This is a genomic window from Mesorhizobium sp. M7A.F.Ca.US.005.03.1.1 (assembly GCF_003997975.1).
Classification (GTDB): Bacteria; Pseudomonadota; Alphaproteobacteria; order Rhizobiales; family Rhizobiaceae; genus Mesorhizobium; species Mesorhizobium ciceri.
Window position 1 is genome coordinate 1 of sequence record NZ_RZRO01000059.1, and the last position, 44282, is coordinate 44282.

Consider the following 44282-nt stretch of genomic DNA (forward strand, 5'->3'; position numbering starts at 1 on the left):
GCATCGAGCCCTATGAAGGCAAGAGCGTCTTCTATTCGGTGCGCCGGATGGAGGATTTTCGCGGCCACGACCTCGTCATTGTCGGCGGCGGCGACTCGGCGCTCGACTGGACGCTGAACCTGCAGCCGGTGGCAAAGAGCGTGACGCTGGTGCACCGGCGGCCTGAGTTCCGCGCCGCTCCCGACAGCGTCAACAAGATGTATGCCATGCAGGAGATGAAGCAGCTCGAATTCCAGGTCGGCCAGGTGACCGGATTGACCGGTGCCGACGGCCAGTTGTCATCGGCCACCATCAAGGGACCGGATGGCGACGTCGAGGTGCCTTGCACGCGCATGCTGCCGTTCTTCGGCCTGACCATGAAGCTCGGACCGATCGCGGAGTGGGGTCTCAACCTTCACGAGAACCTCATTCCGGTCGATACCGAAAAATTCCAGACATCGGTGCCCGGCATCTTCGCGGTCGGTGACATCAACTGGTATCCGGGCAAGCTGAAGCTGATCCTGTCGGGTTTCCACGAAGTGGCGCTGATGGCGCAGGCCGCCAAGCGCATCATCAGCCCCGGCGAGCGCATCGTTTTCCAGTACACGACCTCATCGACCAGCCTGCAGAAGAAGCTCGGCGTCTCCGGCTGAACTTTACTCGGCCAGCATCGGCGCCGCATTGTCGGCGTAGCCGCGAAGCTCCTTTTCGGGCATCAGCGTCAGCGTGATCAGCCCCAGCAGCAATGTAGCGGCGGCGACGGCAAAGATCATCACGAACGGCTCGACCGTCGCGCTATGGCCAGCGATCCGCACGCCTTCACCGGCAAGCGGCAAGCCGTAGCCCAGAGCGACCGCGCCGAGCATGGCGACCCCAAGCGCACTGCCAAGCGAACGCAGGAATGTCAGCACGCCCGTCGCGACGCCGAGATGCACGCGATCGACGGCGTTCTGGACCGACACGGTGGTGACCGGAAACGTCGTTCCGGTTCCAAACCCGATGCAAATCGTCAAGACCTCGACCTCCAGCAGCGTTGCATATCCTGCGACGACGGCCAGCAGGCAGAGGCACAGCATGCTGAAGACGACGCCCACCATCGCAATGCGCTTGTAGTGGGTGAAATGCGGGATCATACGCCCGCTGAATGCCGCGCCGCCGACGGTCCCCAGCAGAAGCCCAAGCATCGCGATGCCCGACTCCGCTGCCGACAAGCCGAGCACCGCCTGAAGATAGACGGGCAGGTACACAGCCATGCCGACGCTTGCGGCCTGAAGCAGGAACATCGAAAGCGTGCCCGCCAGAACGATTGGATTGCCAAGCACTTCGAGTGAGATGAGCGGCTCGGCGGCGCGCATGAGCCGCAAGGCAAAAGCGCTCCAGAAAATCGCCGAACCGCAGAGAACGCCGATGACTTCAAGCGAAGTCCAGGGATAGGCGCTGCCGCCCCAGTTCAAGGCGAGCAGCAGCAGCGCCGTGGCAATTATCAGAAGCAGCGCGCCCAGGCCGTCGATGCGATGGCGCTTTGCGGCAATGGGCAGTTTCTTGAGCGGCTTGTTGATGATCGCCATCGCAAGAAAACCAAGCGGAATGTTGATCCAGAAGATCAGTGACCAGTGCAGGTGCTCTGCGAAAGTGCCGCCGAGCAACGGACCGGCAACGCTGGCGACAGCCCATGTGCCGGAGAACCAGGCGGCATAGCGTGCCCGCTCGCGCGGCGGCACGAGATCGCCGACGACGGTCTGCGTCAAAGCGAACAAGCCGCCGCCACCGGCGCCCTGGATCGCCCGCCCGACAACCAGCACAAACATGTTGGGAGCCATCGCACTGACCACCGATCCCGCCAAAAAGATCAGGATCGCGGCGTAGACGGTCGGCCGGCGGCCGTAGACGTCGGAAATCTTGCCATAGAGCGGAGCCACCGCGGTAGCGGTCAGGAGATAACCGGTGACGATCCATGGCAGATAGTGTGCGTTTCCGAGCGCATGCCCGATGGTCGGCATGGCCGGCGCGACAATGGTCTGATCGAGTGCCGCCAACAGCATCGACAACAGCACGCCGCCGATGATGGCGTTCTTTTCGCGCTCTGTTATCGGCGTGCCGGTTTCCGCCATCGTTTTCTCATCGACAGCCTGGTCCATGATCGTTCATCCATAAGCTTGCGATTTGACCGGCGCTGTTCAGCCGCTCCGGCTTCATGACCGTTTGGATCGCATTGGTGTTTTAAGCTCGTTTGGCGAGCCTGATATATGTCGTCCCATATAGGCCGGTTTCGACGGCGGCTCGAAAGTTTTTCGAATCTGGCACTACGCTTCGGCGAATTTGGCTTTCAGTTCGGGTGCGTTCAGGCCGGCGGCAGTCGGCCGTTGCCGATGCGCTCCATGCGGTAGCGCAGCAGCCGCAAGATGCGGCTTTCGAAATTGACGCTTTCGACGCGGTCGAACTGAAGCTGGGCGCGGTCGTGCCTGGCCAGAACAGCCGCGGTGATCTCAGCCGCCTTGGCCTTGGCGGCGTCGCAGTTCTTTTGCGGGTAGGTGGCTTTCAAAGCCTCTTCGAGTTCGCCGCCATGGTTCTTGGCGATTTCGACATGGCGCTCCTCATGGCGCTTGATGTCGGCCGACAGCGTATCCCAGAACAGCCTGACATCGGCATCGGCCTTGCGCGGCCGGCGCCACTCGGGAAGGATCACCTTCACCTTGACGGTCACCACCGCGTCGGCAATCCGGCAGGAACTCGGTGTCTGCGCATAGCTGATACGGGTGGTGAAGGCCATTTGCGTAGCGCCCGGGTGCCGCGTGCCGGTGCTTTTCACCTCCGGCCCGCGTTTGGAGAGTTGTGCCTCGATGTCGTCGAGGGTGCTGCCGCCAATGGCGAAATAGCTGTACGTCTTGACGAGATTGGCCGCCGCCGCCGGGTGCGACGTTATGGCGAGCAGCAGCGCGCAAGCCAAGGATTGTTTCACGCCCAAGGACTGTTTTTTCATGCCAAGCATGGATCGTTTCATCATGTTGCCTCTTCGACCACCTTGCTTTACGGCCGTTGCCGGCGCAATGAAATTGATCCGCCAGGGATCACACATGATTGATGAACTCCATGGTCGATGAGCAATGACGGCCAGGCGATGGCAGTTGGCGCATGGACGCCATCTCGACCTCGGCGGCAAGGCCGTGGTCGTCGGCATCCTCAATGTCACGCCCGACAGCTTTTCCGACGGCGGCCAGTTCGACGCCCCTGAAAAGGCGTTGGCCCAGGCGCGCCGCATGATCGGGGAAGGGGCACTGGTTGTCGATGTCGGGGGAGAATCGACGCGCCCAGGTGCTGCCGCGGTATCGGCCAGCCAGGAACAGGCCCGCATCCTGCCGGTGATCGAAGCGCTGGCGGGCGTGAACGAGGTGCTGATTTCGGTCGATACCTATCGCGCCGACACGGCGCGGCTGGCGGTCGCCGCCGGCGCGCATATCGTCAACGATGTCTGGGGTTTGCAGCGCGAGCCCGATATTGCTCGTGTCGCCGCCGATACCGGTGCCGGGCTTGTCATCATGCATACCGGGCGGGATCGCCAGAAGCTGCCGGACGCGATTGCCGATCAGTTGGCATTCCTGCGAAGGTCGCTGGAAATCGCCCGCCAGAACGGCATCGCCGATGATCACATCGTGCTCGATCCCGGTTTCGGATTCGCCAAGGAGACGGCGGAGGAAAATCTCGACCTGATGGCACGCTTTTCGGAATTGCATGCACTCGGCCTGCCGCTGATGGCCGGCACGTCGCGAAAACGCTTCATCGGCACGGTCACCGGCCGTGATGCCGCCGACAGAGGGGTCGGAACAGCGGCGACCAGCGTCATTTTGAGGCTCCAGGGCGCCGATCTGTTTCGCGTCCACGATGTCGCATTCAACGTGGACGCATTGGCGCTCGCCGATGCTATGCTGGCGCGTCAAACCGACCGGGCGAGAAACTGATCGATGTATGTCATCCGCATGAAGAACTGCGCTTTCTTTGCCCGGCACGGCGTGCTGGACGAGGAGGAACGGCTCGGCCAGCGCTTCTATGTCGATGCCGTTCTGACCGTTGACCCAGGCCGGGCGCTTGCCGAAGATTCGATCGAGGATACAGTCCACTACGGCGTTGCATTCAGCGTCATTGAAAAGATCATCACCGGGCAGCGCCGATTTCTGATCGAGTCGCTGGCGCTCGAAGTGGCCCGTGCGCTGACGGCGCGTTTTCCGCAGATAAAGAAAGCCGAGATCACGGTGCGCAAGCCGAACGCACCAGTGCCCGGCGTGCTCGATTATGTCGAGGTGACCGTTGTCTGGCCCGAATAGTACCGTTTACCTCAGCCTTGGCGGCAATCTTGGCGATCCGGCGAAATCCATGAGCGCGGCGCTGCGCATGCTGGATGCCGACGCGGATACGCGTGTCACCGGCGTCTCCTCGCTTTATCGCACACCGCCCTGGGGCAAGCTCGATCAGCCGGATTTTCTCAATGCGGCCGCCGAAATTTCCACCGTGCTTGCACCGCGTGCCCTGCTCGACCTCTGCCTCGATGCGGAGCGCAAGCTGAAGCGGGTGCGCGAGGAGCGGTGGGGGCCGCGGCTGATCGACATCGACATTCTGGTGTTCGGCGACCGCGTCATCCACGAGACCGGGCTGGAGGTGCCGCATCCGCGCATGCTGGAGCGCGCCTTCGTGCTGGCGCCGCTGGCCGAGATCGCGCCCGGCCTGGTTGTCAGCGGTCGCAGCATCACCGATCGCCTGGTCGCCGTCGATACCTCAGGCATCGAGCGATTGTCGTCCGGCCGGGATTGGTGGCTGGCCTAGGTGCGTTGATATTCAGGTGATACCGGCCTGCAAACGGCGCAGCGAGGCCTCTAACCCGAGAAGCCGCCACCATCCAGGAACGTCTGCTCCTGCGAGGTGGTTTCGCGGCCAAGCATCTTGTTTCGATGCGGAAAACGGCCGAATTGCTCAATGATATCACGATGTTCGACAGCATACTTCAGATAGGGCTCGGCTCTGGCCTGCGTCAGCTCGACCGAAATATCCTGGTCGGCCAGTAGCTCCGAATGCTCATAAGGCAGGTAGAGGAAAACGCGGAGTTCTTCCTCGAGTGCCAGGTCATGACCAGCCGCGATCGCCTTCTCTGCGAAATATCTGGCGAGCGGATCGGTCGCGTACATATGGCCGGTGCCGCGAAAGCAGTTCCGCGGAAACTGGTCGAGCAGGATCATCAGCGCCAGCGCGCCTTCGGCATGTTCCAGCCAGTCGTCGCATTCACGCCGCGCGGCGGCGTAGTGCAGGTCGAGAAAGCGGTCGCGGAACTCGGCATCGAATGCTTCGTTCTTCTCGAACCAGGCATCCTCGCCGGCATCGCGCCAGAATTTGGTGACCGACAGGGCTCTGCTGTCCAATTCCATACCTAATTCCTTGCTCAATCGGCGGGTTCGGACTTGTGCAGCACACCCGCGGTCTCTTCGTTGAGTGCCTGACCAGGCCGGCGCGGCGTCGAGAGCGGTGTCGGAATCGGCGTGCCGATATTGCCTCTCAGGAAGCGCTGTCCGGCGCGAATGCCTTCGGCGAGCTGGGTTTCGAAGCGGTCGGTGTCGCGGCGCCTGACATCTTCGATCGTTTCAGCCACGTCTTCGGGATCGACGCCCAGAGATTCCAGGGCCGAGCCGCCGAAAACAAGTGCGGATTCGAAGGTTTCGCGCAGTTGGTAGTCGACGCCGGCACGTATGAGCTGCAGCGCCGTTCCACGGTCGAATGCGCGGGCCAGCACGGTGAGCAGTGGGAATTCGGCCTTGATCAGCTGGGCGATGCGAACAGCCACATCGGCCTTGTCGACGCAGATCAGCACGGCGCGCGCCCGGCCGGCACCGGCGGCATGCAGGATGTCCAGCCGCGTGCCGTCGCCATAGTAGACCTTGAAGCCGAAATCGGCCGCCGCCTGGATCATTTCGACGTCATTGTCGATGATCGAGACGTCGATGCCGCGCAGCAGCAGCGGCTGGCTGGCGATCTGGCCGAAGCGGCCGAAGCCGATGATCAGCACGCTGCCGGTCAGGCCATCGGCGACGTCGACGCCGTCGAGCGACTGCTCGTCGCGCGGCGTCAGATAGCGCAAGGCGATGATGGCCAGCGGCGTCAGCACCATGGAGATGATGACGATCGCCGTCAGCGTCGCATTGGCGTTGCCGTCGATGATACCGACCGCCGCGGCCGCCGAATAAAGGACAAAGGCGAACTCACCGCCTTGCGCCATGAAGACCGCGCGCTCAAGCGCCTCGCGGTGGCTGGTTTTCAGGATACGGGCGACGATGTAGATGCCGAATGCCTTCATCACCATGTAGGCGACGACATAGATGGCAATCAGCCGCCAGTTCGCCGCGACCACATGCAGGTCGAGCGACATGCCCACCGCGAGAAAGAACAGACCGAGCAGGATGCCGCGGAACGGTTCGATATCGGCTTCAAGCTGATGGCGGAAGGTCGATTCGGACAAAAGCACACCGGCCAGGAAGGCGCCCATCGCCATCGACAGGCCGCTGAGCTGCATGGCAAGCGCGGATCCGAGAACGACCAGAAGTGCCGCCGCCGTCATCACCTCGCGGGCACGGGCATCCGCCAGGATGCGGAAGAACGGATTGAGCAGATAACGGCCGGCCACAACCAGGCCGACGATCGCGGCGAGGCCGATGCCGACCTCGGTCAGCCGCTCCGATAGGCTGGTGTCGGCACCGCCGGGCGCCAGAAACGCGATCAGGGCCAGCAGCGGCACGATGGCAAGATCCTCGAGCAGCAGGACCGATACGATGCGCTGACCTTTCGGCGCGGCGATTTCGCCGCGTTCCTCGAGAAGCTGCATGACGATCGCTGTCGAGGTCAGCACGAAGCCGGCGCCGGCGACGAAGGATTGCGCGATTGGAAACCCTCCAGCCATGCCGACCCCGGTCAGCAGGAGCGCGCAGACGCCGACCTGCAACGCACCGAGGCCAAAGATCTCGCGGCGCAGGCCCCAGAGCCGCGATGGCTGCATTTCCAGCCCGATGATGAACAGGAACATCACCACGCCGAGTTCGGCGACATGAAGAATGGCTTCCGATTCGGAAAAGACGCCGAGGCCGAACGGGCCGATCACCACGCCGGCAGCCAGATAGCCGAGGATCGAGCCGAGGCCCATGCGCTTGAAGATGGGAACGGCGACGACACCGGCAGCAAGCAGCGCCACCACCTGAACCAGATCACTGCCCGATGCTTCCGCCGCCATGCCTCTTGTCCCTGTGTCTTGCAGCACTCCTTGCATGCAGTTGGAGCGGGAGGCAAGGCGAGAAATCTGCCGGAAAGGGTAGGGTGCCGTTGCAGTGATTGACTTGGTGGAACAACGGTCCCCGCTTGCCTGCCGGACGTTCGGCATCTATATTGCGTATATGTTTGACCATTCGTCCCGGCCGTCCTCGCCGCCACATATCCCGATGGATGCGCTCAGCGAAGTTCTGCAAGACTTTCGCTTGAGTGGTGTCAACTATGGCCGCTGCGAACTCCGGCACCCATGGAGCATAGACTTTCCGCAACAACAGCTGCTTCGGTTTCACTTTGTCGGCCAGGGCCCATGCTGGATTCATACTGAATCGCAAGGCTGGCAGGAGCTGCGCGATGGCGATCTGGTGCTGCTGCCGCAAGGCATCGCCCATCGGCTGGCGAGCGCGCCGGACGTTGCAGGGGGCTCGCTCGAAGGTTGCCAGGTGATCAAGTTGGGGGGCAACGTCTGCGAAGTGGTACGGCAAGGAACGGGCGCGACGAGCACCCTTTTCTGCGGCTCCATGGCCTTGGACTCCTATGCGCTCAACCCATTGATCACGTTGATGCCGCCTGTCATCAAGGGTTGCGACGTGGCCGGCAATGACCCGGTCGTCGGTCCTTTGCTGGCGGCCATGACGGTGGAGGCCTCGCAGCCGCAGATGGGCAGCGCCACGATTCTGTCGCGTATGGCCGACTTGCTGACGGCCCGGCTCATACGCTGCTGGGTCAATTGCAACGGAGCCTCGACCACCGGTTGGCTCGCAGCCATCCGCGACCCCCATATAGGCCGCGCTTTGGCGGCCATGCACCGCGACCCCGGCCACAACTGGACGCTGGGAAGCCTGGCCGGCGTGGCAGGCCAATCGCGCTCGATTTTCGCCGAGCGTTTCAGTGCGGTATTGGGGGAGGGTGCCGCACACTATCTCGCCCGCCTGCGCATGCAGCTTGCCCGCGAATTGCTGGGCCAAAACGGCTTGTCGGTTGCCGAAGTCGCTACCCGTTTGGGCTATGATTCGGAGGCATCCTTCGCGCGCGCGTTCAAGCGCATCACCAATGTCTCGCCGGGCGTTGTGCGTCGCACAATTCCCGGACGAATGGATATGAATTTCGGATTCTAAGATACATATCATCCGAGCGGACTCGCCTATTTAAGACCTCCAAACTTTGGAGATCTTTCCGTGACTGACACAACATTACAGCTTGAAGACGCCGCGACTGGCCTTGATGCCGATGCACCAGCCGCGTGGAGCGCAGCCACCTGGTTCGCGGTGATTTCATTGGCGGCCACCAGCTTTGCCTTGGTGTCGGCCGAATTCCTGCCCGCAGGTCTGCTGACGCCAATGGCACGTGATCTCGGCATCAGCGAGGGGACGGCCGGACAGGTCGTCACCGCCACCGCTTCCGTCGGCGCCGTGACGGCCATGTTGAGCAATGTTCTCATCGGCCGCTTGAACCGCAAGGCGGTGCTGGTTGGTCTCAGTGCTCTTGCGGTCGGTTCCAATGTCCTGGCGGCGCTGGCGACCGATTTCTGGCTGTTGTTGTTGGGCCGGGCCGGGCTGGGCATCGCTCTCAGTGCTTTCTGGGCACTTTCGGTCGCCGTCGTGGCGAGGCTTGTTGGCGCCAGCGCGACGGGGCGGGGCATGGCGATCGTCACCCTGGGCGTCTCGCTCGCAACCATTGCCGCACCGTCGATGGGCGCGTTGATCAGTGACTGGATAGGGTGGCGCAGTGCCATGGCCATGACGGCGGGGCTGGCCGCGCTTGCCATGCTGCTGCAGTTTCTCAGCCTGCCGACCTTGCCCGCAACGGCAAGCAACAGCCTTGCAGATGTATTTCGGCTGACCCGGCGGCGCGGCATCCAACTCGGCATGCTGGCTATCCTTTTGCTGATGACGGGGCATTTTGCCGGCTCGGTCTATGTGCGTCCCTTCCTCGAACAGGTGACACTCCTTACAACCGGACCGATTGCCTTGGCTCTGCTCGGGTTTGGCATCGCTGCCGTGATCGGTAATATTGCCGGCGGCCGCATGGCCGACACCAACATCCACATGGCCCTCGCAGTCACCGCGGCGTTGATGGCGGTTGCGGCACTTACTTTGGTGCTTTGGGGCTCGCATATCGGCGTTGCCTTCGGCTTCGTTACGCTGTGGGGTTTCGCCTTTGGCATGGCGCCGGTGGTGCTGCCGACCAATATGTCGCGCGCGGCGCCTGATGCGCTGGAGGCAGCGGGCAGCCTGATGGTCACCTCTTTCCAAATTGCCATCACCATCGGCGCGGTTGTCGGCGGCTATGTCGTGGACACCTATGGCGCGACTGGGCCTTTGACTCTGACTGCTATCCTTGCCGCATCGACCGCTGTCTTGGCGCTGCTGCAGCCTCGCAGCTGAACTTTGCAGCCGCCGATACAGTAGCCTCAAATCCTGCCGCCAGCGATGTTGCAGGCGCGATACACAAGTTGAGGCCGGGAACACGTTGCATCTTGCCGCAATCGAAGGCTAAGGACGCTCGGCTTCGGCCATTGGAGGGTGATCGACGATCAAGTCGCGCCCTTTTTGAGGAGATGACTGACATGAAGAAGTTTTTGTTTGTTGCCGTCGGCCTGGCGGTGCTTGCCGGTTCGGCTTGCTCGAAGGCGCCTGAGTGCACGGCGGAGATCGCGACCAAGAAGGCGCAGGACATGGCTGCAGCACTTCAGGAGGCGATCACCAAGGACCCGGCCAAGGCGGCTGATCTGACCGCCAAGGTCCAGGCGGTGACAACCAAGTATCAGGGCGCCACGACATTGGCCGACGCCTGCAAGGCCTATGACGAAGTGACGGCCGCGATCAAGGGCTGACACCCTGATTTGAGATCAAGGCCTAAGCGCCTGATTCGATGGGCTCAAGTGAGAGGGCGGTGACCGTTGGGTCGCCGCCTTTTTCCTTGGTTTTTTCAGTTCGGCGCGATGGAGCCGACTTCGACCGCGTCGACCCGCTTCAGGCTCATGCCGATCACCGGCACCAATTGGTCGTTGACGCGCACGGCGATAGTCACCGTCATCGAATTGTCGTCAGGGATGCGAGCCTGCATGACGCCGCGCAGCTGGTTGCGGTTGATGGTGAAGACCACCTTGCGGGGATCGACGACGTTGCCGCCGATGATGTCGAGGCCGGAACCGGTCGCGCCACCCATGAAGCTGCCCTTGTAGCCCTCGCGGCCCTTGCGCTCGATTTTGGCCGACATTGGCTGGGTGAACACACCGACCCGGCAGCCGCCGTCGAGCGACATGCCGACCTTGCCGTCGGGCGTCGAGCCGGTGAAGCTGCAGTTGAACTTGGTGCCCTTGTACTTGCCGGCGACGATTTCGCCGGGACCGATCCACTTGCCTTCGGCAGACTGGAAGAACTGCTTGTCCGGCTCCGCCGCAGAGGCCACTCCGGCAATGCCGACGACTGTCGTAATCACCGTTGCCAGGGACAGGACGCTGGATAGAATTACGCTTTTCATCGACGACACCCGGCAACAAAGATGCTGTTTGGAACCGGTCTGACCATGAACAAGATTGGTTAATGCTTCGTCACCGCGGGGCCGCCGCAGAGCAGTCCGGTAACGATTCCGAATGCCCGGACACTCCAGCCCGGCTCACTTGCCGGAGGGGGTCGTTGCACCGTCTTTCCTGGTTGCGAACGATGTCAGCGCCGAGAGGAAGTCGCCCAATCCGGGACGTTTGGCGGCGCTGAAGGGCAGGGGTCGAGCCGTCTCCATCGCGGCGATGCCGATGCGCGCCGTCATCATGCCGTTGACGACGCCCTCGCCAAGCTTGGCCGAAAGACGCGCGGCCAGGCCGTGGCCAACGATCTGCTGGACGACACTGTCGCCGACCGCGATCGAACCGGTGACCGCCAGATGCGCCAGAACGCTGCGCGCCAGGCGGAAGAAACCCAGCGTTCCCGGCCGTCCGCCATAGAGTTCCGACAGGCGCCGAATGAGCCGCCCGGCCTCGAACACGACATAGGCAACATCGACCAGTGCGCGTGGACTGACCGCCGTCACCAGCGAGACGCGTTTGGCAGCTTCGAGAATCATCACTTTCGCTCTGGCATCGAGTGGTCCGAGAATTTCAGCCTCCGCCAGGCGCACGAGATTGCCGCCGTCGATGATTTCGCCGCGCAATTCGGCCAGCGCGCGCCGGCCGGCCGCGGTCTCGGGTTTGGCCGAGACAAAGGCCGACAATTCGTCGACGACCGATCGTGCCGCCTTGGGATCGTCGCGGGCGATCGCATCGAGCGCCCGCTTCTGCAGCTTTTCGACCTCGGCGAGGCGGGCGATCGCCAGGAATTCGCGAATCAGGATCACCACAAGCGCCAGCACGGCGATGGCGGCCATGCCGGCGGCCAGCCAGCCCAGCCACTCAGCGCGCGCAAAGAGGTCGCGTATGAGCTGGTCGGTCCACAGGCCGACCGCCAGCGAAACCAGCACGCCGAAGGCGCCGAAGAAGATGCTGCCGAGCAGCGAGCGTTTCCTGGGGGCGACGGCTGGTGGCGGCTCCGCGGCAATGATGTCGGGCTCGTCGAAGACATCGACTTTCGCCGGAATGACCATCGCGACATGGGTTTTCATCGCGCGGGGTTTGCGCTGGGTGTCGGCCTGGATGTTGCGCGGCTCAGGGGCCGCTTGTCTCGGTGGGGCTTCCGGTTCGATGCGGAATGCCGCCGGCTTGCGGGGCGCGGTCATGCCAGATGATCTCCGATCAGGAACTGCAAGGCACGGTCGAGCCTGATATGCGGCAGCGACAGCGTGACGCCTTCGGCCGTGCGTTCGAGCTTTGGGGGACGGAAACGGACGAAGCGGATTGCAGGGTCCGCGGAGTCCTGCCTGTGATCGGCTCCCGAAACATCGAAAACCGCATCAATATTCTCCGGTAAGTCACCGGGAAATATGGCTGTTTCAGTTTTTCCATCGAAGGTTTCGCCGTTGATCTTCTCACCGGCTATCGGCGTGCCGATGATGACGGGAAGCGTCTCCCGGCCTTGCCTGACGGTGCCTTCGCGCGTCGCGCGCACCGCCGCCATGGCGACCACATCGACATCGGCGCCGGTGAAATTCGCCCGTGCCACGGCGCGGTCGGCAAGCCGCCGCACGATCGCCTGCAGCCGGTCATGGCTTTCGTGATGCAGATGGTCGGCCTTGGTCGCGGCAACCAGGATGCGGTCGATGCGCCGCGAGAACAGATCGGTGAGGAAGCTGCCCCGGCCGGGGCGAAAACAGCTGAGGATCTCGGTCACCGCGCGTTCCAGGTCGGCCATGGCGCCCGGGCCGGCGTTCAGCGCCTGCATAGCGTCGATCAGCACGATCTGGCGGTCGAGGCGGGTGATGTGTTCCCGGAAAAAGGGTTTGACGACATGCGTCTTGTAGGCCTCATAGCGCCTGTCCATCATGGCGTGCAGCGAGCCTGCGCGCGGGCGCTTGTCGTCGATCCCGGCCAGTGGCGCGAAGGTCAGGGCCGGCGAGCCTTCGAGATCGCCCGGCATCAGGAAGCGGCCGGGCGGCAAGGTCGAAAGCGCCCGCTCGTCGAGCTTGCAGGCCTTCAGATAGGCGGCGAAACTCTCGGCCAGGCGGCGCGCCGTCATCTCGTCGGCATCGGCGTTCGGGTCGATCCCGGCCGATAGTGCCCGCCAGGCTTGCGACAGGTCCTCGCGCACCGGCAGAACAGCCATTTCAAAGGCTTCGTGGGAAAAATCGGCGAAGGATTTGCCGAGCAGCGGCAGATCGAGCAGCCATTCGCCGGGATAGTCGACGATATCGACCGACAATCTGCCCGAGGAAAACATGCGGCTCCAGCCGGAAGCCGATTCATATTCGATGGTCAGCCGCAGCTCCGAAATGGCGCGCGTCGAATCGGGCCAGACGCGGTCGTTGACCAAGGCTGCGATGTGGTCCTCGTACTGGAAACGCGGCACCGCGTCGTCGGGCTGCTGCTCGAGGAAGGCGCGCGCGATGCGCCCCGATTTCTGCGCCTCAAACAGCGGCAGGCGCCCGCCATGGATCAAATTGTGGACAAGGGCCGATATGAACACCGTTTTGCCGGCGCGGGACAATCCGGTCACGCCGAGGCGCAGCGATGGGGAAAAAAGCCCGGTGGCGCGGCCCGATAGCGTGTCGAGGGCAATCCTCGCCTCGTCGGTGAAGGTGGTCAGCGATGATGCCAAAATATGCTCTCTCGAACTTCGGTCCGTCCGATATAGGCGCTGCAACAAGGCTTTGAAATGGCTTCAGAGATCGGCCGGCGTCAGGAACACTTCGAGATAGCCGGTGCCTTGGGCGGCGCTGGCAAGATCGCCGTCGAAGCGGACGACCGCCAGGCCCGCGGTCGGGAACCCATGGTTCAGTGTGGCCCGCGCAGCCTCGTCGCCGCCGCCCGAAACTGCCAAGGCAAGGTCTTCCATCATCGGGTTGTGGCCGATGACCAGCAACGAGCCCGATCCGCCATTGTTCTTGATAAGGTTGAGATAACCGGCCGCGTCCGCGCTGTAGAGCCCGTCGAAGAACAGGACCCGGCCGGTGTCGGTCTGGCCGGCCAGGCCTTCCAGCGTCTCTTTGGCGCGTTTGGCGTTGGAGCACAGCGTCCGGTCCGGAACATAGAGGCGGGAGCGCATGGCGGCGCCCATCATTTCGGCATCGGCGCGGCCGGACGCATCGAGCGGACGGTCGAAATCGCGCATGCCGGGCAATGCCCAGCCTGCCTTGGCATGTCGCAACAGATAAAGCCTGCTCACCCAACCTCCGAATGCCGAAGCCTTCCGGGATTAGCCACGAGAACGGCGTCGCGCACAATGGCCCGTGCTCTTCAAACACGGCGAATCAGCCAACGCTGGCTGCTGCAAAAGGCGCTTGCATATCGGCCCCGGGGTCACCGCGATCAGGGAAAATATGCGTCACCGGATCCAAAGTGTCGCGGCGGAGTTTGTACCAAAGCGACCGTACGCGGCTGCAAAGACGCGTGCCCAGGTACTTTAACAATTGCGTGAAACAGCGGCCGATTGCGCTTGTGCAGGCGTCGGACGACGAATATATAGGCGCCAAATTTGGGGCAGTTTGGGTGAGTCGAATGAACGACATCGTTACCGCCGATTACGTACCCTCCGAAGACGAGCCGTTCATGAACGAGCGGCAGAAATCCTACTTCCGCTCAAAGCTCGTCACCTGGAAGAATGACATATTGCGCGAAGCGCGCGAAACACTGGAAATCCTGCAGCAAGAAAACGCCAACCACCCCGATCTGGCCGATCGCGCCTCTTCGGAAACCGACCGTGCCATCGAACTCAGGGCCCGCGACCGTCAGCGCAAGCTCATTGCAAAGATCGATTCCGCCCTGCAACGCATCGACGAAGGCACCTACGGCTATTGCGAAGAAACCGGCGAGCCGATCGCGCTGAAGCGGCTCGATGCACGTCCGATCGCGACATTGTCGATCGAAGCGCAGGAGCGGCATGAGCGCCGCGAAAAAGTCTATCGCGACGACTGAAGCTCACGGCCGGCTGTCTCGAACGAACTCGATTCTGAAAATGGCCGGTTTTCCGGCCATTTTCATTGGTGCGGCATCCACCGCTCAGGGCGCGCGAAGATCGAAAACCCTCGGGGCTTCGGACGAGGTGGTTCGGCAGCCGGACCGGCGACGGTGTTTCGCGGGGATAGCGACCCGGCGGTCGCTCATTTCTTCTGGCTGGAGAGTTCACCGAGAAGCTTGGTCATCTCGTCGTCGAGCGACTGCGGCGCCGCCGGCTTGCCCACCTGGCCGCCCGAACGGGGCTGGTCCAGTGATACTTCAAGTTCTCTCATCAGCGTGTCGTCGATGCTGTCCTGCACCGGCTGCGGTGGTGGCGGGGCGTGCCGGGCGGTGTTGGCGTTGGCGGAGCCGTAGGCGGGCAACGGCGTGACATTGGTCGGCTGGTAGCTTTGCGTTGCCGGCTTCGGTGCAGGTGCCGGCGGCGCTGTCGGACGGGGGCGGGCGGGCGGCGTCGTATTCACCGGCTGTGGAGCGGGTGCCTGTCTCAGCGGCGGCGGAGCGGGTTGCGGCGGACGCGGCCTTGTCGGAGCGGCGGCCGGAACCGGCTGCAAGCCGCCATCTCCAGTCAATGCCGGCCGGCGCGGCGCCGAAAGCCGGATATCGCGCTCGACGACGACGTCGGTCGGACCGCCGATCAGAAGCAGATGTTCGATGTCGTCGCGGCGTATCAGCACCAATCTGCGATGGCTGTCGACGGCGGTGGCATCCATGACGGCCAGTCGCGTCTTGCGGTTCCGGCCGCCGGCGACGAAGGTTCCGAATGTCAGGTTGCGCACCAGCTTGACGATGACGAGAACGATGACCAGCAGGACGAGCGCTGCAAACGTCCACAACAATGCTGCGGCATAACCGGGACCTGCCACGCTATCGAGCCATTGCATTGGTTTCCCCTGATCGCCCCTTGGAAGTGATAAGACACTAGACCGTTGAAGCGGGCCACCGCAAGTTGCGTTTCACGCTGTTGAACAGCTTGAAAAACTCCGAAGGCCGGAAGACATCATTTTTATCCGACATTTGCCGCCCAGGCCTTTTCCGGACTAGGAGAATGTGATTCAACCCGGTACGGGGCGGGTGTCGGAACACCGGAATTCACGAGCAGGGGGCACATGGCCAAGGAAGCGCGCGGCGATTTCTATCCGGTACCGATCGTCGACCAGAATACGCGACCGGGCGCGGTTACCCGGCTTATCATTTTCATCGTCGTTCTGACGGGGGCCGCGATCGTCTTCGGTCTTTTCCGCGAGCGCCTCGGCGATCCTTTCCTGCTCGGCATGCTCGGCGTGCTGGCGATGATCGGCGTCGGCTTCCTGTTCGCGACGGCGATCGGCTTCGTGCAGGTCACGCCACGCTCGACAGGCGACGAACTGTCGAAATCCTTCGTCGATTCGATGTCGCAGGGGCTTCTCGTCACCGACACCAAGGGCCGCGTCGTCTACGCCAACCGCGCCTATGCGGATATGACCGGAGCATCGTCCGCTGCCGATCTGAAGACCGTCGAGGGATTGCTCTCGGATGTCCCCGAAGCCTCGGTGACGATCTATCGCCTGGCGTCCGGCCTTCGCGACGGCCAGCCGGGCGACGGCGAGTTTAGGCTCGCACAGTCCATTCGGCCCGGTGCCGAGCCGGGCGCCCGCTGGTACCGCGCGCGCGCCCGCGCCTTCAGCGTTCCGGGCCAGCGGCTGCCGATGCTGGCCTGGCAGCTTGCCGATATCTCGCAGGAGCGGGCCGAGCAGGAGCGCTTCTTCCTCGATCTGCAGAAGGCGATCGATCACCTCGACCACGCGCCGGCCGGCTTCTTTTCGGCCGACCAGGAGGGCCGCGTCACCTACATAAACGCCACGCTCGCCGAATGGCTGGGCATCGACCTCACCAGCTTCACGCCCGGCGCCGTGTCTCTGTCGGAGATCGTGGCCGGCGACGGCATGGCGCTGGTCCGCTCGGTCAAGGCCGACCCTGGCACCACACGCAACGCGGTGATCGATCTCGATTTGACGACCATGACGGGCGAAGCGCTGCCGGTGCGCTTCATGCACCGCGTTTCGGCCAGCCGCGAAGGATTGAATGGGCCGACACGCACGATCGTGCTCAACCGCACGCAAGGCGAGGATGCCTCTGCCGATTTGCGGGCTTCGGAAGTGCGCTTCACCCGCTTCTTCAACTCGACACCGATGGCAATCGCCGGCGTCGACCACAACGGACGCATCCTGCGCACCAATGCGCCGTTTTTGTCGTTGTTTTCGTCTGTCGTCGATCGCGACGCCGTCGACCGTCGCGTGCGGCTCGACACGGTAATCCACGAACGCGACCGGCCGGCCTTCGCGGCTGCCTTCGAGAAAGCGCAGCAGCGGCAGGCCGACATCGAGCCGATCGACACGCTTCTGCCCGGCAACGACGAACGGCACATCCGCTTCTACGTCAACGCCGTCGCCGACGGCACCGGCGGCGAGGGCGGCGAGGGCGCCGAGGAGTCGGCCATCGTCTACGCCGTCGAGACAACGGAGCAGAAAGCGCTCGAAGGGCAGATGGCGCAAAGCCAGAAGATGCAGGCAGTCGGCCAGCTTGCCGGCGGCATCGCGCATGATTTCAACAATGTGCTGACCGCCATCATCATGGCGTCCGACCTTTTGTTGACCAATCACCGCCCGTCGGACCCGTCCTTCCCAGACATCATGAACATCAAGCAGAATGCCAACCGGGCGGCTTCGCTGGTGCGGCAGTTGCTGGCCTTCTCGCGCAAGCAGACATTGCGGCCGGAAGTGCTCAACCTGACCGACGTGCTCGCCGATCTCAGGATGCTGCTGGCCCGCCTTGTCGGCAACGACATCAAGCTGAAGGTCGACCATGGCCGCGACCTGTGGCCGGTCAAGGTCGATATCGGGCAGTTCGAACAGGTGGTGGTCAACCTTGCGGTCAACGCGCGCGATGCTATGCCGGCGGGCGGCGATCTGACCGTGCGCCCCCGCAATGTAACCGCCGAGGAGTGCAAGGCCTTTTCCTACCGCGAACTCGCCCCGGCGGACTATGTCGTGGTCGAAGTCGAGGACACCGGCAGCGGCATCGCGCCCGACGTGCTGAAGAAGATATTCGAGCCCTTCTTCACCACCAAGGAAGTCGGCAAAGGCACCGGCCTTGGCCTGTCGATGGTCTACGGCATCATCAAGCAGACCGGCGGCTTCATCTTCTGCGATTCCGAAGTCGGCAAAGGCTCGACTTTCCGCATTTTCCTGCCGCGTCACATCGCCGAAGCGAAAAAAGCAGGCGAGCCCGGCGATGCGCCGGCGGCGCCGGCAAAGGTCGCCGATCCGGCCAAGGATCTGTCGGGCTCGGCCACGGTGCTGCTCGTCGAGGACGAGGATGCCGTGCGCATGGGCGGCATGCGGGCGCTGACCTCGCGCGGCTACACCGTGCACGAGGCATCGTCGGGCGTCGAGGCGCTGGAAGTGTTCGAGGCGCTGGGCGGCAAGGTCGATATCGTCGTTTCCGACGTGGTGATGCCGGAAATGGACGGGCCGACGCTGCTCGGCGAATTGCGCAAGCGCCAGCCCGACATCAAGTTCGTCTTCGTGTCCGGCTATGCCGAGGACGCATTCGCCAGAAACCTGCCGGCAGATGCGCATTTCGGCTTCCTGCCCAAGCCGTTTTCGCTCAAGCAACTGGCCACGATCGTCAAGGACGTGCTGGAGTCCTAGAGCCTTCCCCATGTTCCTCCTTGCGCAACGCTGTGACAACGCCATGATTGAGGGGTGAACGGCAGGAAGGCTTAGGGGAGCAACCGGTGACGCCGCACAACGAAGCGGACAAGGACGACTATGCCGACACGGTGTTGTTGCCGGGCGACCCGCAGCGCGCTGAATGGATGGCGCAAACGTTCCTGGAAGCGCCGCGCTGCATCAATCGCCGACGCGGCACGCTTGGCTTCACCGGCTTGTTTCGTGGCAAGTCCATCAGCATTCAGGCGACGGGCATCGGCGTTTCATCGTTTCTGATCTATGCGCATGAACTGCTGGACCATTATGGCGCCCGGACGCTGATCCGTACCGGCACCTGCGGCAGCCTGACCGCAAAGGCAAAGCTGCGCAGCCTTGTCATCTCGCAATCGGCACAGGCGGAAAGCGCCCAGAGCGGCCAGGTTTTCGGCCTTTATGGACCGGCTGGCCCGGACCCGGCGCTCCTCGCATCGTCACGGGCCAAGGCGGTAGAATTTGGCATCGACCATCATGTCGGCCTGACGGTCTGCAGCGACATTTTCTATCACCCGGATGGGCGTGCCCGTTTTGCCGATGCACGGGCGCAAGGAGCCCTGGCCGTGGATATGGAAACCAGCGCGCTCTATGGCATATCGGAGCATTTCGGAGCACGTGCCTTGTCGATGTGTGTTGTGGTGGACAACATCGAGACCGGCGAACAGACCGACTATTCCGAGCGCCAGGCGCTTTTCACCGACATGAGCCGTCTGGCACTCGCTGTCGCAGCCGAGAGCTAGAGTACGGGTCTACTGGGTCAATCCCTTGCGTACGGCAGCGACATCGCCGGACGAGACTGCAGGAGCCGCGTTGCCCCAACTGGCGCGCACATAGGTCAAGACGTCGGCGACCTCCTGGTCTTTCAGGCGCCAGGCCAGGGAAGGCATGGCGGGCGTCGTCGGTGCATCGGCCGTGTGCACGGCCTGGCTGCCGGCAAGGACGAGCCGTGCCAGTGTTTCGGAACTGCCCTGCGCGACGATCGAATTGCCGGCAAGGGAAGGGAAAAGCGCGCCTGACCCGGCACCATCTCCACCATGGCAGGCCGAGCAATTGTCGCGATAGATTGCCTCGCCCGCGGTCATCCGTGTTGCGTCAGGCTTTGCCGGTTGGGCGCTGTCGACATCCGAGCCCAGGCTCTTGAGGTAGACTGCAACCGCCTTGAGATCGGGATCGGTCATTTTCGACGTGGAGTTCTCGATGGCCTCCGCCATCGGACCGGAGGCAATCGAATGCGCATTGACGCCGGTCTTGAGGTATTTCACCAAATCCTCTTCCGACCACTTGCCCAGGCCCGATTGCGCATTGTTGGTGATGTCGGGGGCAAACCAGCCCTGCAGGGAGGCACCTTGCAGGAACTCGCTGTCCTTATCGGCGCCAAGGAAAGATTTGGGCGAGTGGCAGGTGCCGCAATGGCCCGCGCCCTGGACGATATAAGCGCCGCGATTCCACTCCGCCGACTTGGAGGGATCCGGCTGAAAGCTTGCTTCGGTGAAGTTGAGGGCATTCCAGCCCAGCATCGCCAGCCGGATGTTCAACGGGAACGGCAGCTGATTGGCTTCGACCTTGTTCGATACCGGTTGAACCGTCGTCAGATAGGCCCACAAGTCGGAAATGTCCCGATCGTTCATCCTGGTATAGGCGGGGTAGGGCATTGCGGGGTAGAGCCGCACACCATTGTGGCCGATGCCTGACTTCATCATGCTGCGGAAGTCGGCTTCCGACCAACTGCCGATGCCCGTCTCGCGGTCAGGCGTTATGTTGGGCGGCACAAGCGCGCCGAACGGCGTTTCGAGCGGCAGGCCGCCGGCCAGCGGTTTGCCCTCGGCTCGCGTATGACAGCCTGCACAGTCGCCGAGCACCGCCTGATACTGTCCACGTATGATCTGGTCCGCCTGGTCGGCACTCCATGCCGGGCCGCCAGTGAGGGCCGCAGCACCGATGGCGAGCGTGAGAACGAGCTTGTTCATGCCTGCACCAGGGGTGCACCGGGATTGCGCAGATATTGATTGCGGATGGCATCGGCGGCGCGGAAAGCGAGCGCGCCGACCGTTCCTGTCGGATTTTTGCCGGCATTCTGCGGGAAGGCCGACGCACCGATGACAAAGACATTGGGGACGTCCCAGCTCTGGAGGAAGGTGTTGACCGCGCTCTTCTTCGGGTCCGTTCCCATGATGGCGCCGCCCGTATTGTGGGTGCTCTGGTAGGGGACGCTGTCCCAGCCTTTCTTGCGGCGGCTGACGGCGTACTGCTTTCCGCCGAGCGCCTTGGCGATTTCCTCCATCCGGTCGCAGACATAGTTCGACATGCGGATGTCGTTGTCGGGAAAATCGAACGTCATGCGCATCAGCGGCCGCCCGAAACGGTCCTTGTAGGTCGGGTCGAGGTCGAGGTAGTTGTTGCGCGTCGCGTAGCTGCTTCCCTGGGACGAGTAGCCAAGCGTGCTCTTGTAGCCCTCGACCGTTGCCTTCTTCCAGGCGCTGCCCCATTTCGGCGTGCCGGGCAGGGTCGGCCTGGTTCCGATCGGGCGCCCGTTGGTGGGAATGCAGTTGATGCCCGCACCGCCGACGAAGTCCAGCGCGCCGTGGTCGAACGCGTCACCATTGTAATCGTCGATCGTCTGGCCGAGCGCGCCTGCGGCGATGAACGGGTTGAAGTTCTTGTCGTCGAAGAACACCTGCACGCCGGCGTTTGTCTGGTAGCAGTAATTGCGCCCAACCGTTCCTTCGCCGCTGCCGGGGTCGTAGATCTTGCCGATGCCGGACAGCATCATCAGCCGGGCATTGTGCAGGCCGTAGGCGCACAGCAGCACCAGATCGGCCGGCTGGAAGTACTCCTCGCCTGAGGTATCGACGTAGGTCACGCCGCGCGCCGACTTGCCTCCGGGAGCCAGATCGACATGCAGTACCTCGCTGTCGGTGCGGACTTCGAAATTGGACTTCTTCATCAGCACCGGAAGGACGGTGGTCTGGGCGCTCGACTTCGAATAGTTGGCACAGCCGAAGCGTTCGCAGAATCCGCAATAGGTGCATTGACCCATGGCGATGCCGAGCGGGTTGACATAGGCCCGCGACATGTTGGCGGATGGGGTCGGGAAGGGATGCAGGCCGATCGACCGGCCGACCTCGGCGAACAGGGTTGGCGCGTAGGTCATCTGCATCGGCGGGTTCGGATAATCCCGCGACCTTGGATCCTCGAACGGATTGCCGCCTTCCTGCAACTGCCCCTTGATATTGCCGGCCTTGCCCGAGATGCCTGCCAGATACTCGAACTGGTCGTAATAGGGCTCCATCTCCGCGCCGGTCACGCCCCAGTCCTCGACCTGGAGATCGGCGATTCTCGATGCACCATATTTCTTGGTCAGATTGGTCTTTATCTGAAAGTCTGAATCCCAGAACCGCCAGGTGTGGCCGTTCCAGTGGACGCCGGCGCCGCCGACGCCGTTGCCGGGGAGGAAGGAGCCGAAATCGCGCATCGGCAGCGCCTTCTGCGACGGGTCGTTGCGCACCGTCATGGTTTCCAAGGCGGGCTGCAGGAAGAGGTCGCGCCGGATGCTGTAGCGCAACTCATCCTGCGCGTAGCCGATGTTGAAATCGGTTGCCGTATCGCGCCAGGGGCCGCGTTCTATAGCCACCACGTCCAGGCCCTGATCGGTCAATTCGTGGGCCAGAATGGATCCCGTCCAGCCGAGGCCGACGATCACGACGTCTTTGCGAGGCAGTATCTTGGTCATGATCAGGCGCCTTTGCCGAGCCATTCGGGGCGCCCGATGATCGAGACAGGCGGCTGCGGATATGGCTGATTGTGTTTGCTGACATGGTCGCGGTAGTCGTAGCGGGCGCCTGGAAAACCAAGCATGCGCCACGAGACCATGTCCTTGTTGCCGCCATAGACGGGGTCGGCAAAGAACCCCTCCATGGTGTTCTGCAGCAGAAGCCCGAAGAAACCCGGCCCCTTGACGCCATTGGGCAGGTCGACCTTCCCGGCCTCCATAGCCGTCAGGAAGGCATCCTGTTCGGCCGGTGCGAGCTCGACGAATGTCTTGCCGTCCCGCTGTTTCAGGAAAGCGTCGATGGCGGCAAGCCCGGTGCGGTAACGCTGCGCCGGATTGGCCTCGCCCTGATAGCCCTGGGTGGGCAGTCCAGGCAGAAACGGGCCTTGCGTGTAAAGCCGGCTCGACGCACCGAACGCCCCCATCAACTGCCTGTCGATATAGACGGCGCAACCGGCTTCCTTGCCGCCCATGCTGAGCTCGTCGGCCGGAATGATGCGGTCGACGATCGCCTCGACTAGGGCTGCTTCCTGGGCCGAGAAAAAGTGCCAGCCGCCTGCCACGACCTGCGTCGGTGGATCGGATGCCATTGGCGTCCAGGGCAAAGTGCCCGAGAACGATCGCGCAAAACCGGCCGATGTCGCGGTTGCCGTAAACATTGCGACCGAGGACAGGAAAAGACGCCGATTCATTCGGACAGGGTTGCGACGGTTCATATTAGGAATCTCAAAAATAAGAGAGCGCGCTTGGGAAGTGATGCCCAAGTATTCATGACAACGATAGTTAGGTTAAGCCGCAGATCGAATGCCGATAGACTGCGAGATGAAAATGACCTCGTCAACCACATCACAAAATCGTTAGCGAGGGTTTGGTCTACTGTCGACCAGGTCTGCTTGTGCTGTTGGAAGCCGGTTTTCGCCCGGAACTTGGGCTGCAGCGTCGCCTCTTGCAGAGCGTCCTGGCATACGCGGCCGGATACTGGACCGATAGAAACAGCATCGTGCCATCAGGCATGAATCAGGGACAGCCACAGACCGGCTGGCGTTCGAGGTAGTGGTCGACACCAGGGCGCCACCGCGACGTATCACGAGGCGTTTCGGACCCCTTGATCATACCTGCTCAGCTGGCAAGCAGCCTAATGAGTTTACGACCTGGACGACGCCTTGTAGACTGAACACATGGCGCTCAAACGGATGGACAACATAGGAATCGTCGTCGATGACCTCGAAGAGACGATTGGTTTCTTTGGCGAGCTCGGCCTTGAGCTCGAAGGGCGGGCCACGATCGAAGGAGAATGGGCCGGACGTGTCACTGGACTGGGCGATCAACGCGTCGAGATTGCCATGATGCGGACGCCGGACGGCCACAGCCGGCTCGAACTGTCCCGCTTCCTCACGCCGCCTGTCGTCTCGGATCACCGCAACGCCCCGGTTAACGCCCTCGGCTACCTCCGCGTCATGTTCGCCGTGGACGACATTGACGGGACGCTTGAAAGGCTCCGCAATCGCGGTGCGCGGCTCGAAGGCGAAGTTGTCCAGTATAGAGACGTGTATCGGCTCTGCTACATTCGAGGGCCCGGAGGGCTTCTCATAGGGCTCGCGCAAGAACTAAGCTGAGCGCAATGCGCTAAGCGGCCTGCCGCTTCGGCACCATCTGCTCATCCATCCCCGGCCGATGGCCGCGCAGATAGAGCGCGCAGGTGGTGCGCAGCATCGACGCAAAGTTCGGGATGGCGCCGTTGATCTCTATGGCTTCGTCATAGAGCTTGGAGATGAATTTCGGCGTCGTCAGGTTCTGGTTTTCGGCGATCTCGTCAAGCAACGCCCAGAACGTCGCTTCGAGCTGGATGCTGGTCGAGTGACCGTCGATGCGAATCGAGCGGTTGATCTGGCGATAGCCTTCGGGGTCCTGGCCCGCAAACACCCTGCACATCCGACAAACCTCCCATGATTGTTGGTCTTGGGTGGACGGCGTGCAGTTTGATACTGCTTGACCTGTCCCCACACGTATTCTCGGGCAAAATTGCCGGTCCGGCAATCGGACTTTCGTCCCGTTCGCGGCTGCGGGCGTGGTAACCGGCTGCCACCACCTTTTGTCCGCGCCGCGCATAATCGCCTCCACACCAGCGCGGAGACTAATTTGGCCAAGGCGATCCACAGTATGATCCGGGTTCTCGACGAGACCCGATCGGTCGATTTCTACAGAAACGCCTTCGGGCTCAATGTCGCCGACAGGCTGGATTTCGAGACGTTCACGCTCCTTTACCTCAGCAATGCCGAGGCAGGGTTCGAGCTCGAACTGACCGTGAACAAGGATCGGCAGGAAGCTTACGGGCTCGGCGACGGCTACGGTCACTTCGCTGTCTCCGTCGCCGACCTCGACAGCGAACATGACCGTCTCGGTGCGCTTGGCCTGAATCCGAAGAAGATCGTCGAGTTCAACCGCGACGGATCGCTGATCGCCCGCTTTTTCTTCATCGAGGACCCCGACGGCTACAAGATCGAGGTTCTGCAGCGCGGAGGTCGCTTCCAATAGGAGACATAGCAGTCGCGCCGGCAGGTGCGGCGCCAGCAAACGCACTCTCAACAGTGCACATAGCAAGCAGGGAGGAATAAAATGGTCACGATCTATGACGCGAAGCCCGGGCTTTCACGTCGCGAGCTTCTCAAACGCGGCGGCATCGGCGCGCTGCTCGTCATCTCCGGTAGCGCCGTCATCAGTCCTGAACATGCCTGGGGGCTCGAGACATCGGCACTCAAGCCCGAAACCATGGCGACGCTGATCCAGATGGCGCGCGACATCTATCCGCACGATCAGGTGCCGGACAAATACTACGCCATTGCCGTGAAAGGTCATGACGAGCAGGCCGGCAAGGACGCCGCCTACAAGGCGATGCTCGAGGATGGCATCGCCGACCTCGACAAGAAATCCGGTGGCGGCGGCTATCGCGGCCTTGGCTGGGAGGACCAGCGGGTCGCGATGCTGAAGCAGATCGAGGCGACGCCGTTTTTCCAGGCCATCAGAGGCGGCCTTGTGGTCGGCCTCTACAACCAGAAAGAGGTGTGGCCGATCTTCGGCTACGAGGGCGAGTCCTATTCCAAGGGCGGCTACATCGCGCGCGGTTTCGACGACATCGAGTGGCTCTGAGCCCCGTCGTTCCTGAACCCGCAAACAGAAATCATGGGAGGAAACCATGGCAGCTTCATTTGATCTGAACAACGACGGCGTGGTCGTCATCATCGGTTCGGGCGCCGGCGGCGGCACGCTCGGCAACGAACTTGCCCAGAAGGGTGTCGACGTCGTCATCCTGGAAGCCGGCGCGCGCCACGAATACGAGGATTTCGTCAATGACGAGTGGGGTTCGTTCGCCCAGCTCGCCTGGACCGACAAGCGCACCACGTCCGGCGACTGGCGCGTGGCAAAGGATTTTCCGAACCTGCCGGCCTGGGTCGTCAAGTCGGTCGGCGGTTCGACCACGCATTGGGCGGGAGCCTCGCTGCGCTTCCAGGAGCACGAGTTCAAGACGCTCTCGACCTATGGCAAACTGGAAGGCGCCAACCTGCTCGATTGGCCGATCACGCTGGCCGAGATGGAGCCCTACTACGCCAAGGCCGAGGCCAAGATGGGCGTCACCGGCACCAATGACTGGCCGCGGCTGCCGGGCAACAACAATTTCAAGGTGTTGAAGGCCGGCGCCGACAAGCTCGGCTACAAGGAATGCCACACCGGCAACATGGCCATCAACTCGGTCGATCGCGACGATCGTAATTCCTGCCAGCAAACCGGCTTCTGCTTCCAGGGCTGTAAATGGGGCGCCAAATGGTCGACGCTCTACACCGAGATCCCCAAGGGCGAGGCGACAGGCCATCTCGAAGTCAGGCCGAATGCCATGGCGATCAAGATCAACCACGACGCCAGCGGAAAGGTGACCGGCGTCGTCTACGCCGACAAGGACGGCAAGCTGCAGGAGCAGAAGGCGCGCATCGTCGCGGTTGCCGGCAACTCGATCGAGAGCCCAAGGCTGCTGCTCAATTCGGCGTCGGGAAAATTCCCCGATGGGCTTGCCAACTCGTCGGGCCAGGTCGGCAAGAACTACATGCGCCACACCACCGGCTCGGTCTATGCCATCTTCGACAGGCCGGTGCATATGTATCGCGGCACCACCATGGCCGGCATCATCCGCGACGAGGCGCGGCATGATCCGTCGCGTGGGTTCGTGGGCGGCTACGAGTTCGAGACGCTGTCGCTCGGCCTGCCGTTCATGGCCGCATTCCTCGATCCGGGCGCCTGGGGGCGCTCGTTCACCACCGCACTCGATCACTACGACCACATGGCCGGCCTGTGGATCGTCGGTGAGGACATGCCGCGCGCGGAGAACCGCATCACGCTGCATGCAGACGAGAAGGACGCGCACGGCATGCCGATCGCCGACGTGCATTTCGACGACCATCCGAACGACACGGCGATGCGTAACCACGCCTACAAACAGGCTACGGCACTTTACGATGCGGTCGGCGCCACCCGCACCTTCCCGACGCCACCCTATCCGTCGACTCACAATCTCGGCACCAACCGGATGAGCGAGAAAGCGGAAGACGGGGTCGTCAACAAGCACGGCCAGGCGCACGACATCAAGAACCTGTTCGTGTCGGACGGCAGCCAGTTCACTACCGGGGCCGCTGAAAACCCGACCCTGACGATCGTGTCGCTGGCGATCCGCCAGGCCGACTACATCGCCGCGCAGATGTCGGCAAAGACGATCTAGTCACATCCTCCCGACGGACTGCTGGCGCGGAACCCGCAAGGTTCCGCGCCTTTTTCTTGCCGCCTTATTGCTTGGTGCAGGTCGATGCGGTGAAGGCGCCGTCGGGTTGCTTCATGATGATGTCGAAGGAGGGCACGGTTTCGCCGTCCAGCGTCGCCTGGGTCAGCGACAGCGAGTTGCCGCCGGCGGTGTAGCCGCCCAGTGGTCCCAGCCAGGAAATCACGCCGTTCGCATCCATTTGGTAGTTGTACCCTTGCTGAGCGGGGCCGAAGACGCCGAGGCTGGTGTAGACAGGGCCGCTGTAGACGTTCCCCTTAATGGTGATGTCGCCGAGGCTGAGGAACATGCCAAGCAGGTACACTTCGCAATGATAGGTGCCGTCAGGCATCTTGCCATCGCTGAAATCGGCTCGCGCGGCTCCGGTTGCTGCGGCCAGAAGCAGTATGCCGATGAAAAAGCGTGAAATCCCTGAAATCATGACGTCGCTCGTTTGAAGAGCGAGCTTGCCCTATTTTTGCACCGCGCCGCAACATCGGTCGCCCAAGGCGCCGCTATTGAGATCAAAATCTAGGCAGCCTCAGAGAATGAGCGAAAATTAGGCAAAAACTGTGTAAGCTGCGCAAATTTCCCTCAATCGATTTCTGGCCGGCTCTCTTTGTTTTGGAAGCCGCTATATCCAAGGCGCTGATATCTATGAACTATTTGTACCCTTTCGGGATCGCTGGAGCGGTTGGCATGGGGGTTGCATTGTAGTGTTGCAGTGCAATCAACTAGCTTGGGAGTCCGTAATATGAGGGGTAATTTCTCGACAATAACAAAAATGTTTTCGGCTGGTGCGGTCGCCGCCGGCCTGTTGATGTCGGCTCCGGCCAAGGCCGCCGACGACACGATCAAGGTCGGCATTCTCCATTCGCTCTCGGGGACCATGGCGATTTCGGAGACGACACTGAAGGACGCCATGCTGATGCTCATCGACGAGCAGAACGCCAAGGGCGGCCTGCTCGGCAAGAAGCTCGAGGCGGTCGTCGTCGATCCGGCTTCCAACTGGCCGCTGTTTGCCGAAAAGGCGCGCGAACTGATCTCCAAGGACAAGGTTGCGGCGGTGTTCGGCTGCTGGACCTCGGTGTCGCGCAAATCGGTGCTGCCGGTGTTCTCCGAACTCGACAACATCCTGTTCTATCCGGTCCAGTATGAGGGCGAGGAGAGCGAGCGCAACGTGTTCTACACGGGTGCGGCGCCGAACCAGCAGGCGATCCCGGCGGTCGACTATCTGATGAGCGAGGACGGCGGTTCGGTTAAGCGCTGGGTGCTGGAAGGCACCGACTACGTCTATCCGCGCACCACCAACAAGATCCTCGAGGCCTATCTGAAGGCCAAGGGTGTGGCGGCTGAAGACATCATGGTCAATTACACGCCGTTCGGCTTCTCCGACTGGCAGACCGAGGTTTCGGCGATCAAGAAGTTCGGTTCGGCCGGCAAGAAGACCGCCGTCGTCTCGACCGTCAACGGCGACGCCAACGTGCCGTTCTACAAGGAACTCGGCAACCAGGGCATCAAGGCCGAGGACATTCCGGTCATGGCCTTCTCGGTCGGCGAGGAAGAGCTTGCAGGTCTCGACACCGCGCCGCTGGTCGGCCATCTCGCCGCCTGGAACTATTTCGAGAGCATCGATACGCCCGAGAACAAGAAGTTCATCGCCGACTGGCACAAGTTCATCAAGAACGACAAGCGCACCACCAACGACCCGATGGAGGCCCATTATATCGGCTTCAACATGTGGGTGAAGGCGGTCGAGAAGGCCGGCACCACCGATCCGGACAAGGTCATCGACGCCATGATCGGCGTGTCGGTGCCGAACCTGACCGGCGGCTATTCGACGATGATGCCGAACCACCACATCACCAAGCCGGTGCTGATCGGCGAAATCCAGGCCGACGGCCAGTTCGAGACCGTGTCGCGCACGCCGGGCCTGGTGATGGGCGACGAATGGTCCGACTATCTGCCTGATTCCAAGGACCTGATCTCGGATTGGCGCGCGCCTCTGTCCTGCGGCAACTTTAATGTTGCCACCGGCAAGTGCGGCGGCAAGGGCACGAACTGATCCCTCCCAGGGCTGACCCAGTCAGACCGCGCGCGTCCGGACGGCTTCCTCCGCCGTCCGGACGCCCACTTCAACCTTCAGGGGTTACCAGAAACCGATGACCTTAATCCGCACGGGTTTGATGCTGTTGTTCCTGCTGGCGACACTGTCGTCATCGGGCGCTGGCGAAACCGATCTGCGCGGCATCATCGCCAAATTCGCCACGGCCAAGGGCTTTTCCGAGATCGGAGCCGTCGTCCACGAACTGGCAGCCGCTGGCGACCCGGCGGTGGAGCGGCCGCTTGCGGCACTTGCCGACGGCAACCTCTATGTCCGCAAGGCCGATTCCCTGGTGTTTGTCGGCAAGGAAGCGGGCGAGAGCGTCCAGCTTTCCGACCCGTTGAGCGGGGAGGCATCGGGTGAGGCGGCCAAGGACGGCATCACCAAGATCAAGGTCAACAACACGCTGCGTCGCGTCATCCGCGATGCGTTGGGCACGCTGACGCTCGGCGCCAAGGATCCGGCTGTTCGCATCGCCGCCGCCGACACCATGTTCAAGACACCTGACGCCGCAAATATCGCCCCCTCGATACGGCGATCGCCGGTGAGGCCGTGGCCAGCGTCAAGGCTCTGCTCGAACAGGCCCGTGCCGCGTCAGTTCTTGTCTCGGATCGGCCCGAAGCCGACAAGCTCGCCGCCATCGCGCTTATCGGGGCACGGGGCGATCGCGATGCTGTTTCGCTGCTCACTTCGGTCGTGGCGAATTCCACCGACGCGGTTAGGCAAGCGGCGACAGCCGCGATCGCCAACATCAATTCGACGCTGGCCTTCTGGGACGCCGGGCAGAACGTCTGGTACGGCATCTCGCTGGGCTCGGTGCTGCTGCTGGCGGCAATCGGCCTCGCCATCACGTTCGGCGTCATGGGCGTCATCAACATGGCGCATGGCGAGATGGTAATGCTCGGCGCCTACACGACCTTCGTCGTCCAGCAGGTGATCCGTACATCCTTCCCGGACCTGTTCGACTGGTCGCTGGTCATCGCACTGCCGCTCGCGTTTCTCGTCGCGGCCCTGGTTGGCCTGATCATCGAGCGCGGTGTCATCCGCTTCCTCTATGGCCGGCCGCTTGAAACGCTGCTGGCGACATGGGGCGTCTCGCTGATCCTGCAACAGGCCGTGCGCTCAATCTTCGGGCCGACCAACCAAGAGGTCGGCAACCCATCCTGGATGTCGGGCTCGTTCAATGTCGGACAGTTGGCGATCACCTGGAACCGCCTGTGGATCCTGGTTTTCGCGCTCGCTGTCTTCGGCATCCTGCTCTACGTGATGAAGCGCACGCCCTGGGGCCTGCAGATGCGCGCCGTCACCGCCAACCGGCGCATGGCTGCCTCGATGGGCATCAGGACGCCGTGGGTCGACGCGCTGACCTTCGCGCTCGGCTCCGGCATTGCCGGCATTGCCGGCGTCGCGCTGAGCCAGATCGACAACGTCTCGCCCAATCTCGGCCGCGGGTACATCATCGACAGCTTCATGGTCGTTGTCTTCGGCGGCGTCGGTAATCTGTGGGGCACGCTGGTCGGCGCCTTCTCGCTCGGCATCGTCAACAAGTTCCTCGAGCCTTATGCGGGCGCGGTGCTCGGCAAGATCGTCGTGCTGGTGCTGATCATCCTGTTCATCCAGAAACGCCCGCGCGGCCTGTTCGCGCTCAAGGGGAGGGCGGTGGAAGCATGATCACGGGACGCTTCTTTGCCGCCGGCGCGGACCGCCGCATCGCCATTACGATCTCCATCCTGCTGGCGGTGGCCGTCATCGTGCCGTTGCTCAACCTTGCGGTGTCTCCTACCAGCGCCTTCTACATCCCATCCTACATCGTCGCGCTGACCGGCAAATATCTCTGCTATGCGCTGCTTGCCTTGGCGCTCGACCTGGTCTGGGGCTATTGCGGCATCCTTTCGCTCGGCCACGGCGCCTTCTTCGCGCTCGGCGGCTATGCAATGGGCATGTATCTGATGCGTCAGATCGGCTCGCGCGGCGTCTATGGCAATCCCGTCCTGCCCGACTTCATGGTGTTCCTGAACTACAAGGAACTGCCATGGTTCTGGTATGGCTTCGACCATTTCTGGTTCGCCGGCCTCATGGTGCTCGCGGTGCCTGGCCTGCTGGCTTTCGTCTTCGGCTGGTTCGCCTTCCGCAGCCGCGTCACCGGCGTTTATCTCTCCATCATTACCCAGGCGATGACGTATGCGCTGCTGCTTGCCTTTTTCCGCAACGATATGGGGTTCGGCGGCAACAACGGCCTGACCGATTTCAAGGATATTCTGGGCTTCAACGTGCAGGCCGACGCGACGCGCTCGGCGCTGTTTGCCGCCAGCGCGGTGATGCTGGCACTTGCCGTCTTCGTCACCTGGGCGATCGTCGGCTCAAAATACGGCAAGCTCTTGATGGCGGTACGCGATGCCGAGAGCCGCACGCGCTTTCTCGGCTGGCGGGCGGAGAACGTGAAACTGTTCGCCTTCACCGTCTCGGCCGTCATGGCCGGCATAGCCGGTGCGCTCTACGTGCCGCAGGTCGGCATCATCAACCCTGGTGAATTCGAGCCGGCCAATTCGATTGAAGTCGTCGTCTGGGCGGCTGTCGGCGGGCGCGGCACCATTGTCGGGCCGATCATCGGTGCGTTGCTGGTCAATGCCGGAAAATCCTGGTTCACCGGCGTACTGCCGGAGTTCTGGCTGTTTGCACTGGGTGGACTATTCGTCGCCGTCACGCTTTTGCTGCCCAAGGGCATCATCGGCATGTGGGACAGCTGGCGCGGCAACGCCAAGGCGTTGCGAGCTGCTTCGATTGCCGAGGAAGCCGGCACCGATGCCGATGTCTCGCCGCCGGCGAAAATCGTTCGCAGTGAAGCAAGAAAGCCAGGTGACTGGTCCGCCAGCAACCCCGAACCACAGCCGGCGGAGTGAGCGACCATGTCAAAGTCGAACACGATCCTTTATCTCGACGGCGTCTCGGTCTCCTTCGACGGCTTTCGCGCCATCAACAATCTGTCGCTGGTGCTCGACAAGGGCGAGATGCGCGCCATCATCGGCCCCAACGGCGCCGGCAAGACGACGATGATGGACATCGTCACCGGCAAGACGCGGCCCGACGAGGGCGAAGTGTTCTTCGACGGCCAAGTCGATCTGACCAAGCACGACGAGGCCGAGATCGCAATGATGGGCATTGGCCGTAAATTTCAGAAGCCGACCGTCTTCGAAAGCCACACGATCGAGGAAAACCTGATGCTGGCGCTGAAGGGTCCTCGCTCGATCTTCCCGGCGCTGTTTCACCGCCGCTCGGCCGCCGAGACGCGGCAGATCGATGACATCCTCGGCATCATCCGGCTTGGCGACAAGCGTGACGAACTGGCGGCCAATCTCAGCCATGGGCAAAAGCAGTGGCTGGAGATCGGCATGCTCTTGGCGCAGGACCCGAAACTGCTTCTGGTTGACGAGCCGGTCGCCGGCATGACCGATGCCGAGACCGAGGAAACCGCGCGGCTGCTCAAGGATATCGCCCGCGACCATTCGGTCATCGTCGTCGAGCACGACATGCATTTCGTGCGCGAGCTCGGCGTCAAGGTCACCTGCCTGCACGAGGGCTCGGTGCTCTCGGAAGGCACACTCGATTTCGTGTCGGCCGACGAGCGTGTCGTCGAAGTCTATCTGGGGAGATGAGCATGGTCTGGCGGGTTCAGTTCCATCACTTCGATCTGTCGTTTCTCAGGTTCTGGAGACGGCGCTGACATGCTCGAAGTTTCCAATGCCACGCTGCACTACGGCGCCGCCCAGGCGCTGCGCGGCGTATCGCTGAAGGCGGGCGCCGGCAAGATCACCTGCGTGCTCGGCCGCAACGGCGTCGGCAAGACCAGTTTGATGAGATCGATCGTCGGCCACCACCGGCTGACGAGCGGAAGCGTTGCCTTCGAGGGGAAGGCGCTCGACCGGAGCGCGGCGTATGACCGCGCCCGGTCGGGCATCGCATTCGTACCGCAGGGCAGGGAGGTCTTTCCGCTGCTCACCGTGCGGGAGAACCTGGAATCAGGCTTTGCGCCGCTGAGGCGAGCCGACCGCAACATTCCGGCGCATGTCTTCGAATTGTTCCCTGTGCTGAAGCAGATGCTCGGCCGTCGCGGCGGCGATCTTTCCGGCGGCCAGCAGCAACAGCTCGCCATCGGGCGGGCGCTGGTGATGCGGCCGAAACTGCTCGTGCTCGATGAACCGACCGAGGGCATACAGCCGTCGATCATTAAGGACATCGGCCGCGCCATCCGCTATCTGCGCGACCAGGCGGGCATCGCCGTGCTTTTGGTCGAACAATATCTCGATTTCTGCCGCGAGCTCGCCGACGAGGTCAACATCATGGACCGGGGCGTGATCGTCCATACCGGCCCGGCTGAAGATTTAGACCGGGCTGATGTGCGGAAGTTCCTTACCGTCTAGAATTGGCGGTGAACTTCAGTTGGCGATCCGAAGTTCTTGCCAAGTCCAATATTTCTCCATCCGATCACCTGCGTCTCTGGCACGCTCAATATCGCGTGCTAGTCTTTTCCATGGCTTTGTGAGTCGGCCGCTTCCGTATCAGTCTGGTTATCGCAGATCGAGGACCACGGCCAATGCCGGGCAAGTTTCACGCAAGCAAGGCTGCCTAGCTTCCCTCCTGCGATCTCTGTCGTTCAAACGCGTTTGGGCACACAGGCTAAAGGACAGCCATGGAACGTTACGTCGAGGATTACCAGAAGCGGCGGCTTACCGAACGCGTCGACATCATCGCTGCCATCAATATCTTGAGATCACAGGGCTGCGACTACGACGATCTGATCGAGGAGATCACCAAGGTCTTCTATGTCGATCTCGATACCTTCAATGAGATTGTCATGGCGGCCTAGGAGCCGCATTCGTCTCCCCACGATCAGAGGCCGGTGTTGCGCGATTAGCTTGCGCGCCTGAACGGAGACGCGGTGACGCGGTTACGGCCTCCGCGCTTGGCGTCGTAGAGCGCCTTGTCGGCGGCGTTGAGCACCTTGTCGAAGCCGAGGCCTTCCTTGGTGCCGAAAGCAAATCCGGCACTGACGGTGCATATCAGCGAGCCTGTCTCGGTTTCGATGCGGTGCGCGGCGAAAGCTGCCCGTATGGCCTCGGCGGTGGCCTCCACCGTTTCGGGCAAGGTCCGCTTCAGCACCAGCGCGAACTCCTCGCCGCCCATGCGCGCGGCGACGTCGGCCGGGCGGCGATTGCTGGCGAGTTCCCGTGCAAACACCCTCAGCACTTCATCACCGGCGGCGTGGCCGAATTCGTCGTTGATGGCCTTGAAGTTGTCGAGATCGAAGACGACCACCGCCGTGAAGGCGCCGACCGGCGCATCGCCGTGCAGGTCGAACAGGGCGCGGCGGTTGAGCAGGCCGGTCAGCGGGTCGGTCAGGGCATTGTGGCGGTGATGCCGGGCCAAGCGTCCCTGATTCAGGGCCAGGGAAAGCGCTCCAATCCCGGTCATGCTGGCGATGACGATGATGAGGCTCAGTTCCTCGGCCCAGTTGCTTGGCGCATGTCCAAGGACCAGCTTTCCATCCAAGGCTAAAACCATGGCGCAGAGAGCGAAGGATGCGGCCGTGGCAGAATAGAGCGCGGTGATACCGATCGTCAGGGCAGGGGCTTCGTCGCGGCCCTTCCAGTATTCGACCGCCGTTGCGAACAGAAGCAAGGCGGCGAAGGCATTTTCGAACATGAAGCCCAGCCCGTCATAGCCTAGAGCCATGGGAGGCAACGTCACGGCCAGCGAAATGGCGCTGCCAAGTACAGTTCGGGGCACTGGCGAGCCGCCGGTTCTAAACTGGTAGGCCGCGCCCAGCATTGTCGAGAAACCGAGCAGGAGGAAAGCCAGCGTGGCGATGCCCAGCAGGCGCCCGGGCATGTCGATATAAGCGTCATAGACAAAAATATCGCCGACCACGAACACCAGGCTGATCGCCCATGTCAGCAGGAATTTCTCCGAGCGAGCGGTCAGCCACATGCCGAACAATGTCAGGCTCAGGCAGGCCGCGGAAAAACCGACAGCCAGGAGAAGTGAAGTGTAGTCGAGCGACATGCCCCTCGTCCTTGCCCGTGGCGGCCCAGATCTGCGACTGGTCTGGCTGGATTCATGCAGCAAGGAGGTATCGATAAGGTTACGACGGTGGCGAAGATGCCATGATTCCGCTGCGTCAGGGCACCGGTTGACCCTGGTCCACTCGCTTCATCAGTGCCATGGCGCCGAACGGCGCGCGCACCTTGCCCTCGGTGATGAAGTAAACGAACACGTCGCGCGGCTTGACCGGCGCATCGGTGGCGGGGTCGGCGCGCCGCAGGTCGGCCGGCTGCTTGCCTTGCGCCCAGGTCTTTACCCGCGCGGCCCATTCATCGAGGCCTTTCGGCGTATAGCAGTCGGGATTGTCATCGCTGCCGGTCTGCAGTCGGGCGTAGACGAAATCGGCGGTGATGTCGGCGATATCAGGATATTTGGCATGGTCGGCGTAGACGATCGCGGCCTTGTATTTTCGGGCAAGTGCTGCGAATTCCGGCACGACAAAACTGTCGTTGCGGACTTCGAGCGCATGGCGCAGCGCAACGCCGTCCTGCTTTTCCGGTAGCAGCTTCAGGAAGGCTTCGAAATCGTCCGGATCGAATTTCTTGGTCGGCGCGAACTGCCACAGGATCGGCCCGAGCTTTTCGCCGAGCGCCGCCACGCCGGAGCCAAGGAAGCGCATCATCGATTCGCCGGCCTCGCCCAGCACGCGCCGGTTGGTGACGAAGCGGTTGCCCTTCAGCGAATAGACAAAGCCGTCCGGCGCTTCGCTGGCCCATTTGACGAAGGTCGGCTCCTTGAAGCTGGAATAGTAGGTGCCGTTGACCTCGATGCTCGGCACCTGGCGAGTGGCGTAGTTCAACTGCTTGGCCTTGGAAAGCTTGTCGGGATAGAAGGACGTATCCCAGGGTTCGAAGGTCCAGCCGCCCATGCCGGCGCGGATTGTTCCCGATGTGCTCATTGTCATCCTCCCAATGCAGAAAAAGATCAGGCCGCGGTAATCTGATCGACGGTTTTGATCATGTCGACGAGCACCCATCCTGGCCGGTAGGGATTGGGCCGGCGACCCGTTTCGTGGAAACCATAGGCAAGATAGAGCGCAATGTTCCGCTCCATCCTGGCGTTGGTGTAGAGCCGCACTTCTGGCAGACCCCAGAGATGGGTCTGCTCATCCGCGTGTTTCAGCAGCGCAATGCCGAAGCCCTTGCCTTGAAAGTCGGGGGAGACCGCGACGGAGAATATCATCGCGTGGTCGTCATGTCGCTCCAGCGCGATCAGCCCGGCAAGCTCGCCGCCACTTTCCAGCAACCAGACCTCGCCGCGCGCGATGCGCGGCGCATAGTCCTCGGTGACCGGGATCGGCGGCGCGCCGAACAGCGCGATGTAAGGCGCATAGGCCGCTTCCGTCAGCGAGACGACGGTTTGGAGATCACCGGCAAGCGCTCTTCTGATTGTCATTCAAAAGCTCTCCAGAGCTCTCCAGGCGCCAACCGGTCGATCACTCCGCCGCTTCGCGTTTGCCTCCGGGACGTCGCTCCAGAAGCTCCTTGAGGAACTGGCCGGTGTAGCTGCGCTTTTCGCGCACGATGGCTTCCGGCGTGCCGGAGGCGACCAGTTCGCCGCCGCCGTCGCCGCCTTCGGGGCCGAGGTCGAGCACCCAGTCCGCGGTTTTTATCACTTCGAGATTGTGCTCGATGACCACCACCGTGTTGCCCTGGTCTACCAGTTCGTGCAGCACTTCCAGCAGTTTGGCAACGTCGTGGAAATGCAGGCCAGTGGTCGGCTCATCCAGGATGTAGAGCGTCTTGCCGGTCGCCTTGCGCGACAGTTCCTTGGCCAGCTTGATGCGCTGCGCCTCGCCGCCGGACAGCGTTGTCGCCTGCTGGCCGATATGGATGTAGCCGAGGCCGACCTGCTTCAGCGTGTCGAGCTTGTCGCGCACGCCGGGCACCGCGGCGAAGAAATCGACGCCTTCCTCGACCGTCATGTCGAGCACGTCGGCGATCGACTTGCCCTTGAACAGGACATCGAGCGTCTCTCTGTTATAGCGCTTGCCGTGACAGACGTCGCAGGTGACGTAGACGTCGGGCAGGAAGTGCATCTCGATCTTGATGACGCCGTCGCCCTGGCAGGCCTCGCAGCGGCCGCCCTTGACGTTGAACGAGAAGCGTCCCGGCTGATAGCCGCGCGCCTTGGCCTCCGGCAGGCCAGCGAACCAGTCGCGGATCGGCGTGAAGGCGCCGGTATAGGTGGCCGGGTTTGAACGCGGTGTGCGGCCGATCGGCGACTGGTCGATGTCGATGACCTTGTCGAGGAATTCGAGGCCCTCGATGCGGTCGTGGTCGGCCGGATGTTCGCGCGAGCCCATGATGCGTCTCGAGGCGGCCTTGAACAGCGTCTCGATCAGGAAGGTCGACTTGCCGCCGCCGGACACGCCAGTGACGGCGGTGAAGGTGCCGAGCGGGATTTCGGCGGTGACGTTCTTCAGATTGTTGCCGCGCGCGCCGACGATCTTGATGCGGCGGTTCTTCTTCGCTTCACGCCGCACGCCGGGCGTCGCCACTTCGAGCGCGCCCGACAGATATTTGCCAGTGATCGAATTGGGATTGGCCATGACCTGCTGCGGCGTGCCCTGGGCGATGATCTCGCCGCCATGGATGCCGGCGGCCGGGCCCATGTCGACGACATAGTCGGCATGCAGGATGGCGTCCTCGTCATGCTCGACGACGATCACCGTGTTGCCGATGTCGCGCAGGTGCTTCAGCGTATCGAGCAGGCGCGCATTGTCGCGCTGGTGCAGGCCGATCGACGGCTCGTCCAGCACATAGAGCACGCCGGTCAGGCCGGAGCCGATCTGCGATGCCAGCCGGATGCGCTGGCTCTCGCCGCCCGACAGCGTGCCGGAATTGCGCGACAGCGTCAGATAGTCGAGCCCGACATCGTTGAGGAAGCGCAGCCGTTCACGGATTTCCTTGAGCACACGCACCGCGATTTCGTTCTGCTTGTCGTTGAGCGACGCGGGCAGGTCGGTGAACCACTGGTCGGCCTTGCGGATGGAAAGCTCGGTGACTTCGCCGATGTGCCTGCCGGCGATCTTCACCGCCAGCGACTCGGGCTTCAGCCGATAGCCCTTGCAGACCGGGCAGGGTGTGGCCGACATGAAGCGCTCGATCTCCTCGCGCATCCAGGCGGATTCGGTCTCTTTCCAGCGCCGCTCGAGATTGGGGATGACGCCTTCGAAAGTTTTCGTCGTCTTGTAGGAGCGCAGGCCGTCATCATACTGGAAGGTGATCTCGCGCTCGCCGGTGCCGCGCAGGACGGCTTCCTTGGCCTCTTCAGACAAATCCTTGAACTTGTCGCCGAGCTTGAAGCCATAGGCCTTGCCCAATGCCTCCAGCGTCTGCGCGTAATAGGGCGAGGTCGACTTCGCCCACGGGCTGACGGCGCCGTCGCGCAGCGAGATGTTTTCATCCGGCACGATCAGATTGCCGTCGATGGCGCGCTGGCTGCCGAGACCGTCGCAGGTCGGGCAGGCGCCGAACGGGTTGTTGAACGAGAACAGCCGCGGTTCGATTTCCGGAATGGTGAAGCCGGAGACCGGGCAAGCGAACTTTTCCGAGAACAGGATGCGCTCATGCGTCTCGTTCTTCGACTTGTTGACCGAATCCTCGCCGGTCTGGCTGGAATCGAGCGGCTTGTCGGCGAATTCGGCGACCGCCAGCCCATCGGCCAGCTTCAGCGCCGTTTCGATGGAATCGGCAAGCCGCGTCGCGAGGTCGCCGCGCACGACGATGCGGTCGACGACGACATCGAGGTCATGCTTGTACTTCTTGTCCAGCGCCGGCACGTCGGCGATCTCATAGAAGACGCCGTCGACCTTGACGCGCTGAAAGCCCTTCTTCTGCAGTTCCAGCAATTCCTTGCGGTACTCGCCTTTGCGGCCGCGCACCATCGGCGCCAGGATGAACAGGCGCGTGCCTTCCTCGATCGCCAGCACGCGGTCGACCATCTGCGAAACCGTCTGGCTCTCGATCGGCAGGCCGGTGGCCGGCGAATAGGGGATGCCGACGCGCGCAAAAAGCAGGCGCATATAGTCGTAGATCTCGGTGACGGTGCCGACCGTCGAACGCGGGTTCTTCGATGTGGTCTTCTGCTCGATGGAAATGGCAGGCGACAGGCCGTCGATCTGGTCGACGTCAGGCTTCTGCATCATTTCGAGGAATTGCCGCGCGTAGGCCGACAGGCTTTCGACGTAGCGCCGCTGGCCCTCGGCATAGATCGTGTCGAAGGCAAGCGATGACTTGCCGGACCCCGACAGGCCGGTCATGACAATCAGGCTGTCACGCGGCAGGTCGAGATCGACATTCTTCAGATTGTGTTCGCGCGCCCCGCGAATGGAAAGATATTTATGGTCGGCCATAGCCGGTCGCCGCCTCAGAATCTGGAATTTCCTGGAATGGCGGGTTTTCCCGGCCATCCCCTATGTAGGTAGTTTTGCCGCCACGTCGAGAGACGCCACAATTCCCGACAAAAGCGTTTAAGCGTCTTTCGCGTGAACGGGCAAGCGGAAAGAACAAAGGCCGAACACGCTCCTGACAAAGCTGTGCAAAAACTGACTTGTACGTAACCTCCCGGCGATCACGTTTTTCGGTAACCGGCTATTGATGGTTGACGCGGGCAACCCAGGAGCGCAGTCTCCGGAAGTCAACGAAGCCGGCCGTCTTTCGATGGCCTCGCCGCCCAAAGGCGGCCTGCGAGACGCCGCAGGCATTTGCGATTTGTGCTTCGAATTGACAACAATCGCAACGGACAGAGGAGCGGAGCTATGACGCCACCGGATCGTCCCCTAGGGTTCCAGTTGTCACTGGAGCCGCGGCAGGCATAAGTGCCAGGGTTTAGCGTCTGCGCCACCCGGCAAACCGTGACCTGCCATATCTCCTAAAAATCAGAGACTGCTAGTCGGATCGTCGGCCGAACGCCGCGGTGCATCCGAAATCAAACGCCGGCAGTACACTCCCGGCAAAGTTGGATTTGAGATCCAGAAGGCCCCGTCCGTTTGCCCAAGGCACGGCGGGGCCGTTTTTTGTGGGGAACGCTCATTTCCGCGCGCACTCAGTGACGCGGCGGCCCGATCGAGCCGGCGCCGACATCGACGGTGATGCTGCCGGAAATCCTGACATCCGTATCGCCGATCTTGAATGTGCCGTTCTCGCCGGCCGGCAGCGCATCGTCCGGCTCGGGAGCCGGCTTGGCGATGCGGTAGTCGCCGGTCACGCCGGGCAGGGCGCTTTTTTGCGTCGACGGCGAACTGTCCTCTGCAAGAGCCGCGCCACTCACGAGACTGGCAAAAGCGAGCACCACGACGGCGATGACGGGGCGCAGTGGTCTGGAAGGATGAGTGTCGGTCATCCCAGGACTATAGTGGCGCGCCGCCCATGGAACCAGACCGGCATCGTCAAATCTTCGGCAGCCGGCCGGACTCCGCTCCGGCCCTGGCTTACGCCGCCTTTTTGCGCGTGTCGAAAACATGGTCGACGATGCCCCATGCCTGCGCCTCGCGGGCGGTCATGAAGTGGTCGCGGTCCAGCGTGCGCTCGACCTCTTCATAGGTACGGCCGCAATGCTGCGCGTAGAGCTCGGCCATGTGCCGTTTCGTCCTGCCGATGCGCTCGGCATGGCGCTGGATGTCGGAGGCCTGGCCCTGAAACCCGCCCAGCGGCTGATGCAGCAGGATGGTGGCGTTCGGCAGGGAAATCCGGCGCCCCGGTGTGCCTGCCATCAGCAGGAACGAGCCCATCGAAGCGGCAAAGCCCATGCATACGGTCGACACCGGACAGCTGATATATTGCATCGTGTCGTAGATGGCGAAACCACTGGTCACCACGCCGCCCGGCGAGTTGATGTAGAGCGAGATCTCCTTGTCCGGATTGTCCGATTCCAGCGACAAAAGCTGCGCGCAGACCAGCGCCGAGATGTCGTCGTTGATCTCGCCGTTGATGAAGATGATGCGCTCGCGCAGCAGCCGCGAAAAGATGTCGAAGGCGCGTTCGCCGCGGCTCGATTGCTCGATGACCATCGGCACCAGACTGGCAACACCGCTCATTTTTCTTCTCCGATTTTCTATTATGCCGCGCGCAGAAGGCGCGGTGCGTTCGCGGCGATGGGCTTTCCAATTGCGCGCAAACCGAGCGAAAGACGGCAGCCGGCGCCTGCCATGGCGATGGCAGGCATGGCCTTGCGGGCAAAGCCGTCATGGACGACACGCAGATGCGTGCCGCCGGAAACGGTTCGGGCAAGTGTGAAGGTGACGGTACTGTCGAGCGGATCCTGCCTGGCTGCGTCGCCCGGCTGCTCCCGCCAGGAATAGCGCAGCAGCTTCTCGGGTTCGGCGTCGAGGATTTCGCATTCGATCGGCGTGTCCGGCCGGGCGAAGGCGAAACGGTTGCCGATCTCGAGGCTGATGTCGTTCGGCATCATCCAGGCGGCCAGCAATTCCGGTACGGTCAGGGCCCGCCAGACCTTTTCCGGCGGCTCGGCAAGGTCGTACTCGAACTCGAGCGCATCCGCGGCGTCGATTTGGCCCTCGTTGGTCGTTGATCCCGCCTTCTTCATTGATCCATGTCCTTCAAAACCGCCTTCAGCCTTTCGATGCGTTCCGGCCAGAAAGTCCGGTAGCGTTCGATCCAGGAGAGCAAGGGAGCGAGCCCCTGCGGATCGGCGCGGTAATAGGCGTTGCGGCCGGCTCGCCGCTCGACCACCAGGCCGGCGCCACGCAGCACCGCCAGATGCTGCGACACCGCGGGCTGCGACACCGTCATACCGGTGCGCAATTCCGACACGCTCATCTCGCCTGCGGCCAGCCGCTCAAAGACGGCGCGGCGCGTCGGGTCGGCCAGTGCGCGAAAAATCTCTGCTTCGATCATGTCGAAAGCATAAGTGAATACTTATTGATTTGGCAAGCACTGTTTTACGAGATTGTCGGAAGCCAGCGTCTCACCATTCCGGCAGGCCCATCGAACGTCGCCTCGAAAATCGGCGACGCAAGGACGGCGTGGATGTGAAGCGTTCCAGTGCCGGCGTTCTTGAACCCGTGTTTCCTGTTCGCGGGGACAACGAGAGACTGGCCCGATGTCACGACTGTATGCTCATCGTCGATCCACATCTCAGCCCTACCGGCGATAACGGTCAGCACTTCCTCCACGGGATGCCAATGCGTTGGGGCGCCGACCGTGGGCTCGACCCATTGCTCGAATATGCAAAGTTGCGATGCACCATTGCTGGCCGACACATGCATGCGTGTTTCCACACCTGCTCGCCATTGCTCGCGCTGCTGGTCCTCATGTGCGACAGACTTCATTTGATCGCCCCCGGTCAGATCCGATTTCATGGAAATTTCCGGCCGGGACACTACATCTTGCTGACAAACATTGACAGAACGTCATCTGCACCATAGAACGAACAGGGAACAAAAACCTTGTGGGTAAAGGCAGCCACGGCAAGCGGCTGACGCCTGCAGCCTGTAAGGTGCTGCGACAAAAAAATTTGTTTCGGATGAGCGCGGAGAAATATCATGGCGGGTAGCGTCAACAAGGTCATTTTGGTCGGCAACCTCGGCGCGGATCCCGAAATCCGTCGCCTCAACTCGGGCGAGCCGGTCGTCAACATTCGCATTGCGACGTCGGAAAGCTGGCGTGACAAGAATTCCGGCGAGCGCAAGGAAAAGACCGAATGGCACAACGTCGTCATCTTCAATGAGGGCATCGCCAAGGTGGCGGAGCAGTATTTGAAGAAGGGCATGAAGGTCTATGTCGAGGGCCAGCTGCAGACGCGCAAATGGCAGGACCAGACCGGCGCCGACAAGTACACGACGGAAGTCGTGCTGCAGAAATTCCGCGGTGAGCTGCAGATGCTCGACGCGCGCGGGCAGGGTGAAGGCGGCCAGGTTGGCGGCTATGCCGGTGGCGGCAGCAGCCGTGGTTCCGATTTCGGCCAGTCCAGCCCGAGCGAAGGCTTCAATCGCAGTGGCGGCGGTGCCAAGAGCGGCGGCGGTGGCGGTTCGTCGCGCGAACTGGACGACGAAATCCCGTTCTGATCGCAACTGCAGATGTTGTTTTTGGCTTAAGTCAAACATTGCGCCCGAGAGTCCCTCATGGACTTTCGGGGTTTTGCATTGTCGAACTGAACGCCGACATGGCGATCAACGAAATATGGCGAAGGACGAGTTCGATGAAAGCACGCGTAAAATGGGTCGAGGAACGCACTTTCGTCGGCGAGTCCGGTAGCGGCCACAAACTGGTGCTGGGAACCGCGCCCGGACCGGAAGGCAGGACGCCGGGACCGAGCCCGATGGAGCTGGTGCTGATCGGCACCGGCGGCTGTTCGGCCTATGATGTCGTGCACATCCTCGAAAAGGGGCGCGAGGCGGTCGAGGACTGCGTGGTCGAGCTCGAGGCCAACCGGGCGGAAACCGAACCCAGAGTGTTCACCCGCATTCATATGCATTTCGTCGTCAAGGGCAGGCAACTCTCCAGCGACAAGGTGAAACGCGCGATCGACCTTTCGATCGAAAAATATTGCTCGGCCTCCGCGATGCTTGCCAAGACCGCCACGATTACCCACGATTTCGAGGTCGTCGACACGACGGCGAGATAGAGCCGGCTTCGATTCTCGCCGCGTCAGCCTGTCAGCCCGCTATCAGCGCCTTGATGCCGTCGGCGACGAATTGCACGGCCAGTGCTGCCAGGATGACGCCGAGCAGGCGGGTCAGGATCGAGCGGCCGGTCTGGCCGAGGATGCGGTCTATGCGTTCCGACAGCACGAACACCAGATAGGTGATGGCAAGGCAGACGAAGATGATGCCGACCAGCGCCGCCTGCGCCGCGAAGCCTTGAAAGGAACCTGAGAGCAGCACAGTTGCCGAAATGGCGCCGGGACCCGCGATCAGCGGGATTGCCAGCGGGAAGGCGGCGATGTTGTGGATCATGTCCTTGGTGATGGCGACGTCGCCGATC

The 44282-nt window shown here is 62.3% G+C and carries 45 protein-coding genes and 1 pseudogene; 22 read left to right on the plus strand and 24 right to left on the minus strand.

Annotated features, from left to right (window positions below):
* On the plus strand, positions 1–632 hold a 632-nt coding region (locus EN990_RS22330; RefSeq protein WP_164758388.1), incomplete at its 5' end, for an NAD(P)/FAD-dependent oxidoreductase.
* A gap of 3 nt (positions 633–635) precedes the next feature.
* Here the strand turns inward: EN990_RS22330 and EN990_RS22335 are convergent.
* Positions 636–2117, minus strand: a complete 1482-nt coding sequence (locus EN990_RS22335) for an MDR family MFS transporter (RefSeq protein WP_064995821.1) — start codon at positions 2115–2117, stop codon at positions 636–638.
* Between the two features lie 203 nt (positions 2118–2320).
* Positions 2321–2980, minus strand: coding sequence for a DUF922 domain-containing protein (locus EN990_RS22340; RefSeq protein ID WP_127370373.1), 660 nt, complete (start codon positions 2978–2980; stop codon positions 2321–2323).
* A gap of 103 nt (positions 2981–3083) precedes the next feature.
* Here EN990_RS22340 and folP point away from each other — a divergent pair, with 103 nt between their 5' ends.
* The 3 genes from folP to folK are packed head-to-tail and all read left to right on the plus strand — an operon-like array spanning position 3084 to position 4794.
* A complete protein-coding gene (folP, locus tag EN990_RS22345) occupies positions 3084–3935 on the plus strand; it encodes a dihydropteroate synthase (protein ID WP_063167918.1) in 852 nt (283 codons plus the stop codon).
* Between the two features lie 3 nt (positions 3936–3938).
* Positions 3939–4298, plus strand: a complete 360-nt coding sequence (gene folB, locus EN990_RS22350; protein WP_013531873.1) for a dihydroneopterin aldolase — start codon at positions 3939–3941, stop codon at positions 4296–4298.
* Positions 4282–4794: a 2-amino-4-hydroxy-6-hydroxymethyldihydropteridine diphosphokinase gene (gene folK, locus EN990_RS22355; RefSeq protein WP_013531872.1), complete on the plus strand. Its 513-nt coding sequence runs from the start codon at positions 4282–4284 to the stop codon at positions 4792–4794. Before folB ends, folK begins: the two co-directional genes overlap by 17 nt.
* 50 nt (positions 4795–4844) lie before the next feature.
* Here folK and EN990_RS22360 read toward each other — a convergent pair whose 3' ends face one another.
* Both EN990_RS22360 and EN990_RS22365 read right to left on the minus strand, forming a co-directional pair.
* Complete coding sequence (locus EN990_RS22360) at positions 4845–5390, minus strand: DUF924 family protein (RefSeq protein ID WP_064995823.1); 546 nt, start codon at positions 5388–5390, stop codon at positions 4845–4847.
* Between the two features lie 14 nt (positions 5391–5404).
* A complete protein-coding gene (locus EN990_RS22365; protein ID WP_013531870.1) occupies positions 5405–7240 on the minus strand; it encodes a monovalent cation:proton antiporter-2 (CPA2) family protein in 1836 nt (611 codons plus the stop codon).
* A gap of 160 nt (positions 7241–7400) precedes the next feature.
* Here EN990_RS22365 and EN990_RS22370 point away from each other — a divergent pair, with 160 nt between their 5' ends.
* The 3 genes from EN990_RS22370 to EN990_RS22380 all read left to right on the plus strand — a co-directional run bounded on the left by EN990_RS22370 (position 7401) and on the right by EN990_RS22380 (position 10108).
* Positions 7401–8390 (plus strand): AraC family transcriptional regulator, encoded by a 990-nt coding sequence (locus EN990_RS22370; protein ID WP_063170228.1) that lies wholly within the window; start codon positions 7401–7403, stop codon positions 8388–8390.
* Between the two features lie 60 nt (positions 8391–8450).
* Positions 8451–9659: an MFS transporter gene (locus EN990_RS22375; RefSeq protein WP_013531868.1), complete on the plus strand. Its 1209-nt coding sequence runs from the start codon at positions 8451–8453 to the stop codon at positions 9657–9659.
* A 182-nt stretch (positions 9660–9841) separates the two neighbouring features.
* A complete protein-coding gene (locus tag EN990_RS22380) occupies positions 9842–10108 on the plus strand; it encodes a hypothetical protein (protein ID WP_013531867.1) in 267 nt (88 codons plus the stop codon).
* A gap of 95 nt (positions 10109–10203) precedes the next feature.
* On the opposite strand, the gene EN990_RS22385 is transcribed toward EN990_RS22380, so the two are convergent.
* The 4 genes from EN990_RS22385 to EN990_RS22400 form a co-directional block, all read right to left on the minus strand.
* Complete coding sequence (locus EN990_RS22385) at positions 10204–10758, minus strand: hypothetical protein (protein ID WP_013531866.1); 555 nt, start codon at positions 10756–10758, stop codon at positions 10204–10206.
* A gap of 135 nt (positions 10759–10893) precedes the next feature.
* Positions 10894–11985, minus strand: a complete 1092-nt coding sequence (locus EN990_RS22390; RefSeq protein ID WP_013531865.1) for a YcjF family protein — start codon at positions 11983–11985, stop codon at positions 10894–10896.
* A complete protein-coding gene (locus EN990_RS22395; RefSeq protein ID WP_013531864.1) occupies positions 11982–13460 on the minus strand; it encodes a YcjX family protein in 1479 nt (492 codons plus the stop codon). Before EN990_RS22395 ends, EN990_RS22390 begins: the two co-directional genes overlap by 4 nt.
* 63 nt (positions 13461–13523) lie before the next feature.
* Positions 13524–14027, minus strand: coding sequence for a histidine phosphatase family protein (locus EN990_RS22400; protein ID WP_024503532.1), 504 nt, complete (start codon positions 14025–14027; stop codon positions 13524–13526).
* A 332-nt stretch (positions 14028–14359) separates the two neighbouring features.
* On the opposite strand from EN990_RS22400, the gene dksA reads away from it, so the two are divergent.
* Positions 14360–14776 (plus strand): RNA polymerase-binding protein DksA, encoded by a 417-nt coding sequence (gene dksA, locus EN990_RS22405; protein WP_013531862.1) that lies wholly within the window; start codon positions 14360–14362, stop codon positions 14774–14776.
* 185 nt (positions 14777–14961) lie between these two features.
* Here dksA and EN990_RS22410 read toward each other — a convergent pair whose 3' ends face one another.
* Positions 14962–15699, minus strand: coding sequence for a flagellar biosynthetic protein FliO (locus tag EN990_RS22410; protein WP_024503531.1), 738 nt, complete (start codon positions 15697–15699; stop codon positions 14962–14964).
* Between the two features lie 225 nt (positions 15700–15924).
* Here EN990_RS22410 and EN990_RS22415 point away from each other — a divergent pair, with 225 nt between their 5' ends.
* On the plus strand, positions 15925–18507 hold the full coding sequence (locus EN990_RS22415) for an ATP-binding protein (RefSeq protein ID WP_127388389.1): 2583 nt from the start codon (positions 15925–15927) through the stop codon (positions 18505–18507).
* 86 nt (positions 18508–18593) lie between these two features.
* A complete protein-coding gene (locus tag EN990_RS22420) occupies positions 18594–19301 on the plus strand; it encodes a DeoD-type purine-nucleoside phosphorylase (protein ID WP_013531859.1) in 708 nt (235 codons plus the stop codon).
* A 9-nt stretch (positions 19302–19310) separates the two neighbouring features.
* Here the strand turns inward: EN990_RS22420 and EN990_RS22425 are convergent, their stop codons facing one another.
* The 3 genes from EN990_RS22425 to EN990_RS22435 are packed head-to-tail and all read right to left on the minus strand — an operon-like array spanning position 19311 to position 22920.
* A complete protein-coding gene (locus EN990_RS22425) occupies positions 19311–20528 on the minus strand; it encodes a cytochrome c (RefSeq protein WP_127367115.1) in 1218 nt (405 codons plus the stop codon).
* The gene (locus EN990_RS22430; protein ID WP_127368695.1) at positions 20525–22291 is read right to left on the minus strand and encodes a GMC family oxidoreductase; all 1767 of its coding nucleotides are present in this window, start codon (positions 22289–22291) and stop codon (positions 20525–20527) included. Before EN990_RS22430 ends, EN990_RS22425 begins: the two co-directional genes overlap by 4 nt.
* Before the next feature lie 2 nt (positions 22292–22293).
* Entirely contained in the window at positions 22294–22920 is a 627-nt protein-coding gene (locus tag EN990_RS22435) for a gluconate 2-dehydrogenase subunit 3 family protein (RefSeq protein WP_224619294.1), read from the minus strand.
* Between the two features lie 588 nt (positions 22921–23508).
* On the opposite strand from EN990_RS22435, the gene EN990_RS22440 reads away from it, so the two are divergent.
* Positions 23509–23946: a VOC family protein gene (locus tag EN990_RS22440; protein WP_024503525.1), complete on the plus strand. Its 438-nt coding sequence runs from the start codon at positions 23509–23511 to the stop codon at positions 23944–23946.
* 10 nt (positions 23947–23956) lie between these two features.
* On the opposite strand, the gene EN990_RS22445 is transcribed toward EN990_RS22440, so the two are convergent.
* Positions 23957–24262 carry a ribbon-helix-helix domain-containing protein gene (locus EN990_RS22445; RefSeq protein ID WP_063167926.1) on the minus strand — a complete coding sequence of 102 codons (306 nt, stop codon included), beginning with the start codon at positions 24260–24262 and terminating at the stop codon, positions 23957–23959.
* Between the two features lie 207 nt (positions 24263–24469).
* On the opposite strand from EN990_RS22445, the gene EN990_RS22450 reads away from it, so the two are divergent.
* From EN990_RS22450 to EN990_RS22460, 3 genes are all read left to right on the plus strand, one after another.
* Entirely contained in the window at positions 24470–24865 is a 396-nt protein-coding gene (locus EN990_RS22450; RefSeq protein ID WP_027161507.1) for a VOC family protein, read from the plus strand.
* 81 nt (positions 24866–24946) lie between these two features.
* Positions 24947–25477 carry a hypothetical protein gene (locus EN990_RS22455; RefSeq protein WP_024503522.1) on the plus strand — a complete coding sequence of 177 codons (531 nt, stop codon included), beginning with the start codon at positions 24947–24949 and terminating at the stop codon, positions 25475–25477.
* Between the two features lie 46 nt (positions 25478–25523).
* On the plus strand, positions 25524–27095 hold the full coding sequence (locus EN990_RS22460) for a GMC family oxidoreductase (RefSeq protein ID WP_127385404.1): 1572 nt from the start codon (positions 25524–25526) through the stop codon (positions 27093–27095).
* A gap of 64 nt (positions 27096–27159) precedes the next feature.
* Here the strand turns inward: EN990_RS22460 and EN990_RS22465 are convergent, their stop codons facing one another.
* Positions 27160–27573 carry a hypothetical protein gene (locus EN990_RS22465; protein ID WP_027161509.1) on the minus strand — a complete coding sequence of 138 codons (414 nt, stop codon included), beginning with the start codon at positions 27571–27573 and terminating at the stop codon, positions 27160–27162.
* A 312-nt stretch (positions 27574–27885) separates the two neighbouring features.
* On the opposite strand from EN990_RS22465, the gene urtA reads away from it, so the two are divergent.
* The 6 genes and pseudogenes from urtA to EN990_RS22495 all read left to right on the plus strand — a co-directional run bounded on the left by urtA (position 27886) and on the right by EN990_RS22495 (position 34099).
* Positions 27886–29196 (plus strand): urea ABC transporter substrate-binding protein, encoded by a 1311-nt coding sequence (urtA, locus tag EN990_RS22470; RefSeq protein WP_013531849.1) that lies wholly within the window; start codon positions 27886–27888, stop codon positions 29194–29196.
* Between the two features lie 97 nt (positions 29197–29293).
* Positions 29294–30906: pseudogene (gene urtB / locus EN990_RS22475) on the plus strand (urea ABC transporter permease subunit UrtB).
* On the plus strand, positions 30903–32135 hold the full coding sequence (urtC, locus tag EN990_RS22480; protein WP_027161511.1) for an urea ABC transporter permease subunit UrtC: 1233 nt from the start codon (positions 30903–30905) through the stop codon (positions 32133–32135). Before urtB ends, urtC begins: the two are co-directional and overlap by 4 nt.
* A 6-nt stretch (positions 32136–32141) precedes the next feature.
* Positions 32142–32888 (plus strand): urea ABC transporter ATP-binding protein UrtD, encoded by a 747-nt coding sequence (gene urtD, locus EN990_RS22485; protein WP_013531846.1) that lies wholly within the window; start codon positions 32142–32144, stop codon positions 32886–32888.
* A gap of 69 nt (positions 32889–32957) precedes the next feature.
* Positions 32958–33653, plus strand: coding sequence for an urea ABC transporter ATP-binding subunit UrtE (gene urtE, locus EN990_RS22490; RefSeq protein ID WP_013531845.1), 696 nt, complete (start codon positions 32958–32960; stop codon positions 33651–33653).
* Between the two features lie 269 nt (positions 33654–33922).
* A complete protein-coding gene (locus EN990_RS22495; RefSeq protein ID WP_013531844.1) occupies positions 33923–34099 on the plus strand; it encodes a hypothetical protein in 177 nt (58 codons plus the stop codon).
* Between the two features lie 44 nt (positions 34100–34143).
* On the opposite strand, the gene EN990_RS22500 is transcribed toward EN990_RS22495, so the two are convergent.
* The 9 genes from EN990_RS22500 to EN990_RS22540 all read right to left on the minus strand — a co-directional run bounded on the left by EN990_RS22500 (position 34144) and on the right by EN990_RS22540 (position 42658).
* A complete protein-coding gene (locus tag EN990_RS22500; RefSeq protein WP_013531843.1) occupies positions 34144–35295 on the minus strand; it encodes a GGDEF domain-containing protein in 1152 nt (383 codons plus the stop codon).
* Positions 35296–35410: 115 nt separating this feature from the next.
* Positions 35411–36232, minus strand: coding sequence for a DUF72 domain-containing protein (locus EN990_RS22505; RefSeq protein WP_127385406.1), 822 nt, complete (start codon positions 36230–36232; stop codon positions 35411–35413).
* Between the two features lie 26 nt (positions 36233–36258).
* Positions 36259–36729: a GNAT family N-acetyltransferase gene (locus EN990_RS22510; protein ID WP_127370558.1), complete on the minus strand. Its 471-nt coding sequence runs from the start codon at positions 36727–36729 to the stop codon at positions 36259–36261.
* A gap of 40 nt (positions 36730–36769) precedes the next feature.
* Positions 36770–39691: an excinuclease ABC subunit UvrA gene (uvrA, locus tag EN990_RS22515; protein WP_063167932.1), complete on the minus strand. Its 2922-nt coding sequence runs from the start codon at positions 39689–39691 to the stop codon at positions 36770–36772.
* Between the two features lie 692 nt (positions 39692–40383).
* Positions 40384–40680 carry a hypothetical protein gene (locus EN990_RS22520; RefSeq protein ID WP_063172078.1) on the minus strand — a complete coding sequence of 99 codons (297 nt, stop codon included), beginning with the start codon at positions 40678–40680 and terminating at the stop codon, positions 40384–40386.
* A gap of 88 nt (positions 40681–40768) precedes the next feature.
* Positions 40769–41374, minus strand: coding sequence for an ATP-dependent Clp protease proteolytic subunit (locus EN990_RS22525; RefSeq protein WP_063167934.1), 606 nt, complete (start codon positions 41372–41374; stop codon positions 40769–40771).
* 20 nt (positions 41375–41394) lie between these two features.
* Positions 41395–41883: an SRPBCC domain-containing protein gene (locus tag EN990_RS22530; protein WP_127367158.1), complete on the minus strand. Its 489-nt coding sequence runs from the start codon at positions 41881–41883 to the stop codon at positions 41395–41397.
* Positions 41880–42194, minus strand: a complete 315-nt coding sequence (locus EN990_RS22535; RefSeq protein ID WP_013531836.1) for a metalloregulator ArsR/SmtB family transcription factor — start codon at positions 42192–42194, stop codon at positions 41880–41882. The genes EN990_RS22530 and EN990_RS22535 overlap by 4 nt, the downstream gene beginning before the upstream one ends.
* Positions 42195–42238: 44 nt before the next feature.
* Positions 42239–42658 carry a cupin domain-containing protein gene (locus tag EN990_RS22540; RefSeq protein WP_013531835.1) on the minus strand — a complete coding sequence of 140 codons (420 nt, stop codon included), beginning with the start codon at positions 42656–42658 and terminating at the stop codon, positions 42239–42241.
* Positions 42659–42841: 183 nt separating this feature from the next.
* Between EN990_RS22540 and EN990_RS22545 the strand changes: the two genes are divergently transcribed.
* Both EN990_RS22545 and EN990_RS22550 read left to right on the plus strand, forming a co-directional pair.
* Positions 42842–43363 carry a single-stranded DNA-binding protein gene (locus tag EN990_RS22545; protein ID WP_063167936.1) on the plus strand — a complete coding sequence of 174 codons (522 nt, stop codon included), beginning with the start codon at positions 42842–42844 and terminating at the stop codon, positions 43361–43363.
* Positions 43364–43497: 134 nt separating this feature from the next.
* Positions 43498–43923, plus strand: coding sequence for an OsmC family protein (locus tag EN990_RS22550; protein WP_127368977.1), 426 nt, complete (start codon positions 43498–43500; stop codon positions 43921–43923).
* A gap of 31 nt (positions 43924–43954) precedes the next feature.
* Here EN990_RS22550 and EN990_RS22555 read toward each other — a convergent pair.
* Positions 43955–44282: MarC family protein (locus EN990_RS22555; RefSeq protein WP_164766143.1), on the minus strand; the 328-nt coding region annotated here is incomplete at its 5' end.

Bases quoted from the DNA above. Each gene is read 5' to 3' on its own strand.
- EN990_RS22340 (WP_127370373.1), bottom strand. From the start codon at position 2,980: ATGAAACGATCCATGCTTGGCATGAAAAAACAGTCCTTGGGCGTGAAA.
- EN990_RS22530 (WP_127367158.1), bottom strand. From the start codon at position 41,883: ATGAAGAAGGCGGGATCAACGACCAACGAGGGCCAAATCGACGCCGCG.
- EN990_RS22425 (WP_127367115.1), bottom strand. From the start codon at position 20,528: ATGAACAAGCTCGTTCTCACGCTCGCCATCGGTGCTGCGGCCCTCACT.
- EN990_RS22430 (WP_127368695.1), bottom strand. From the start codon at position 22,291: ATGACCAAGATACTGCCTCGCAAAGACGTCGTGATCGTCGGCCTCGGC.
- EN990_RS22540 (WP_013531835.1), bottom strand. From the start codon at position 42,658: ATGAAATCGGATCTGACCGGGGGCGATCAAATGAAGTCTGTCGCACAT.
- EN990_RS22370 (WP_063170228.1), top strand. From the start codon at position 7,401: ATGTTTGACCATTCGTCCCGGCCGTCCTCGCCGCCACATATCCCGATG.
- EN990_RS22385 (WP_013531866.1), bottom strand. From the start codon at position 10,758: ATGAAAAGCGTAATTCTATCCAGCGTCCTGTCCCTGGCAACGGTGATT.
- folB (WP_013531873.1), top strand. From the start codon at position 3,939: ATGTATGTCATCCGCATGAAGAACTGCGCTTTCTTTGCCCGGCACGGC.
- urtE (WP_013531845.1), top strand. From the start codon at position 32,958: ATGCTCGAAGTTTCCAATGCCACGCTGCACTACGGCGCCGCCCAGGCG.
- EN990_RS22460 (WP_127385404.1), top strand. From the start codon at position 25,524: ATGGCAGCTTCATTTGATCTGAACAACGACGGCGTGGTCGTCATCATC.
- folP (WP_063167918.1), top strand. From the start codon at position 3,084: ATGACGGCCAGGCGATGGCAGTTGGCGCATGGACGCCATCTCGACCTC.
- EN990_RS22390 (WP_013531865.1), bottom strand. From the start codon at position 11,985: ATGACCGCGCCCCGCAAGCCGGCGGCATTCCGCATCGAACCGGAAGCC.
- dksA (WP_013531862.1), top strand. From the start codon at position 14,360: ATGAACGACATCGTTACCGCCGATTACGTACCCTCCGAAGACGAGCCG.
- EN990_RS22455 (WP_024503522.1), top strand. From the start codon at position 24,947: ATGGTCACGATCTATGACGCGAAGCCCGGGCTTTCACGTCGCGAGCTT.
- EN990_RS22495 (WP_013531844.1), top strand. From the start codon at position 33,923: ATGGAACGTTACGTCGAGGATTACCAGAAGCGGCGGCTTACCGAACGC.
- EN990_RS22440 (WP_024503525.1), top strand. From the start codon at position 23,509: ATGGCGCTCAAACGGATGGACAACATAGGAATCGTCGTCGATGACCTC.
- EN990_RS22380 (WP_013531867.1), top strand. From the start codon at position 9,842: ATGAAGAAGTTTTTGTTTGTTGCCGTCGGCCTGGCGGTGCTTGCCGGT.
- urtC (WP_027161511.1), top strand. From the start codon at position 30,903: ATGATCACGGGACGCTTCTTTGCCGCCGGCGCGGACCGCCGCATCGCC.
- EN990_RS22360 (WP_064995823.1), bottom strand. From the start codon at position 5,390: ATGGAATTGGACAGCAGAGCCCTGTCGGTCACCAAATTCTGGCGCGAT.
- urtA (WP_013531849.1), top strand. From the start codon at position 27,886: ATGAGGGGTAATTTCTCGACAATAACAAAAATGTTTTCGGCTGGTGCG.
- EN990_RS22335 (WP_064995821.1), bottom strand. From the start codon at position 2,117: ATGGACCAGGCTGTCGATGAGAAAACGATGGCGGAAACCGGCACGCCG.
- EN990_RS22445 (WP_063167926.1), bottom strand. From the start codon at position 24,262: ATGTGCAGGGTGTTTGCGGGCCAGGACCCCGAAGGCTATCGCCAGATC.
- EN990_RS22545 (WP_063167936.1), top strand. From the start codon at position 42,842: ATGGCGGGTAGCGTCAACAAGGTCATTTTGGTCGGCAACCTCGGCGCG.
- EN990_RS22525 (WP_063167934.1), bottom strand. From the start codon at position 41,374: ATGAGCGGTGTTGCCAGTCTGGTGCCGATGGTCATCGAGCAATCGAGC.
- uvrA (WP_063167932.1), bottom strand. From the start codon at position 39,691: ATGGCCGACCATAAATATCTTTCCATTCGCGGGGCGCGCGAACACAAT.
- urtD (WP_013531846.1), top strand. From the start codon at position 32,142: ATGTCAAAGTCGAACACGATCCTTTATCTCGACGGCGTCTCGGTCTCC.
- EN990_RS22435 (WP_224619294.1), bottom strand. From the start codon at position 22,920: ATGGCATCCGATCCACCGACGCAGGTCGTGGCAGGCGGCTGGCACTTT.
- EN990_RS22535 (WP_013531836.1), bottom strand. From the start codon at position 42,194: ATGATCGAAGCAGAGATTTTTCGCGCACTGGCCGACCCGACGCGCCGC.
- EN990_RS22415 (WP_127388389.1), top strand. From the start codon at position 15,925: ATGGCCAAGGAAGCGCGCGGCGATTTCTATCCGGTACCGATCGTCGAC.
- EN990_RS22505 (WP_127385406.1), bottom strand. From the start codon at position 36,232: ATGAGCACATCGGGAACAATCCGCGCCGGCATGGGCGGCTGGACCTTC.
- EN990_RS22520 (WP_063172078.1), bottom strand. From the start codon at position 40,680: ATGACCGACACTCATCCTTCCAGACCACTGCGCCCCGTCATCGCCGTC.
- EN990_RS22365 (WP_013531870.1), bottom strand. From the start codon at position 7,240: ATGGCGGCGGAAGCATCGGGCAGTGATCTGGTTCAGGTGGTGGCGCTG.
- EN990_RS22465 (WP_027161509.1), bottom strand. From the start codon at position 27,573: ATGATTTCAGGGATTTCACGCTTTTTCATCGGCATACTGCTTCTGGCC.
- EN990_RS22510 (WP_127370558.1), bottom strand. From the start codon at position 36,729: ATGACAATCAGAAGAGCGCTTGCCGGTGATCTCCAAACCGTCGTCTCG.
- EN990_RS22550 (WP_127368977.1), top strand. From the start codon at position 43,498: ATGAAAGCACGCGTAAAATGGGTCGAGGAACGCACTTTCGTCGGCGAG.
- EN990_RS22410 (WP_024503531.1), bottom strand. From the start codon at position 15,699: ATGCAATGGCTCGATAGCGTGGCAGGTCCCGGTTATGCCGCAGCATTG.
- EN990_RS22500 (WP_013531843.1), bottom strand. From the start codon at position 35,295: ATGTCGCTCGACTACACTTCACTTCTCCTGGCTGTCGGTTTTTCCGCG.